Source organism: Terriglobales bacterium, assembly GCA_035567895.1.
Lineage (GTDB): Bacteria > Acidobacteriota > Terriglobia > Terriglobales > Acidobacteriaceae > Gp1-AA112.
Map to the genome: position 1 here is coordinate 1 of DATMPC010000110.1, position 57,671 is coordinate 57,671.

Here is a 57,671-nt window from a genome sequence, read left to right on the forward strand (position 1 = left end):
TGTGGGTTTATGAACGCCATGGCCGCTGCTACCTATCTTGCTGCGAAGGGAGTTCCTTTCCGCACGGCCCACGAGTGTATCGGTAAGGCCGTAAGTGCTTGCCTCGATCGAGGCTGCGAACTGGCTGATTTAAGTTTGGAGGATTTGAAGCAGTTCAGTCCGGCGTTTGATCGCGACTTTTATTCCGCGATCACGCTGGATGCTGTTCTTGGTTGTCACGATGTTCCAGGCGGTACCGCTCCCGCACAGGTGCGAGCGGCTCTTGAAAATCTCGAACAGCGCGTACGCGCGCTACAGGAGGCACTCCATGCTCACGCGTAGAGCGATCCTGCCGGATGTTGAGCGGATCCACAAACTGATCGGTGAATACTCGCCCGACGGCACGCTGCTGCCGCGGACACTCGCAGAATTGTCAGAGAACGTCCGCGACTTCATCGTCGTCGAAGACGAAGGCGAGATCATAGCCTGCGGCGCGCTGCACTTCTACGGACGGCACTTGACCGAGATCCGCTCCATCGCCGTCTACCCGAAGCACAAGGGCAAAGGGGCTGGCCGCTTCCTGATCGATGCGCTGCTCGAAGAAGCCGCGCACCACGAGATCACGTGTGTCTGCCTGTTTACGCGGATTCCGGACTTCTTCGCAAAGTTCGGATTTGAATTCGCCAGTCGCGAGGTACTGCCGGACAAGATCTACAAAGACTGTCTGAAGTGCCCCCGGCTTCACGCTTGCGACGAGGTCGCGATGTATCGTGGTTCGCTGCCCAAGGTTACGCCGGTGAAGCTGGAGGACATCCAGGTTCCCTTGTCAGCGTTGCGGGCTTAGACAGTACCGAAAAAAGGTCTTACTGAGCGCGGCAGGAGCGTGTGCTAGCATCTGCTCTATGAAGTACGGTGTCGTTTTCGAACAGGATGAAGATGGCATGTTCGTTGCCACTTGCCCGGCTTTGCCCGGCTGCATCTCACAAGGTCGCACCAGAGGAGAGGCGCAAGCCAATATCCGCGAAGCGATCTCAGCCTATCTGAAGAGCCTGCGCAAACATGGGGAACCAGTTCCACCCGGCATAGAAGAAGAGGTAGTGGAGATTGCTGGGATGAAGCTGTAGGTAGTCTCCGGTGCCGATGCGGTCAAGGCTCTTCGAAAAATAGGCTACGAACTGGACGAACAGCAAGGTAGTCACATCGTTGTTCGTCATCGCCAGCCGCCACACAGAAGGCTGTCTATCCCGAATCACTCGCCAAAGGTACTCTGCGGGCCCTCATTCGGCAGGCGGGACTAACAGTCGAAGAATTCCGCGACCTGCTTTAGGGGATTCTTACTTTTGCGCCTTCTGCGACTTCGCTCCACTTAGCTTGGCTTTCAGGGCTTCACGCTTCTCGCGCATCTTCACCACTTTCTTGTGCCTGCGATTGTCGCGTGACTTATCACCATTGACTAAAGACATTGGGCTCCTTATATCTATCGTGCATTATCTCAGTGTCCAATTGTATCGCCTGTTGCTTGCATTCTTCCGGCCGAGGGCGGCCGGAACGACGTTGTCCTTCATCGCTCCACAGCGTAGGTGTAATCCTCGCGCTCGTGCGCAAATGATTGCGCGACTTTCAGAAATGCCTTCGCGGCGTGCGAGAGCTTCGATCGCTTGCGATAGACGATGCGCAATTTGCGTTCGAATTGCAGTTCGGGCACCGATACGCTTACCAGCTTAGGTCCAAGTTCTTCCTGGACCGAAATGCGCGGTAATAGAGCGACGCCATTCCCCATAGCAACGAACTTTTTGATCGATTCAATCGTCGGCAACTCGACGTTCATGTTGAGTGGAGTTTTGGACCTGCGAAAAGCATCGATGACCTTGAGGCGATAAGGCGATTGCACATTGTGCGCGATGAAAACTTCGGCGCCGAGTTGCTGAATCTTCACATGCGATTGCCCGCTAAGCGGATGCTTGCGGTGAACGACGAACGTGAGCTTGTCGCTATAGACGCAGATTGATTGCAACTCCGGTGAATTTGGACGAAAGGAAATCACGCCAAGTTCCGCATTGTGATTGAGCAGATCGTCTGGGATTCGGCTGGCCAGCGAGCGCAAAACCGTGATCTTGATCGTCGGATAGAGCCTGCGAAATTCATCAAGGACCGGCAATAAATAGAGACAGGTGAACTCGTTGGCGGCTATGCTCAGCTTCCCACGATAGAGTTGGCGCAGCTCCGTGAGGGCTCCCTGGGCCTCGGTGCGCAGGTTCACCATTTTTTGCGCGTATTCGTAGACTACTTGGCCCGCATCGGTCAGCGTGCCGTCGCGTGAAGCACGATCCAGGAGCGGCTCACCCAGCTCTTCCTCCAGCTTACGTATCGTCTGGCTGATGGCGGGCTGGCTGCGATGCAGCTTCTGCGCGGCGCGCGAGAAGCTCCCTTCCTGCACAACGGCCATGAAAGTCTGAAGCTGAAAGAGGTCCATTCCGGTAATCAAGCCTGCTTATACGGCTATAAGCAAAAGCCCATACTAACACGATGGATTATGATTCCATAACAATTATAAGCTTGGATTATAGGCATTCCGGCCTTGAGAATGGCTGTTGGCCACTTAGCTCATTGAGGAGAGCCATGGAACGAATCACGATCTTCGACACAACCTTACGCGATGGCGAGCAGTCTCCGGGTTGCAGCATGAACATTCACGAGAAGCTGCGGATGGCGCAGACTCTCGACGCTCTCGGAGTCGACGTGATTGAGGCCGGCTTTCCCATCGCCTCGCAGGGAGATTTCGCGGCGGTAGAGCAGATCGCCCGTGAAATCCGGAGGCCAACTGTTGCGGCGTTAGCTCGCTGCAAGCGGGAAGATGTGGAAAGTGCATGGGCGGCGGTCCGCGATGCCGAGCGTCCACGCATCCACACGTTCCTCGCGACCTCCGATATTCACCTGGAGTTCAAACTGAAGATCACTCGCGCGGAGGCGCTTCAGCAAACGCAAGAAGTGGTGTCGCTGGCGAAGTCGCGCTGCGACGACATAGAGTTTTCCCCCGAAGATGCCACGCGCTCAGACTTCGATTTCCTTTGCGAAGTGCTCGAAACCGCGATCGAATCGGGCGCGACAACGCTAAATATCCCCGACACCGTCGGCTATACACTTCCAGCCGAGTACGGCGCCCTGATCGCCAACCTCTGCAAAAAAGTCAGCAATGTCGATAAAGCCGTCGTCTCCGTGCATTGCCATGACGATCTTGGCCTCGCAGTGGCCAACACTCTGGCAGGCATCGAAGCCGGAGCACGGCAGGTGGAGTGCACGATCAACGGCATCGGCGAGCGGGCGGGGAATGCGCCTCTCGAAGAAATTGTCATGGCGATGCGCGTTCGCGCCGATCGCATGCAGTATCAAACCGGCATTGAGAGCAAGTTGCTCTATGCCGCCAGCCAGCAGTTAGCCGGAATGATCAGCTTCGGGCCGCAGCCGAACAAACCTGTCGTTGGAGCGAATGCCTTCGCGCACGCCGCAGGCATCCATCAGCACGGCATGCTGTCGAATCCTCTCTGCTACGAGATTATGACGCCGGAATCGGTCGGCGCTCCGGGAACGAAACTCGTTTTGGGAAAGCACTCCGGACGTCACGCACTGCAGGCCCGATATGGCGAACTCGGATATCGGCTTAGCCCTGCCGAGGTGAAAGAAATTTATGCGCGGTTCATCGAACTGGCCGACCGCAAAAAGAACATCTACGACCAGGATCTGCTGTCACTGTTGCCGATCGAGCGGCGTTCGGCTCGCGCGAGCGCACCCGTGACAAATGTTGGCGCACCTAGTGTGAGTTAGTGATTCGAGGCGAGAGATGAGGCTTAAGGTTGCGGTTCTGCCCGGCGATGGCATCGGGCCAGAGGTGATGAAGGTAGCCACGAAGGTTATCCGCACACTGGCAGACATCAGCGGATTCGAGTTCCAGTCTCAAGAGTACCCGATTGGCGGTGCAGCGCTGGATGCGACCGGTTTCCCGCTTCCCAAAACGACTCTCGACGCCTGCCTCGACAGCGACGCCGTTCTGCTCGGCGCAGTAGGCTCGGCAAAATTCGATTCCCTCCCCCAGAACCGCCGTCCCGAAGCTGGATTGCTGCAGCTCCGCATCGCCCTTGGTGGATTCGCGAACCTGCGACCCGCGATGGCATACAGCTCTTTGACTGAGTGTTCTCCGTTGCGCGCGGCGATCGTTGCCGGAGCCGACATTCTGTTCGTCCGCGAGCTACTTGGTGGACTTTACTTTGGCGAACCTCGGGGCTTCGATGCTGCCACACACTCAGCTTTCAACACCATGCGCTATAGCGAGTCCGAGATCGAACGGGTCGCGCGTGTGGCTTTCGAGCAGGCTCGACAGCGCAAATCGAAGGTCACATCGGTCGATAAGGCCAACGTGCTCGAGACCTCTCAGCTCTGGCGCAGCGTGGTCAAACGCGTTGCGCAATCCTACCCAGATGTCGCGCTCGACCATTTCTACGTCGATGCTTTCGCGATGCACCTCGTAACGACACCGCAGCGCTTCGATGTTGTCCTAACGGAGAATCTGTTTGGCGACATTCTGTCTGACGAGGCCGCTGCGATCACCGGCTCCCTGGGCATGCTGCCGTCAGCCAGTATAGGCGGTGCGGTCAATCTCTATGAACCAGTACACGGATCGGCGCCGGATATTGCTGGTCGCAACCTTGCAAACCCGCTCGGCGCGATCGCGTCGGCGGCGATGATGCTGCGCTACACGGCAGCCTTGCATCGCGAAGCCGACGAGATGGAAACTGCGATTCGCTCCGTGCTAGCGCAGGGGTATCGCACGGCAGACATTCATCGTTCGCCCAGCGAACAGCAGGTTTCGACCACCGAGATGGGGAGCCTTGTCGAAGAAGCGCTCACTGGAGCGGTGATCCGCAGGCAGGCCTATCACGCGGTATAAGCAAGACAAGTGGAGACGCAGCATGCTGCGTATCCAACAGGCAGACTGATACAAGATGTTGGCCAAGACACTCTTCGAAAAACTTTGGGAGCAGCACATCGTCCATCAGGATCCGGATGGTCGCGCGCTGCTCTATATTGATCTTCATCTCGTGCACGAGGTGACGTCACCGCAGGCGTTCGAAGGACTTCGTCTAAACGGTCTCCGTGTGCGCCGGCCCCAGTTAACCATCGCGACAGTTGACCACAACGTTCCCACCACTCCGAATCGGCACATCATTTCCGATCCGATCGCGGCGCAGCAAATTGAGACCCTGCGCCGAAACTGCCGTGACTTCGGCGTGCAGTTGTTCGATATCGGTTCATCAGAGCAAGGCATCGTGCACGTGATTGGTCCGGAGCTTGGACTCACGCAGCCGGGCAAAACGATCGTCTGCGGGGACAGCCACACCAGCACTCACGGAGCTTTCGGCGCTCTCGCATTCGGAATCGGGACCTCTGAAGTTGAACACGTTCTCGCTTCTCAATGCCTGTGGCAAAAGAAGCCTAAGACGATGCAGATCGTCGTCGACGGTGAGCTGCCGCTGGGTTCGACTGCGAAAGACATTGCATTAGGAATTATTGGCCGCATTGGCTCCGACGGAGCTACGGGACACGTAATCGAATATCGTGGAGCAGCGATTCGCGCTCTCACCATGGAAGGTCGGATGACGCTCTGTAACATGAGCATTGAAGCTGGAGCGCGCGCAGGAATGATCGCGCCCGACGAAACCACCTTCCGGTATGTTCGTGCACGCCGTTTTGCCCCGCCCAGCTTCGAGAAAGCGCTCGCGCACTGGCAAACGCTTCAATCGGATGAGGGGGCGCGGTTTGATGCAACGGTCAGAGTCGACGCTGCCGCTCTCGAGCCTTACGTTACATGGGGCACCAATCCGGGAATGGTAGCTCCCATCACGGGACGAGTTCCCGATCCGAACTCAGCGGCATCCGAGACGGAACGCGCTGCAACAGCACGAGCCTTGGAGTACATGAACCTGAAGCCTGGCACAGCGATGGAAGACATCGCCATAGACCGCGTCTTTATCGGCTCGTGCACGAATGCCCGCATCGAGGATCTGCGTGCTACGGCGGAACTGGTCCGCGGATATCACGTGCATCCGCGAGTACAGGCGATGGTGGTGCCGGGATCGCAGCAGGTGAAGCGCGCTGCGGAGTCCGAAGGACTCGATCGTGTCTTCCGCGCCGCAGGATTCGACTGGCGCGAATCCGGGTGCTCGATGTGCCTTGGGATGAATCCCGACATACTCCAGCCAGGAGAGCGTTGCGCCTCGACCTCAAACCGCAACTTTGAAGGTCGCCAGGGCCGCGGTGGACGCACTCACCTGGTAAGCCCGCCGATGGCGGCAGCAGCAGCCATTACCGGGCACTTCACCGACGTCCGCAAATGGCGGTACAAAGAGGCACAATCTGCATGAGGCCTTTTCGCGAACACACCGGCATCGTGGCGCCGCTGGATCGCAGCAGCGTCGACACGGATCAGATCATCCCCAAGCAGTTCCTCAAGCGCATTGAGCGCACAGGATACGGAGATTTCCTCTTCTACGACTGGCGCTACACAGGCGATGGCAAGCCGCGAGCCGATTTCGTATTGAATCATCCTCAGTTCGCTGGAGCTTCAATCCTGATCGCGGGAAAGAATTTCGGATGTGGTTCCTCACGCGAACATGCGGCGTGGGCTCTATCGAATTACGGTTTTCGCGTGATTATCGCGCCCAGTTTCGCCGACATTTTCACTACCAACGCCGGCAACAATGGATTGCTGTTGGTAACACTCCCCGAGCAACAAATCTCTACGTTGCTCAATCGCGCACAGCAGGCTCCTGGCTACGAAGTGCATGTCTCGCTAGTGGAGGAGACAGTTCGCGACGACCAAGGCTTCGGAGCAGGCTTCGAGATTGACGACTTCCGTCGCACCTGCCTGCTCGAAGGGCTTGATGAAATCGGACTCACGCTGAAGCATGAGTCCGAGATCGCTGCCTACGAAGTGAAACTCGCCGCCCGCGGATGGTAGACGCGACTATTTACCCAGCGTTTCTAGCCGCCAGGCACAGACCTATCTAACTACTGCACCGTGAGGGTCCCAGAACCCGTTACTCCATTTGCGGTCGCCGTAATTGTCGTCGTTCCGCTCGCAGCATTGAGAACTATGCCAGTGTTAGCGTTTATCGGAATATTTGCGTTTGAAGAGGTCCAAGTAGCGTTTACAGTCTGCCCGGAGCTGTCTTTCGCTTGAAATGTCAGAGTAGACCCAGAGGACGCAATAAAGGTAGTGCCAGAACTCGACGTGCATCCAGCAAGGCAAGAGATCGTAAGACCGCCGCCGCCTCCCGTGGTTACAGTAAGAGTGGTGCTGCCGCTTTGCCCACTCTGGCTGGCCGTAATGGTGGTAGTTCCAGTTTGAAGCGCTGTGGCAAGGCCGGCGCTGTTGATGGACGCAACACTCGATGAAGAGGAACTCCAGGTCACCGAAGAAGAGACATCCTTGCTAGTGCCATCGCCGAAACTGCCTATCGCAGTGAACTGCTGGGTCTTAGTCAATTGTAAGGAAGCATTTGAGGGCGTGACCGATATGGCGACCAACGAATTGGCGTCTGGAAAGAACTTTCCGCAGCTCACAGTAAATGCTATTGCGCTAAGCAATGACACCAGTGTCCAGCGATATGAATTCACTGATGCAAACCTGGAATGCCTAATGCTTGACAGACACTTCAACATGCGATGTACGGCCTCCTGAGCAGATGAACGAAGCTTCGGGCACTAGATGCGCGAAAAGTTATGGAGCTTCGCCCATCGGACCCTAACCAACCGACGCGCGCAACTCCGACACGCTCTCGGCAACCTCCAGGGCTTCAGCAAGATCGGCAATTAAGTCTTCAGCATCCTCGATTCCAACAGATAGGCGAATCAAGTCCTGCGGCAATTGCCGTTCGGCTGCAACCTGGGCAGGCACGCTCGCGTGTGACATCCGTCCCGGCAGACTAACAGATGATTGTAGTCCTCCGAAGCTCACCGTAATGGGGAACAGCTTGAGAGATTCCACGATTTGGCGAGAAAGGTTGAGAGAGCCGGTTTCGAAGCTTACTACTGCCCCATTTCCTCGTGCCTGACTCGCGTGAATAGCGAAATTTTCTTTGTCCAGCAACGAGGGGTAATATGTGCGCTTCACCGCGGGATGGTTCGAGAGAAAACTTGCGACTTGTTCCGCGTTGTCCTGTTGACGATCGACGCGGAGCCCCAGCGTTTTGATCCCTCGCAAGAGTAGATACGAGTCGAAGGGACCTAGTACCGCTCCTTCCCCGTTTTGGATTAGATAAAACTCTTCTGCTAGCTGCGCATCTCGCACGACCACCGCTCCCGCGACGACATCGCTGTGTCCGCACAGGAATTTTGTCGCGGAATGGATGACGACGTCCGCCCCAAGAGTAAGCGGGTTCTGCAGATAGGGAGAAAGCATCGTGTTGTCAACACATAGGAGGGCATCTCTGTCGTGAGCGAGTTCCGCCAAAGCGGCAATGTCTACAACTTTCAACAGGGGATTGGTGGGTGTTTCGATGTGGACGAGCCGCGTGCGATCGCTGAATGCGCGCGCGAAATCTTCGACGGCTGATCCGTGAACATAGCGCACATAGACTTCCGATCGCTTCAGAATCTTGGAGAAGAGGCGACACGTCCCACCATAGACATCGTCGATAACCAGGATCTCATCGCCCGGCTTGAGTAGCCGCGTCACCGCCGTAAGAGCCGCCAGTCCACTCGCAAACGCAAACGCTCGCGTTCCGTGTTCCAGCTCTGCAAGCTGCTGTTCGAGAACAGTCCGCGTCGGGTTGCCGCTGCGAGAATAGTCGTAAGCGCTGAAATCGAGCGCTCCTTCCTGCTCGAAAGTCGCGGTCTGGTAAATAGGGGTCGAAACCGCCCGATGCGGATCACCCGGACAACCGTTCGATTGGACAAGTTTCGTATTGATCTTCATGACGCTACGCTCGCTATGTACGCGGTGCTGCTACAAGCCTCTGCCTTGCTCAGTGCGTGCTCAAGATCGGCAATGATGTCAGCGGGATCTTCGAGTCCCACGGAAAGCCGAATCAGTCCATCGGGAATGCCTAGGGCTTCGCGAGTCGCAGGCGGAATATCCGCATGTGTCATGCTGGCCGGATGCGTGATCAATGTCTCGGCTGCGCCAAGGTTCTCCGCAAGCGCGCAAAGCTTGACTGACTTCATTAGCTCCAGCGCCGCAGGAGTTCCACCAGTCACTTCAAAAGACAGCATTCCACCGTGTGCCCCATGCTGACGGCAGGCCAAGTCGTATTGCGGGAATGAAGCCAGTCCCGGATAGAAGACTCTGGTGACGCTGGGATGATTTTCCAGCCATGTTGCGACGGCCAGTGCATTTTCGGAATGACGCTCAAGACGCATTATGAGCGTCTTGAGTCCACGTAACGTCAGCCAGGACTCCAACGGAGACTGAATGCAACCGATCGTCTTCCGCACGAGTCGAAAGCGCTCGAGCAGCGCCTCGTCTTTCGTTGCGAGCGATCCACCCACAGTGGCGTTGTGGCCTTCGATGTACTTGGTAGTCGACAGCACGCTGATGTCAGCGCCAAGTTCAAAGACTGGCTGAAGCGCTGCGGTGAGAAATGTGTTGTCCACGGCAAGCAGTACGCCGGCCTGGCGCGCCGCGCGGGAAATCGCGGCAATGTCCGTGAGTTTCAGGGTGGGATTAGCAGGGGTTTCAATAAAGATCAGCTTGGTTCGAGGCTCAATCGCAGCTTCAACGGCTGCAATGTCCGAAGTATCGACAAAGCTCGCGCGTACGCCCACGCCCTCGAGCACTTGACGAAACAGGCGGACTGTTCCGCCGTAGACAACATCAGAGATGATGGCGTGGTCGCCCTGTTTCAGGATCGACAGAAAAAGGGTGGTGATCGCAGCCATCCCCGTGGAAAAGCACAATGTGGGCGCGCCTTCGAGGGATCCCAGAACATCCTCGAGCGCAGAAACCGTGGGGTTTGCCGCCCGTGAATAGGTAAAGCCTTTGTGAACACCGACGGCCTCCTGCACATAGGTTGTCGTTTGATAAATGGGGGTAAGAATCGCGCCTGTGGCTGAATCGGGCAAAAGATTGCCGTGGATGGTGCGAGTACAAATGCCGCGCGTATCTGAAGACATGAAATCCTCCCGCGTGAACTGGATTTTTTAGGCTGAAAATACGAAGACCGCCGGGAACCCCAGGCGGCCGCTCACGATCAGGAAGATTTGCTACTCGACTCTCAAGCTCCCGATGTGGACAGTACACCGCCCGGGGTGCACATGGCCATATACATTCGGGTCCGATTGAGAGGAGTCATTGGGTCAATCCGGTTCTTGCACCGGATTCAGTGATTCTACACATCGGCCCGAGTCTGTCAACCGCGACATTCTTCTTGTCCGTCCAGCATTGCCAGAATAGGATTTAGCGGCTGTTGAGCTTTCCATGAAACTCAACCCACCTCTCCTCAAAAGCACCATCGTCGCAGCGTTGGGCGGCCTGCTGTTCGGGTTCGACACCGCCGTGATCTCCGGCACGACGCGTGGGCTTACCGATCAATATCATCTCTCACCCAAGTCTTTGGGAATAACTGTTGCAAGCGCTTTGGTGGGCACTCTGATCGGCGCGGCACTCGCGGCGAGTCCTGGCGATCGGTATGGGCGCCGCGACAGTTTACGCGTGATGGCCGTTCTTTATTTTGTTTCAGCGCTCGGCTGTGCCTTTGCCTGGAATTGGCCGGCGTTGGTGTTCTTCCGATTCATCGGGGGATTGGGGATTGGCGGATCGTCGGTGCTCGGGCCCATGTACATCGCCGAGATATCACCGGCGGCATGGCGCGGACGCCTAGTCGGATTCTTTCAATTCAACGTCGTCTTCGGAATTCTGCTGGCTTATCTCTCAAACTATCTCCTGAGCCTGGCTGGCTTCGGCGCTTCGGAATGGCGTTCGGAATTGGGAGTAGCGGCAATCCCAGCGTTCTTGTTTTTCCTGATGCTCTTCGGCATTCCGCGGAGTCCGCGCTGGCTCGCGGAAGTTGGCAGAATCGATGAGGCACGCGCCGTCCTGCGACGAATCGGCGAAGAGAACTACGAGCAGCGGTTGCGCGAGATTGTAGACTCGATCACTCAAGCGAAAGCCCTGGGCAAGGAGGCTCTCTTTCAGAAACGCTATGCCCTGCCAGTCTTTCTGGCGATTTCGATCGGCTCGTTCAATCAACTCTCAGGAATTAACGCCATCCTCTATTACCTGAACGACATCTTCGCGCGCGCTGGGTTCGGCAAAGTATCAGGCAACCTACAAGCAGTGGCCATTGGAGGAACGAACCTCATCTTCACGATGCTGGCAATGTCTGTGATCGACAGGATCGGGCGCAAGACTCTGCTGCTGATCGGCTCGGTGGGAACCATGCTTTGTCTCGCGGGCGTCTCCGTAGTCTTCGCCACCCATCGTAACGAAGAGTTGCTGGTATGGCTGCTCATCGGTTACATCGCCTTCTTCGCCGTCTCACAGGGCGCGGTGATTTGGGTATACATCAGCGAAGTCTTTCCAAATGTCGTCCGGGCCAAGGGACAGAGTCTCGGCAGCTTCACTCACTGGGCGATGAATGCCCTGATCTCTGGCGTGTTCCCGCTGCTGGCGGCACGTTCCGGCGCTTATCCTTTTATGTTTTTTTCCTTAATGATGATCGTGCAATTCTTCGTCGTGCTCTTTATCTACCCTGAGACCAAAGGGATCACGCTGGAGGATATGCAGAAGCGCCTTGAAGGATCAAAGTTCGCAGCGCATTCGTAAAAATCTCCGCCAAGTACTAGGTTCTTCGCCTGATTGGAAGGCGCTCGCAGATTGCTATCCTCGAAGGATGATTGCCGATTTCGCCAATCTGGTACTCGGGCTGCTCGTGGCTCTCTTTCATCGCCCCATCGCCAATTTCATTCTGGATCGCGAGCAGGCGCTGGACAGTTTTTTCCGGCGTCACGGCGTGCACTTCCCGGAACCTCCCAGCCAGGCGACTGCCCACAACATCTACTTCTGTCTGGGTCTATTCATCTCGCTTTTTTCTATCGCCCACATCTGGCTCAGCCTGTAATTAGCTCAATCTATTCCGATTGACTATTTCTTGCGGGCACTGCAGGTCTGCGACAGCACATCTACCTTGAACACAAGAAACGCTCGAGCAGAATGAGGCTTCTCGGAGGTACTCGAATCGGGGTGGTTTGTGGCAGATGCTGCTCCACTACTTGCGGATTGGGTGTCTACGAATGCACCGGTCACCTTAATCTGCCGGCCGACACGCGAGGACAGGTCCTCCGAGCTGTAGAGTTTCACTTTGGCATTGCGTTGCGTCTGAAGAATGTATGTACCACTCTCGTCCTTTGCCAGGCACCCCTTCATCGAGCGTTCGCCTCCCGGCGCTACCCCGCGATGCGATCGGGATGACGGGGACGAAGTAGTTGGTCCTGGCGGCAAAGCTTGGCCTAGACCGGCAACAGTCCAGAACGAAAACAACAATATGACCGCCGTACTCACCTGCGATTTCTCCGAAAGAAATGATGGGCTTCTTCAGTATCTAGAGCCATCTTGAATGCACGTTCAACATATTGGACGAATCATTTCCTGTCCAATCCACAAATGAAAAAAGCCCCGTCTCGGGACAAGGCTTTGCTTACCGCCAATTGGTTGTTGCTAATCGCTGCTTTTCACTGCAATTCTGAATCGCACTGCAAGGCAATTGCGCGACCGGCCTCCCGCATGGCTCTGCGCAATTCCGCTCTATGGGCTTTCAATTCAGCTGATGCCAACTTCAAAGAACCTGAGATATTCCGATTGATGTTGCCGCGATTATCGATCAGCTCTCGGTGAAGTTGTTCCATCGCCTTTCGCAGAGCCCGATTGATCTCGGTGCCATCGATTACAACGCCGCTCCCCACGAGTTCCCCATCGTCGACAAGTGGCTCGATGCTTTGCAAGAAGGGCTCAACACTGTCGACACCTTCGGTTGCCGCTGCGATCGCCAATTCTGTCTCGGGGAAACCCTCCTCGATCAGCGCCGAACTGTCTGAGCCTTTGCGCACTGGCACCGACATAGAGAGAGTCTGTTCCTTCTTGTCGCGAACGATCACTACCGATACTTTTCCGTTCTTGCCGTTGCGCAGCGCCTCACGCCAGTCAGAATTGTCGGAGATCTTCTGATCTCCAACTTTGATAACGACATCGCCGGCGCGAAGGCCTGCGGTTTCAGCGACACTTCCTTTTTGCACGGAGCGAACCAGCATGCCCTCGCCATTTTTCACGCCAAAGTAGTCGCCCAGTTGTGGCGTCAGACTCTCCAGGGTTACGCCAGAAGTGGAGCGGACGCGGGTGATGCTCTGTTCGGCCCACGCTCGCGGGAAATCGGGCATAGGAGGCATCGGCGGAGTGGGCGGCATGACGAAAGCGAAGTCTTGAGGTTCGCGAGGCCAAACGGACGATTCCAGCTTTTTGCGGTCAGCTAATTGGGCTTTGATGGTTTGAGGTTGACCGTTTCGCACGATGTCCAGAGCCACAGTGCGCCCGGGCGGCGTTTCACGCATCAGGCGCTTGAACTGCTCCTGGCTCTCCACAGGCGTGCCGTTGAATCCCACGATGACGTCGTGCTCCTTAAGGCCGGCTTTGCCTGCGGGAGCGTCTTGATCGACTTGAACGACTTCCACTCCGCGATCATCCTTGAGCTTGAGTGCCTGGACGCGCTCGGCGCTGACATCGGCAACACCCACACCGAGGTAGGAGCGGCCGGCGGGACCTTCAAATTCGACCGCGACAGGCGGCGATACGTGACGAATTGTCGTAGTCGCCTTCTGCGCAATCAGCGGTAGCGCAACCATCGCCAAAAACACAATTGCAATTGGATAAATACGTTTCATCGAAGTTCCCCTGGCAGTTCTGCCCACTATTTCTTTAGCGCGATGAGTTGAATTTTTCCCGTAGAGGTATGCAGCTTTAGCAGCGGACCGCCTCCATTCAGATTGCCTTCTGCGGACACCTCGCGTGGACCGTAATCGCCCTCGGAGGAAATCCGGAGTCCTGGTAGTTCGCTGTGGATGGCATCTCTGCTGGTAGCGGCGTCGATGATGGCGTGCACGCTGACTTTCAAGTCAGACGGAAGATACACAATGATGTCACCAACGCCAGTCTCGAGTGTGGAGTCGCTGAACTTGCCATTCATCGTCATGAACTCAGCGGTGATTCCACCGGCGCCCGTCTCCGCGCGGACACTGCTGCCTATGTGGATGCAATGGATGCTGCCGCTCCCCGTCTGCGCCTTGATTGCACCGTTGCCGCCGCCCGTGAGGCGAATGCTGCCGCCGCCGGTTTCTACGTCCATGGTTCCCGCTACGTTCCCGACGTCGATATTGCCGCCGCCCGTGGACCCGCGCAGATCACCACCAACGCTACGTACTGAGATGTTGCCACCACCGGTCTCGACGATTGCGTCGCGCTTCGCATTCTCCAGATAGACATTCCCACCGCCAGTCGAGGTTTTGAGTTGTCCCCCCACTGAAGTGATACTTACCTGGCCGCCCCCCGTGCGAATTCCTAAATCGGCATTAACGCTGCCGACATGGATCGCACCACCGCCAGTGCTGGTGGTTACACTTCCGTTGATGTCGTCGAGATTTACGGTGCCACCGCCGGATTCGGCATCTACCCGACCGTCCAGGTGGGAAAACTGCAGGCTGCCGCCATCGGTCTTGGCCTTGATCAACTCGACCGATCGCGGAGCATTGATATTGAACTCAACCATGCCGCGTCGCCAGTTTCCTGGGCCTTCGCCGCCAAAATACGCGGCCTCACCCTGGCGATTGGCGATCACGCGCAGGTTCTCAAAATTACGGCGGGCGCTCTCTTCCGAATAGCCAGTAAGGCGCTTGCGAATCGTATAAGTAATGTTTGATTGCTGTGAACCGGTAACGATCACATTGCCGATGTTGATGTGAACTTTGATATAGCGTGCAGCCGGCATTGTCCCAGTAATCTCCTCCACCCAGGAGTTGCCGTCACGGTAGACCTTCGATGCGCCGTCCGTCTGGGCTACGCCAAGCGCGGCGAGCGCCAGCATCAGAATCGGAAGCGCGAATTTATTGCGAATCCCCAAATCGTTATTCCTCTATTTTTCTATGCGCGTTGTCCAGAGCTATTACACGTACTACTACACAGCATGAAAAGACGTCCGCCGCGGCGGAATGCCTCTACTGCCTACTCGAAATCCGGGAGGTTTGAAAGCATACGCTTTGATTCTTCCTGGATGTACTTGTCTTTGTCGCCATGCGCCAGCGCGGCAAATGCCTGGCGGACGCTGCTGTCGTTCTTCACCGATTCCAGCAACAAGATCGCTTGCGTCCGCACGCCGGGATTCGGATCCTGCAGCAACGCCGCCACTACTGCATCACGCACTTTCTGATCGTCTTTTACGTAGGAGCGCAGCCCATCGAGTGCCTTCAATCGGACTCCGGGGTTGCGATCATAGTGCAAAGCAAACATCAAAGCTTCGCGTACACGACTGTCATCAGGGCTCTTAGCCAACAAATCCACCGAGTCTAAGCGAAGGCCTTGGTTGACGTTGTTGCGCGCGGCGAAAAGAAGAAGCTGTTGGATTTTTGGATCGTTGATTGATCCTTGCGCCTGATCGGGAAGGACTTTGTCGTATTGAATCTTTACTTGATCGCTGCCGGGGTCTTGGGTGATGCCACGAATGCTTGCGATGGTAGAAGCAGATTCAACCGGGGGCTGACCGACATCAGCAATCAGAGGCTGGTGCGGTGGCGTCCTGACCTGCCACGTAGTTAACACGCCGACGGCAAATCCAACCATCAGCAGGGCGGCCGTAAGCGCCGGGGCGAACTTCATCGACTGCAACCAGCCGGCGAAATCGAAAGTGAAGCGATGCCACCCGCGATGCGGTTGCTCGGACTCCAGCGACTCAGACAGTCGCATTCGCGAACTGGCCAGCAAGTTCGGCGAAGGATCAGGCACTGGACTCGCCGACATTGCCAGGCGGAAGCCGCGCATGGCTTCGAGTTCGGACTGGCAGGTTCCACAGCGCTCCACATGCCGTTCGAGCTCGTAACGCTCGTCGTCCTTCAATTCGTCGTAGACATACAGGGCAGCGTTCGCCCGCGTCCATTCACAGTTCATAATTGCCACACTTTCTAAAACCGGCTGTCGGCACTCAGCTTTCGGCCTAACAACCTGAACATCTCTTCGAACTCGCCAGAGCTTTTCCGCAGTTCGAAGTTCTTACATCAAAACCTTCATCGCATCGGCGCCAGCGTGCCTCGCAGCTTTTGCGTGGCACGGAACAGCGTGTTCTTGGCTGTCTCTTCCGTTGTGTTCAGCATCTCGCCGATCGTTCTCAGCTTCAGTCCCTGGTAATGCTTCAGCTCAAACACCATGCGCTCACGCGGCGTGAGTTGCTGTAAGGCTTTGCCAATCTTGCCGCCTAGTTCGCGGCGCATCAGGTCGCGTTCGGGATTCGCTCCTGCGCGATCGTCGGCCACCTGGTCCAACACACTGTGCTCTTCCCCGCTGGCATCAACCATCACTGGCGAGTCTTCGCGCCGCGTCTTTTTCTTACGCAGGTGATCGAGACACAGATTGGTCACGATCCGGTACATCCAGGTATAAAAAGAGCACTCGAAGCGGAAATTGCCGAGATGACGGTAGGCCTTGAGAAACGCTTCCTGGTAAATGTCCTGCGCCTCAGCCTCAGAGCCAGTCAGATGCATAGCCAGCCGCAAAACTGCCTGGTCGTACTGACGCACGAGCTCCTCGAACGCAGTGCGGGAGCCGCGCTGCGCTTCCCGAATCAGGTCGGCGTCGTTGATGCGGTTGAGGGTGTGGCTCACCATGGGACCGCTCGCCGAGGGCGAGACAGAGCTGTCCTCTCTAGCCTTCACTCCCCGCGCCTGACCTGCGGTCGCCATGCGTGTATCACAGCCGAGGGCGATTTGGCCACCCGCCACTGCGGCTAGACTTGGCATTTCTTCTCCTGATTTATCGGCCTGCGCGATTGGGCTAAATCCCGTGCTTGCATTCCGATAGACGGGCGAGAGAAGGAAAGGTAAGCCGCGATTATACGGCCAATCAAGCTGGACGAGGCACCTTAAGGCCTGTTTTTTCAACCTCTTGGGAGTGTGCCCAAAATGTGGGACAGCCGCCATCGGCGGTCTCAGCGGAAGAATCCACTAGCCAAAGCAAAGAACAGTGAAAATAACAGGGAATTTTTCGAATTCGACCCCGAAATCGTCGAATTCTGCCCAAAATCTGCGAATTCCCTTTCGGGAACAGGGAATAACAGCGAATTATCAGCGAACTTCTGAAACTAGCTCGCAGCTTTTGCTTCTACATTCTCGGCCACGGCGTTCCCAATCACTTGTGCCGCAAAGCGCTCCATCTCCTCCAACTGCGGACTGAATTGGAGCAGCAACAGATCGACTCCTGCATCTTCGAATTCGGCGACGCGTTCGCGCACTTGCTCGGGTGTGCCGACAAGTCCAGAACGGAGTCCACGATTGGAGACGGAGTAATCCTCTAGCGACACGCGTTGTTCGAGCTGCGTATTAGCCAGCCACTGCTGATAGTTGCCATATCCTGCCGCGCTCTGCTTTACGTCGGTAATGCGCGCAAGTTCGCGCTGCGCTTCAGCTTCGCTGTCGCGAACGATCGCATATCCGGCTACACCGTACTTCATTGGACCGAGTCCGAATTTCTCTCGGCGCGCGGCGAGATCGTTGACTTTCTCGCGAATTCGCTGCGGCGGATCGCCGTGCATTACGTAGGCATCGCACTTCGAAGCAATCAAGTTTTTGGCTGCCTCTGATTCGCCGCCCGCATAGATCATCGGGCGCGGTTTGGCTACCGGCTTCGGTTGCACGACGGTGTCGGCGACTGAATAATATTTTCCATTATAGGAAAAGTGATCCTGCTTCCAGGCAGTGTCAACGATATCGAGCCATTCCGAGGTGCGCGCGTAACGGTCGTCGTGCTGCTCGAAGTGAACGCCGAACTTGCGCGCTTCTTCCGCCCACCAGGACGAGACCACGTTCAGCGAAACACGGCCGTTGCTGATGTGGTCGATGTTCGCCGCCTGCTTCGCGAGAAGCGCAGGCAAATGAAACGTTGGGCGAACCGCAATCATCAGCTCCAGTTCGTGCGTGACTGCGGCGAGTGCCGCCGCCGTGGACCAGGCGTCGAGCGCCGGGGCGTCCACTCCTTTGATATCGTTGAGGTTGAGCTCCGCGATCAGTGTGAGTCCGTAGCCGATCTGCTCACTGCGCCGCGCTAGCTTACTGACATACTCCCACGTAGGCTGCATGCCCTCGTCTTCCACATTGCGCAGCCATCCGCCGAAAACAGGAAGCCAATATCCGTATCGCATTTACGCTACCGCCTCCTTCTTTGCGGATTTCTGCGCTTCAGCTTCGAGATAATCGACGAGTTTCACAAAGGGATCGAAGCCGATCACTCGCGGTCCATCCGAGACGAAGTTCGACAGCGCGTTAATGTCGTAGTAGTAGAGCTGGCCATCGCGATCGTCGGTGACATACTCTATGCCGCCAACGTCGACGCCTGCAGTCTGCATAATGCACTCGACATCTTGAATCACCTGCGCTGGTGGCGTGTAGCCTTCGACGCGCAGTCCCGCTTTGGGAGCCTCAACTGCGCAGGTCGCGAGGTTCAGTTCTACTCCAGTTGTGGTTTTGCAAATATCGGCAGGGCAGAGATCGAAGGTCTCACCGGTGATGTACACGTTGATGCCGTATAGATATTTGCCACCTACCACTTCCACACGCGTGATGTGCCCGCCTCGCGCCGGAATAAACTCCTGCACGAGCGCTGCGTTATCGAGCCCCAGCGAAAACTGCCCATTTCGGGAAGCCTGCTCGAGTGCCTCCAGAGTGTCGAAGCGCACGATCCCCTTGCCGCTGCCGCCAACATTCGGCTTGACGATCACAGGAAAGCGAAAGCCCTCAGCGGATGCGGGTGCCTCCGCGGGATGATTGATCACTCGTGCGCGCGGATACGGCAATCCAAGCGAATGCAAAAGCGATAGCTGGGAGGCTTTGGAAATCTCGTTGCGAAAGCCGCGGGCACCGTTGATCACTCGTGTGCCGAGGCGCTCGAGGTGCTCGAGATAACTGACCGTGTAGTAAATTCCGTGCCCATGACCACGCGTATAAGCCGATGGACTCATGCGGTTGAAGACCAGCGAGTATTTCCGGTTCCCATTCGGCTCAATATCGAAATGGTGTTGTGTGGCATCCACACGCTCGTAAGGAGTTCCTCGCCGGTCCAGTTCGGCGAATAACCGGTCAAACCAGTGGGGATGTTCGTGGTAAATCGCAATCGGCTGTTTCAGCGTGGCCATAACATTCTTAAGACTAAATGTTCGAGTGTGCTCTTGGAGCCGTAGATTCTACAGCTTGCCATTCATCCGGGACGAAAACGAACATCTTTTCCAGTTCCGCTACCCCGAATATTCCACGGCGTCACCCCGAAATTTCCACGGGGTAACCCCGACTTTTCCACGGCGCTACCCCGAAATTTCCTCAGGGTTACCCCCGTTCACCGACGAATGCGCGGCTCTCTGCCGCAAAGACCCGACTCTGACTTGTGTTCCGTATTCACCTTTTATTCGCCACACACTGCTAAAATGCTACGCCAGAATGGCGGATTGTCAAGGAAGCATTGACGCAATCAATGCCTCGCTAATCTCCAGTCGGAATAATTCCGGCGTTCTCGAACATCAGGATGACTGTACGTTGCGGCGCCCTTGTCCGATGGACGACGCCTTTCGGCACAACGAACCCCTGCCGCGGAGTAAGTTCGACGACTCGATCCTCAAGATCGATGAGCAGCTTGCCCTCGACGACATAGAAGAATTCGTCGTCGCTGTCATGCTTGTGCCAGTGATACTCGCCTTCAATGACTCCGACTCGCACAACAGAGCCGTTCACCTGGCAAAGCGTCTGGTTGTACCACTTGTGCGGAGCCGCATCGGAAAGCGCCTTTTCGTCGATTAGTTCCAGCGGCTTATAAAGAACGTTGAGTCGAGTATCGTAGGGAAACTGTGTTTGAGCAGCCATGCTTCTCAATCTCCTTTCTGTCAAATCCGTCTAGAAATCGCCCACTTGATCTGCCGAATGGCTTGTTCATCGCGCTTATAAAAAATCCATTTCTTAATTCGTTTGCTCTTGAGAAATCCGGCTTGAGACAGGATCTTCAGATGCTCAGTCACGGCCGGCTGGCTTACGCGCAACTTGCGGGCGATCAGCAGACCACAGACGCCATCCGTCACAAGATCTCCGTCCACTTGCGGGGGAAAGTGGTTTCCAGGCTGCTTCAGCCATTCCAGAATCTGCACCCTGCGATCATTGCTCAGTGCCTGCATTGCTCGCGAAAGTGTCATTTAGACGATTAACCAAGTGGCTAATTGATGATGCGCGTTCGCGACGCTGCGTGCAAGAGAGCTGGAAGAAATGACAGGGATTGGACGGTCCAGAATTCCTGGACCTGGCGAGCATCGCCCCCGGTTTGGGGATTGGGGAGCAACAACTCGGTTTTTTGGAACCAGGGGAAGACCTCTTTCTCAGAAACTGCGTTTTGCCCGATATGATCCCTGTAAACGCATGGATCTAAAGGGTCAACTTTCGCAACTTTCTAGTATTTGCGTGGTCTGAATAGAATAGAGGTGAGGTGATCCTTATGAAGCGCATCATTCTAGTGATGGTTGTGCTCGCGACGCTGGTAACTGCCGGCGTGGCGCAGTTAGCTGTCCTGGATGCGGCGATGGTTGCGGATAAGAATCAGGATCAGGGACGCAACGTAACCGGGCAGGTAACTACCAAGAGTGAGACCCCGCTCCCGGATGCTGTCGTGTATCTGAAGAACACGAAAACGCTGACGATTAAGAGCTTCATCACCGAAAAGGATGGAGGCTTTCGCTTCCACGGCCTTTCACCCAACATAGACTACGAGATCTACGCCGACTACCAAGGCCAGAAGAGCCCAACAAAGACGATCAGCTCGTTCGACAACCGCAATAACATCACTCTCAACATCCGCATCGACGCAAAGTAGCTATCCATCTAGGTATATGCAATAGAGCGCCGGGCGTCTTCGCCCGGCGCTCCGCATTTTTAAGTACACGCGCAACTCCGGAATTGGAATCCCGGTATTCGGCAGGCAAGGGTGCCCGGCGCGAGGCCTGGTTTGACATCTTTCCGCAGTCTTTAGATTCGAAACGTTTCTAGCGCTCCTGTTTCTTGTCCGCGGTTCCCATTTCGTTTTCTTTTTCGCTTTGACGGGATGAAACCAGCCGCTTCTCTGGTTTACAGAGATGAAACAAACACTACACGCGCTCGGTTTCGTCCTGGGATTAGCGGCAATGAATCGCTTCCGGGCGGGGTGGTCCGTTTGTTCACGACTCCAAGATTGGTGAGGTCTTAATGGCTGCTTCAACTGCAACTGCGTATGTTCTTCCCGGAAACCCTGTACAGGAAACTCGGGAATACCCCAAGAAAATTGTCATCCGTTCTCAGAATCGAATCTTCCTTCAAACGGTAAGCGAGATCGAGCATCTGACTGCCGCTGCAAATTACGTACAGATCCACGCCGCTGGGCAGATGTTTCGCATTCGGTCAACGATCAATGGCATCGAGCAGCGCCTGGATCCGAGGAAATTTGGCCGGGTCCATCGCTGTACGATCGTGAACTTCGACTGCGTGAAGGAGTTCCGTCCACTGCAGCGCGGCGATTACCTACTCATCCTGAATGACGGTACTCAACTTAAGATGAGCCGTCGCCATCGGGATCAACTCGAGAAGCTCACTTGTGCCTCGGCTGGCCATCTGGTGAAATACGGGAGTGCCAGCGACGAAAATACAGGACTTGCTCCGACAAATTCCGTCGGTGGACGAGGTCCTGCGCTCGTCTAGCCTGACGGCGACATTGCAGTGCGAGGGCCGGGCCGCCACCATCGACGCGGTCCGGACAGTTCTCGAGCGCTTGCGTCATGAGATCAGCGCTGCAATGATGGACGACTCCGGAACACAACTCGCAATAGAAGGAATTCCGGCAGCCGTTGAACGCGAGTTACGGCAGTCGCTGGATCACTCCCTGCAGAAGGTCATCAACGCTACCGGGGTGATCCTCCATACAAACCTCGGGCGGGCGCCTCTTTCTGGGACGGCAGTCGAACATCTCTCGGAGATCGCGGCTGGCTATTCCAATCTGGAATTTGACCTAAGTACTGGTGAGCGTGGCCGACGCGACGAGCATGTGCAGCGCCTATTCGACCGCCTGTTTGCGGAACACCGTTATCCGGAGTCGCAGGCGGATGATGGGACGCCTGCAGCAATCGTCGTCAACAACTGCGCTGCCGCGGTGCTGCTGGCGCTCAACACGCTGGCCGAAGGCGGTGAGGTGATTGTCTCTCGCGGCGAGCTGGTCGAGATCGGCGGCTCGTTTCGTGTGCCTGACGTGATGGCGAAGTCGGGCGCTCGGCTTCGCGAAGTCGGAACTACGAACCGCACGCGCCTCTCAGACTACGAGAAGGTGATTACCGAAAACACGCGACTGCTGCTTCGCGTGCATCGCTCCAACTTCGCGATGATCGGGTTCACCGAACAGCCTGCGTCGCAGGAACTCGTAGTACTCGGCCGTAGCCGTGGCATCCCGGTAATGGAAGACCTCGGCAATGGTCTTCTCATAAACCTCGCGAGCGCGGGAATTCAAGGCGAATATGGACTGCACGAAAGCCTTGGCGCAGGCGTCGATGTTGTTTGCGTCAGCGGAGACAAACTTCTCGGAGGCCCGCAGGCCGGAGTAATCGCCGGACGCAAGGAACTGATCAAGCGTATTCGCGCGAATCCGTTGTTCCGTGCGTTGCGCGTGGACAAACTCACCTATGCCGCTCTCGAGGCAACACTGCTGGCCTATGTAAAACAGGATTATTCGGCGATTCCAGCCTTGCGCATGATCTACACGACAGCCGCGGAGATTCGCAGCCGCGCTGAGTCTTTTCTCTCTCGCATTCGATCGATGCGCGGAGCGCGCGCTGAGATCATTGAAGGCGCTTCCATCATTGGAGGAGGGACCGCTCCGACCACCACTCTTCCGACCTTCCTGGTTGCTATCACTTCTGACCGGCACAGCCCGGAGGAGTTGCTACGACGTCTGCGTTCGCAAGCGCCTCCCGTGATCGCGAGAATCGACGATGATCGCCTTGTACTCGACCTGCGAACCGTCTTTGTCGAGGATGAGGAAAGTTTAGTGACCGCGTTTGCAGCGACACTTGACACGTCACAACCATCCTCGGCTGTGTAGCGCCTGTGGCTACAATCCACACCATCGGGCACTCGACGCGAGAATTGAGCGAACTGATCCAGGCGCTTCAGGCACACGAAATAAAAACCCTGGCTGACATCCGTTCCTTTCCCAAGTCGCGGCGGCTACCGCACTTCAATCGTGAGAATCTCGAACAAGAGTTGCCGAGGCAGGCGATCAACTATGTCTGGCTGCGAGAGCTCGGCGGCCGCCGCAAACGCCTGCTCGAAGACTCTCCCAACGTCGCTCTGCGCAACGAGTCATTTCGCAATTACGCTGATTACATGCTCACTCCGGAATTCGCCGCGGGCATTGATACGCTGCTGCAGATCTCCCAAAAAGGGGCTGCTGCAATCATGTGCGCCGAACGAGTTTACTTCCACTGTCACCGGATGCTGGTCTCGGATTATTTGACCGCACATGGGCACGAGGTATTGCACATCGATGATGACAAGCCGGCACGACCACACAAACTGATGGCCGAAGCGCGCATGGTCAACGGACGGCTCCTGTACATTGGAGATCGGCTCTTCGCATGATTATCGGCACGGGAGTGGACATCTGTGAAGTGGGGCGCATAGCTGAGTCGATCTCGCGCTTTGGCGACCGTTTCCTGGAGCGCGTCTTTACCGACGCGGAGATTCGCTATTGCAAGGCGAAGCGGAATTCAGTCGAACGGTTTGCCGCCCGCTTCGCAGCAAAAGAAGCGGCCATGAAGGCGTTAGGGACTGGAGCTTCTCGCGGAGTTACGTGGACCAGCATCGAAGTGACGCACGCTCCCGGCGGACGACCGATTCTGCGTCTAGCAGGGAGAACATCTGAGATTGCCGAGAGACTCGGAGTGAGGCGTATCTCGCTTTCCCTAACTCATACGGAAAGCACAGCGATGGCAGTTGTGATTTTCGAGGATGGGAATTAGACGCTAGCTCGGGACTAAGTTCTACTCTTGTAGCACAGCCGCCCTCTGTGGTTCGGCCAACTCAATACAATCGAAAACTTGGGACACCAATGTGTCCTTCTGCGATGTGCTCCATCTAGAAAACAGGTCACAAACAAGTTCGTGGTCAACACTGAATTAAGACCGCAGTGAATTAAGACCGCTTCGATCTCAAGCGTTATAGATTCTCTTGGCTTGGGCAGGAGCCACAGCCGAGGGCAGCTGTGCCACAAGATCAGCTCTTGCGCCGCTCCGACACCGTCTTGGCCGCTGATGCACGCGAGGATTTGCGGCGCTCCTTGCCGGTTCCGTCCATCGCGAAGTCCATGCTGCCAACGACGTGCAAGCGCAAGAAATTCGTCGATCCACTTGACGTACGAGTGCCCGCAACGATCCCAAGGACGTCGCCGTTATGCACTACGCCCCGTTGCCATAGCAAGCGCTCGGCTCCGCGAACCATGTCATCGGTGACCGGAGTGTGCTCGCAAATCATGGGAGTCACGCCCCACAGCAGATTGACTCGATTACAAACCGCCGGCACATAGGAGAAGGCGTAGATATCGGTCTTGGGTCGATACTTCGAGATAAGCCGCGCCGTCGTTCCCGTTTCGGTATAAACCGAGATCGCGCGCATATCGAGTTCCTGAGCGGCGTGGGCCACAGACTCGCAGATGGTTTCCGAGATCGACAGCTTACCGTTGCTGCGGCGGCGATGTGCAGGCTCGGCGGCCATCTGACACTCGGTTTCGCTGATGATCTTGGCCATCATGCGAACCGCCTCGCGCGGATACTTTCCGCTCGCGGTCTCCGCCGACAGCATCACTGCGTCGCTGCCGTCGAAGATGGCATTGGCTACGTCGCTGGCTTCGGCGCGCGTAGGACGGGGATTCTCGATCATCGACTCCAGCATCTGCGTCGCGGTAATCACAGGTTTGCGCCACGCGGCCGCACGCCGGATCACGTGTTTTTGGATGATAGGAACTTTCTCTGGCGGCATTTCCACGCCGAGATCGCCGCGGGCCACCATCACGCTGTCGGAGATTTCGAGTATTTCCTCGAGATGCTCGATCGCTTGCGGCTTTTCCAACTTGGCGACCACCCACACATCGCCGCCGAACTCCTTAATCTTTTCGCGGACAGCCTGCACATCGGCCGCGGTACGAATGAAAGACACCGCAACGATATCCACACCGTGAGCGAGCCCGAACTCGAGGTCCTTTTCGTCCTTCTCGGTGAGTGAAGGGACACTGACGATGGTCCCGGGAAGGTTGATGCCTTTGTGCTCTCCCAAAATGCCGCCGTTGACGACCTCACACTCCACGTCATCGCCCTGGATCGAACGCACCCGCAGTTCGATGAGGCCGTCCGAAAGAAGAATGCGGGCGCCTGGCACTACCTCACGTGCCAACGTCTTGAAGGTAGTGGAAATTACAGAATTCGTGCCGGCTACATCCTTCGGCGTGATCGTTACTCGCGAACCCGCCTTGAGCGCGACCGGAGTGCGGTACTTGAGCCTGCCTGTACGAATCTTAGGACCTTGAAGGTCCTGGAGAATGCAGATCGGTCTGTTCTCCGAAGCGGCGACTTCACGGATAGTAGCGATCAGCCTGGCCTTTTCCTCGTGCGTGCCATGGGAGAAATTCAGACGGGCAACGTCCATACCGCTGTGAATTAGATCGCGAACCACGGCGGCAGAACTGCTCGCCGGACCAAGCGTACAAACGATCTTGGCCTTGCGTCGTATCTGGGGGAGTTCCGAAACCACTGCAGATGCAGTCATGCTTGTTGAATTCTTTCTATGCTAAATCATTTTGCAACCTTGAGCGCTAAGCAGTTCGTTGCAAGACTGTGACTAAATCGTTTCAACTGCACGGAAGACGAGGCGAACACGAAGGTTAAACAAGAGTTCAGAGAGCGTCGGACACACTGCCACGCCGTAGTTCACTTCGGCCTCCGCTCCGTGACCTTAGCTTTCCGCCTTCGCGACCTTAGTGTTCGCCTCTTCGTTGTTACTGGTTCGTTTCGCACCAGGAAAAATGAGCGCGTTGAATTCCGCTCCGATGAGCACCACGATGGAGACAATGTAGAGCCAAACGAGAAGGGCGATGACTGCCGCAAGTGATCCATAAATCACGGCATAGTTGGCATAATTCGTGACATACCAGCCGAAGCAGATCGTAGCGGCAAACCACATGGCAGTCGCCAATACGGCGCCCGGCAGAACTCGCCTCCAGGATTGTGTTCGTGGGATCGCCAAATGATAGATGACGGCAATGACTGCAATGCTGGTGAGCGCTCCGATCGACCAGCGTCCCCACACCCAAAGGAGCAGAACAGCTCCCCGGAGTTCATAAATCGTGTGAGCTTCAAGCCAATTCTGTAATTGATTCCCGAAGCCAACGAGTACCGTGGCGAATCCCAGGGGCACCATCGATAATGGAACCAGGAGCAATGCCATCGCTCGCTCCTTCCAAAAGCTCCAGGGGTTTACCTCAATCCCATAGGCGCGTCGGAAAGCGGACATCCAGGAGACGAATACGCCGCTGGCAGCAGTAAGCATCACCAACGACGCCGAAATGATCACCCGAACCGGCCGGATGTTGCTGCTGTTGAAGTAAGCCAGAGCGAGAGCGGTTGTCCCAGCCGGCAAGACCCTTCCTAAAGCGTAGGAGATCTCTCGAGTAAGCCTGCTCGTCTGATTTGAGGCGGCCAGAATGGAAGCAAGAACCAGGAAGCCTGGAAAGACCGTCAGGATGGAAGAGTACGCGGCGGCTTTTGCAGTGGCGAAGGCGTCATGCTGAAATGCCCTCCACACCGCCCGCCGGAAGTGGCTTACCAGATGGAGCATTGTTCAAGAGGGTATACGAACGGGTGAAGTCATCGCATATGAACGGACCTCTGACCTGAAACTCAAGAGAATCAGAATGAGTTCGTGCCTCATTTTTTACAATGTTTTTACACCTTATATTCGCTCTTTATTCGCTATGCGTGTTACACTCTTCGGCACTATGAAAGTGAACGAACTGTTGTTGCCGCATTACGATCAGGAAGTCCAGAACACCCGGCGGATCCTCGAGGTCGTTCCAGTCGACAAATTTGCCTGGAAGCCGCATGAGAAGTCGATGACCTTGGGACGCCTTGCCTCTCACGTCGCGGAGCTTCCGAATTTTCTCGCCACGATCATTCAGACTGAGGAGGTGGAGCTGACGACCTCGGATATGAAGCCCTTCTCGCCAGCCACGCGAGCGGAAATGCTGGCTGGCTTTGAGAAGCGCGCTGCCGAGGCTCGCCAGGCAATCGCAAATTCATCCGATGAGCACTTGGCGAAGCCGTGGAGGTTAACCTTCAAGGGTCAGGAGGTCTTCGGGGGAGTTCGCAATGTGCTGTTGCAGACCACGATCTGCCATCAGGTGCACCACCGTGCGCAGCTTACCGTGTACCTGCGTCAGAACAATGTGATTTTTCCCGGGGTCTATGGACCGTCGGCGGACGAAATGGCTGCTTTCAAGTAACTAATCGTTCATCATTGGTTGCCACTCGTCCCAGACAATGAACGAGGTGCAGGGACCGAAAACTCTTTGATCCTGTTGACTTTGCGGGCTCTCATGAATCTTTTGAGACAGCCCGTGCGTAACAAAACTGAACGAGAAACGTCTAAGAAACGTACCTAGGAAAGAGGAGCTGAACGTGCTTAAGGAAGCGACCAAGCTGAATTTGACGATCCAAGTCCTGGGTGATGTGGCAGTCTTGCGCTGCAGTGGACGCATCACCGCGGAAGACACCGAAAACCTACGAAACGCGGTTTTGACTCCCTCGGACATTCACACCGTGGTGCTCGATCTGGCAGAAGTGAGCACTGTGGATGCTGCCGGATTGGGAATTCTGGCGTCTCTACGCCTTTGGGCCACAGAGACGGGCACACAGTTGAAGTTGATGAACCTGGCTCCGCTTGTGGAAGAAGTGCTTGAAATCACGAACCTGAAAGAACAGTTTGAGATTTGCTCACTCTCCGAGATGCTTGACCTGCTGTGTCGTGCCATTCACCAACCGCGAATGGCACCACCAGCCAGGCGGTCCGAGTCTAACCTCTCTGCGCGAGTGTGCTGCGCGTAATGTAGTTTTCCCGCGATTGTCATCCTGAGGTCCGATCTTGGCCGAAGGATCTCCCGGAATGTTTCAGACACAATTGCCGCTTCACGGCTCTTTCGCGAGAGTCTGGGCCAAAGAGCTCAGATGAGACATTTTCCGTTCGACACATCGCGGGAGGTCCTTCGGCCAACATCGGACCTCAGGATGGCAGTTCCTTAAACAATGACCTTCCGATCCCTCACCGCGTCGAACTGACCGCGATTCCCGACTGCTCCGGAATGGGAAGTTCCAGCAAACGGGCTGCATTTTCGAAGCAAATATTCCGGATCATGGTTCCCACAAGCTCGTCATCGTCGGGCAACTCTCCGGCTTCGACCTCGTTGCCGATCAGGTTGCAGAGCACGCGGCGGAAGTATTCGTGACGCGGATGCGACATGAATGAACGCGAGTCGGTCACCATACCAATGAAACGCGAGAGCAATCCGCAATTGGAGAGAGCATTCATCTGCCACTCCATGCCTTCCTTCTGATCGAGGAACCACCAGCCGCTGCCAAATTGTACTTTTCCCGGAATGGAACCATCCTGAAAACTTCCGGCGACCGTGGCAAAAACGTAATTGTCCGTGGGATTAACGTTGTAGACGACAATCTTCGGCAGTCGATTGTCGTGATCGAGCCGATCAAGGTAGCGGGCAAGAGCATCTGCCTGGGGCCAATCACCGATCGCATCGAAGCCGGTATCGCGCCCAAGCGTCTTCAATGCTCGCGTATTGGCATTTCGGTAAGCTCCAAGGTGCAGTTGCTTGGTCCACCCCTTCTCCGCATCAAGATGGCCAAACAGCAGCATGAGGAAGCTCGCGAACTTCATAACTTCGCCAGGCTCTGGCTTCTGACCGCTCCGGACCTTATCGAAAGTTGCTGACGCTTCTGCCTCCGTGCATGGATCTACATAGCATTGCTGCAGTCCGTGGTCTGACAGGCGACACCCGTGATCATGAAAGTCCTGGTGGCGTTTCCGCAGTGCGTCTAGAAAATCGTTAAAGCGCGCGATGTTCGTGTTCGCGGCAGCTCCGAGCTGATCGGTCCAATCGTTGAAGCTCGAGGGATTCTCGATGTGCAGCGCGCGGTCCGGACGGAACGTGGGAAATACTGCGGTAGCGATCCCCGCATTCTTGATGCGCTCGTGATGCTTGAGGGAGTGAACGGGATCGTCCGTAGTGCAGACGGCAATGACGCGAAACTTTTCCAGGATTCCTTGCACACTCAGATCGTCCTGGGCGAGTAGTTCGTTCGCGCGATTCCAAATCTCTTCCGCGCTGTTCTCGTCAAGCAGCTTGTCGATTCCGAAGTACCGTTTTAGTTCCAGGTGGGTCCAGTGATACAGCGGATTGCGCAGCGTGTCCGGAACCGTTCGTGCCCATGCCAGGAACTTCTCGTACGGCTTCGCGTTCCCAGTGCAATAGCGTTCGGGGACACCATTGGCGCGCATCGCCCGCCACTTGTAGTGATCGCCTTCGAGCCATATTTCGGTGAGATCGCGGAAGCGATGATTGTCGGCGATCTCCTTCGCCGACAGATGGCAGTGGTAATCGAGAATTGGCTGATCGGCTGCGTATTCGCGATATAGGTGACGAGCGGCTTTCGTTCTTAGAAGAAAATTCTCCGTAATAAATCCCATAATCTTGACCCCTTACAGAACCTCCGGCCTGCTGAATGCAAAGCTCGAATATCAGCTTACAACTTCTTGTTATCGACCTTGTCTATGTGCGTATCGGGCACAGTACTACTTTGACCCACTTTGAAATCCTCGACGGCTTTCAGGGAAAAGGTGGGCACATTGGGAACCCTTGGAGTTTTGATGCGAAAGAAATCGGCTCCGCGCACGTCCTCGAGCACGAACGCCGGACGAGCATCTTCGTGCTGCGCGAGAATCTTCACATCGTTCATCTCGATTCCTTTTACGTGGCGAATGTAAAAGCCATGTGAAGGCATATCGCCGAACCTTCTGGGCTCCGGATATCGTTCCCGCTCCTCCTCCGGCGGTTGAAACGCCGCCTGCGCCGCAGTACCGCCGCCCCGGTGCTCAATAAGGATATTGCTCAGCTTCACATCCTCAATGGGATGTCCCACGAGCCCGGTGAAGAGTGAAGAAATGTTAGAGGCAGCGTTGGAGCACACGATATTGGTGATGATAACGCGCCGCAACGCTCCAACTGGAACGCCCTCAGGACCGCGCATGCGATCGCCGAGACGAATGAAGATGGGTCCATCCACGATGTCGCACATGCTGATATTGGTAACGGTCACATCCTCGAGAAGAGCACCATCGACAGCCTCCAAAGCTAGGCCCCTGCAGCCATCGAACACGCAGTTTGAGACAGTGATGCGTTTGAAACCGCCATTCGATTCCGTGCCGAACTTGATGCGGCCATTTCGGGGAATGTTCGCGTCGGGTGGAAACGGTTTGCACGTACCATCCAGCAGAGTTCCCTCTTCGAAACTTCCGGTAAGCAGGCAGTCGCTAATGGTGACCATCTCAGTCGCCCGCGCGTAGCCAAGCCCAAAAGAGCTCTTGAGACAGATGCCGTCATCCCAAGGCGAGTTCACGCTGCAGTTGATCACCCGGACATTGCGACAGCAATCGATGTCGATTCCATCGCGGTTGGTGTCGATCATCAGATTGTCGATGGTGAAGTTGTCAACGCCAGTGGCAAGAATCCCAAAGTGACCGCCGTGAAGAATAGAGAAATCCAGAAGAATAACGTTATGACAATTCTTTAACGAAATCGCCTTGTTTCCCACTCCGGGATCTTCCGCCCGCGGTCCTTGACGCGTGCCACGGCTGAGTCCTTTGCCCCAGATCAGGCCTGGACCGATGATGGAGAAATCGTGAATGTCCTCTCCCCAAATGAGACTGTTGCGCCAGTGACTGTGGCCGTAGTCCTGGTAGTGATCCCACTGGTTCGGCTCGGCGGCATCGTATTGGCCGCCAGGTCCGCTCTCCGCGGCGAGGATCGTAGTTCCTTGATCAAGATAAAGGGCAACTTTGCTCTTGAGACGAATGGTGTAGGAAAGATAAGTGCCGGAAGGAAAATGTAGAGTTCCTCCTCCGGCCGAGGCTACAGCTTCAATAGCCTTATTAATTGCTGGGGTATCTACAGTAGTGCCATCGCCCTTGGCGCCGAAGGCACGAACGTCAAAGACGATTTGAGCGCCCGGCGCACCGGGAGCCGGAGATGTTCTAGGGGGCTCCTGCGCTGACAATCTTGTGGCTGCCCCGGCCGCTGCGCCAGCAATGCCGGCAGCCGTAAGATGCAGAAATTTCCTGCGCGTACTCTCCTGGTTTGAACTCAACGGTTCTCCTGTGAAGATTGGGGTTCGGTTCTACGCCACTGTCCACGTTATACAACTCGTCCCAACATCTAAAAACACACGTGCGAGATCTGGTAGGACTGCGGCCAGATTTCGCACGCGGTTTTCAGGAAATTTCAGATCAGAAATTCAACTTCAGTCCAAGCTGTCCAATACGGGGATCCGTCGCTGAACGCAGAGCGCCAAAATTTCCGGCAGAGTTCAGTTTCAGGAAGTTGCCCGTACCTGAGACAGCGTTCTCATCGAAGTTCACGCGGTTAAACACGTTGAAGAACTCGGCGCGGAACTGCATGCCAATGCGCTCCGTAAATTTGAAATTCTTTCCGAGTCCCATATCCCAATCGTAGTAGCCAGGGTAGCGCAGGCTTCCCTTGCCGACATTGCCGAAAGTACCAGCCGGATTGGTCACGAACGCGGCAGGGCTAAGCCAGTCGCGGCAGGCCGTGGTACCCGTAGCTGGACACGCTCCAGCACCATACGCATTGCCTACAAGATTCGGCCGATCTTGACCGAGTCCAGCTCTGGAGCCACCGCTGTTGCTGTTTGCGCCGGAAAGCAAGGTGAGAGGTCGTCCGGTCTGTGCTGAAACTAACCCGCTGAACTGCCATCCACCCAGCGTGTTGCGAACGAAGCCGTTTGCTCCGCTCAACCCCGGCAGCTCCCACACGAAAGACGACACGAAACGATGCTGATGATCAAACTCCGACGGCCCTCGATCAAAAGCATGTCGCAAAGGATCGTCCCACGGTCGTGCCGAATAGTTAGCGTCGAAGCCGTAGAGACCTTGCGCTGGCGGCAGATCGTCAATGCTCTTCGACCAGGTATAGCTTCCTGTGATCGTAAGGCTCTTCGCACGACGTTCCGCAGTCAACTGGAGCGAGTTGTAGCTTGAATTCACATCGTAAGGAACTAGTTGAAGGTCGCCAAACGAGACGTCAGCCGCAGGCTTCACAAGGTTCAACCTTCGAATCGCACCCGAGCAGGTGACAGTAGCGGACGGAACGCATGGGTCCTGGTTGATGGTTTCACCTAAATGGGACGTGTGCGAACCTACATATCCAGCACGCACCAGAAAGCTCGCGGGCAACTGCCGCTCAAGTACGAAATTCCAGTTATAAATGGTTGGTACTTGCCACTTATTGTTCGGATCCCAACCCAAATAAAGATCGCTCTGCCGGAAAAGAGCATTCTTTGGAGGCGGAAAGGTAGCTGGGAAAGGATAATTAGCCGTTTGACTCGTGCATTTCTGGGCTGTCTGGGTCGCAGCTTGAGTGCAGAGTGGATCGGTGAACGTACCGGGACTCGCCCCCACCGCGCCGGTTTGTAGAAAGAGCTGTGGACTGAACGGCGTCGAATCCACGAATCGATTATTGTTCATGCCGCTTATTCGAGTGTCGTAGAAGATTCCAGTACCGCCGCGCAAGCTTGTTTTGCTGTCGCCGAAAACGTCCCAAGCGAAGCCAAGCCGTGGAGCGAAGTTGTTCATGCTGTCGCGAAGCCCATTGTCTGGGAACCCAGCGTCACCAGGAAAGAAGAGACCAGCCGGCGCGTTGGGAAATACCGTCGAATGTACTCCGGCGATTAGGTCTGGTAGCCTGAATTGTGTCCAGCGATTCTTGAGCTCGCGCTGCGCCCGCCCTGGCTCCCATCGCAATCCAAGATTCACCGTCAACCTGCGGTTTACTTTGAAGTTGTCCTGAATGTAAAGACCAGCAAACGTGTTGCGATTATTCTTGAATTCTCCTGCGCCCTGACGGAACGCCGGGTTGCCGCTATAGTCGGTCAACTTTCCCGCCATCAAATTGGCAAACCCGTCGAAGCTGAATTCAGCCGGCTGGAAGAACTTGTTATCCAGATCGACGCGGCTGCGCTCGAGTGTTCCGCCGTAGTGCAGCTCATGCTTGGAAATCACCCAGCTTACGTCATCGCTCCAGGTGAAGTTGTTGCGCACAAAAGAAGCGGGAGGATTATCTCCGAAGCTAAATCCACCGTTGACCCTGATCTGCTGAATTGCCTTCACCGGCTCGTAGGGCAAGGCTACTCCCAAATCGGCAACGCTGATCGCGTTGGCGGCTGGGCCACGGCTCGCCTTCTCGCGGGAATAGCTAAAGCGCGCATCATTCAGCAGGTGTGGATTAAAGACGTGACTCTCGTGTAACAAAATATTTTGTGAGGTTATCGTCGAGCCGTCGGTGTATGTCAAAAAGTTGGCAGGGTCAAACACCGCCAGCTTGCTGAACCGATCGTACGCATAACGTACCGAGAATCGATCTTTTTCGGTTAGCACATGATCCACTTTGCCCAACAGATCATGAAAATCCTGGTGGTCGGGCTTCGCGAAACTCAACTTCCCGTTGACATCACCCAGCGGAATGCCCTTCAAAAGGTTTATTACTGCCGGATCCGTAGCCGTTGCCCGTTGCGCAACAGTAGGAACCGTGGTCTGGGTTACACCGCCAAGGTTGCGCAGGCGTGTGCCTTGGTAAGAACTGAAGAAGAACGTCTTGTCCTTGATGATGGGACCGCCGATCGTACCGCCGAACTGGTTCCGTTTAAGCTGATCGCGGCCCATGTCCTTCGTCGGCGAACCGTTAGGCAGCGTCAGAGGCGCAGCCCAGTTTCTGGCGTTGAACACTGCGTTGCGCACAAATTCGAATGCTGTGCCATGCAGCGCGTTAGTTCCTGATTTGGTAATCACGTTCACGACTGCGCCCGCATTTTGCCCGTATTCCGCACTGTAGTTACTGGTCTGGATGCTGAATTCCTGAAGCGCGTCAGGATTCGGAAAAGGCTGGTTGACGTTGGTGTACTCGTCTACGTAATTGCCGCCATCGAGTTGATAACTGATCTGGTTTTGCCGCGCACCATTCACATTAAGAGTGACCGCTCCGGGGAAAGTTTTAGTCGTGCCCTGGTCAGCCCCACCACTGGGACCCTGAACCGAGCCCGCGGTCGTGAGAGTGAGTGTGGCGGCGTTGCGGCCATTCAACGGTAGTTCGGTAATCCGCGTTTGCTCGACGACATTCTTCAGTGTTGAGGTGCTGGTGTCGACTTGCACGCTCGAGCCGGTCACTTCGACGACTTCCGTGGGCGTACCCAACTGGAGATGTCCGTTGACCGTCAGCGATTGATCTGCGAGTAGCGTTACTTGCTGCTTTTCCGTGCGGAAGCCGGGGGATTCGATTGTGACCGTGTATCGCGAGGGTTTCAACGCCGTGATGACGTAATACCCCTGGCTGTCCGCAGTGGTTGTGCGCACGAGACCAGTTCCTGTCTCAATTGCAGTGACTTTTGCTCCCGCGAGGAGGGCGCCTGATGGATCAGAGACAGTGCCGACAATGTCTCCTAGCCCCTGGGCAAGTGAAACTGCACTGAACGACAGGAGGAAGAACAGGAGCAACCACGCTTGTTTCTTCATAACCGCACACTCTCCTGACCGCGGCAGCCAGTCCGCCATCTCCACCTGCTGGCCGCTCGTGTCATCTTTAAGTTGTTTTAAACTCTGAAATCCGTCCCCGCTCTGCCCGCCATCCCCGCCAAGACACTTCTCCGCACGAATTCTGTCGCGGCGACAGAGCTGTAGGTGCGCGCATGATGTGAGGGGTTCTAAGACACTGTCAAGCGCAAAGTAATAAAATGTTTACTTAAGAAAAACTTAATAAATGCCATTGCCTCGGCGAATACGGATAAGAAGGACTAGCCCTTTTAAGGATTGAAATTACTGCAGCGATCTGCGGATAAAATCCGCGATCGTGAGCGTCAGGGCGCGAGGGTACGCGGCGTTTACCATCGCCAAAGCCTGGTTTCGCACCAGCTTGTGTCCGGCGATCCGCATCGTGTGGAAGAAGCGTGATTGTCCCTTCAATGAAAAGGCAGGCAGAATCGAGTACCCAAAGCCAGACTCGACGAGCCTTTTGATGGCTTCAGTATCGGCCGCCTCCATGACGACGTTGGGCTCAATGCCCACATGCGCGAAGAACGCGTCGATGATGGTGCGCATATTGCTCTGCTTCGGATACAGCAGCCAGGAAACGCGCGCTAAATCCGAGACGCGAATTGAGCCGATTTGCCCGCCGCGCACTTTGGTCTGAGAAGGCCTCACCACGAGCAAGTCTTCGTCAAATAAGGGAATTGTGGTGATGCTTGGCTCCGAAACGGGAAGTGAGATCAGTCCCAAATCGAAACGACGATCGAGCAGGCCGGCGACGATCTCCTCGGTATTAGCAACCGTCACATGGAGTTCCGTCTGTGGATACTCCTTGCGCAGCATGCGCAACGGACGACCCAGCCGATAGACGAGCGTGGTAACACCTGTGGCAAAGTGGAAGGGGCGAGTGTCCTCCTGCGCCGTACCATGGAAGTCGGACTCGATGCGACGCATCTGGTCGATCACCGTGCGCGCGTGCTCTGCCAGGCGATACGCCATCGACGTTGGCGCGAGCTTGCGCCCCGAACGCACGAACAATTCTGTCTGCAGATGTTCCGCCAACCCTTGCAGTTGCAGGCTTACGGCAGCTGGAGAGAGATGCACTCGCTCAGCTCCCCGGGTAACGCTCCCGGTATCGAGAACCGAAAGAAACACTTCGAGCTGGTGAACGTCCATGGACGAAGCCGGTCTACTGCTGAATTGATAGCGCCGATACTTTAGTTCAGCTAAAGATTCTTTTCAAGAATACCCGTTTGACATCCGGGCCGCTCCATCCCAATATCTATCCCACGCACGCAGGTTAGCTGCTGGTCCGGGACCTGGACATAGACCGGACTCAGCAGCTTTTTTCTTGCCGTTTTAGGGAATGCAAGGGGTAGTACAATTCGCGGCCAATGAAGACGCCGAAGCTGAATCATGATTTCGCCTCCCGATCACGCCGCGAGTTCCTGCGCGACCTGGCTTGGGCCACCGCTGCCCTAGCCACAACCGGACTTCACGGACAGACCAAAGCTCCCGACCGCAAACTCGGTATCGCGCTGCTTGGGTTGGGACGATACTCCTCGGGTCAACTTGGTCCTGCGCTGCACGAAACGAAGCATTGCTATCTGGCCGGTGTCGTTACCGGGCATCCCGAAAAGGGAGAGAAATGGGCAACCGACTATGGTCTGAACAAGAAGAATATCTACAACTACGAGAACTTCGACCGCATCGCTGACAATCCAGACATTGACATCGTTTACGTTGTCACTCCTCCCGCCCTGCACCCAGAGTTCACGATTCGCGCAGCCAAGGCGGGGAAACACGTGATCTCAGAGAAGCCCATGGCAACTTCAGTAGCGGACTGCGATCGCATGATCGACGCCTGTAAGAAAGCGAAGGTGAAGCTTGCCATCGGATATCGCCTGCACTACGACCTCTATCACCGCGAGCTGATGCGCCTCGCCCGCGAACAGGACTTCGGTCCCTTCATGAGGATGACCGGAGACCGCGGCTTCGTCTTCGGCGAGCGCGCCTGGCGGATCGACAAGAAGCTAGCCGGTGGCGGCCCCATGATGGACCTCGGCATCTACATCGTGCACGGCACTTGCATGGCCGCTAACGGAGCAGTTCCGATCGCGGTCACCGCACATGAGAATCCCAAAACGAAACCGGAACTCTTTAACGAAGTAGAAGAGACCCTGCACTGGACCATGCAGTGGGCGAACGGAGCGAAGTGCGACGCCGTGACCAGCTTCAACCACAGCTCCGACACGTTTCGCGCTGAAGGCTCAAAAGGCTGGATTGACTTCAAGCAGCACGCCTTCACCTATCGCGGCATAGTTTGCGAGACCAGCCGCGGTCCACTCACGTACCCGGCAATCAATCAGCAGGCAGCCCACATGGACGACTTCGCCGACTGTGTCCGCAGCGGTCGGGACACTCCTGTTCCTGGCGAACTCGGCCGACGCGACATGCAAATCATCACTGCCGTCTACGAGGCCGCACGCACGGGCAAGCGCGTGCAAGTCAAGACGTAGCAGAACCCAGGCGGTAGCCGAACTGTACAGTTGATGTAGCTTATTGCTTAGTTCCTCGCTACCGAGTTTCATTGAATGCCAGCAACCGCGCACCCAATCCTAAGGACATTTCTGTGGCTGCTTCCGACGGCGCTCGAAATCGGCATCGTTCTGCTAATGCTCTATCGCGGACTCTTGAAGGAGCTCCCCATCTTTTTTGCTTACGTCACCGCCGAGATTGGACGCACTGCCTTCCTGTTCGCGGAGCGCAAGAACGCCTGGATCTATTTCTTCGGTTATTGGATTACGGAGTTCATCGCGTGCCTGCTGGCTCTCTGCGTCTTCAAGGAGTTGTTCGACCATGCGTTCAGCCGGCACCTAGGTCTCCGCAAGCTGGGAGCCGTCCTGTTTAAAGGATCTCTGCTTGTTCTGATTGTGAGCGCCCTTCTGTGGGCCTGGGTTTCTCCGGCAACCGACAGTTACAGGGTCATTGCATCGATCATTCTGGTAAAGCGAACTGTGACCTTCGTCCAGGCTGGCCTGCTCGGATTGCTGTTCGTCTTCGCCTTTGGACTCGGCCTTCCCTGGAATCGCTATGTAATGGGAGTAGCGCTTGGATTTGGATTGTATGGAGCAATGGAAATGGCAGCAGTCATGGCAAGGAACGCCTATGGCCACGCCGCCGACACCGCCTTTAGTTGGATCATGCTGAGCGTCGGTAATTGCTGCATCCTGGTATGGGCATTGTACTTTCTATTTCCTGCGCCGGTCCGCGCCAACAATCCTGAGGGAGCAATTCCAAACAATGGAATGCTAAAAGAATGGAACGATGCTCTTATGGCCCTGCTCAGGCCCGGGCGGTTCTGAGCTACATTGACTGACCCATCCCGAAAGTAACCCAAGTCACCGCGATACGCGAAACCGGCGGTGCAACAACTTCGTAGCTTTCTCAGGGTTGATCTCTGGCAGATTGATCCGGGAGGGGTGGTTCATGAAGTCCAGGCTTCTAATGGCGATGCTTGCAACGGCAGGTCTATTTGTCATTTGCGTGGCATCCGCGCAGGAGCATCAGCATCCATCATCCGACGCTGTGCACGATGCTCACTCCATGGCGGGAATGGAGATGCCAAACAATTCTTCTTCCGATGCTCGAGCTGAGGAAGAGATGAATGCGGCCACTCACTCGATGAGTTCGCACCACATGGAGATGGGCCCGCACATGAAGATGACGGAGCCGCGGAAAGCGCAGCCCGGCGATGAGGAGCGCGCAAGGCGCGTGGTGGAGCAAGCCCGCGAGGTGATGAGCAAGTATCAGAACTACCACGCCGCTCTGAACGATGGCTTCAAGATCTTTCTGCCCAATGTGCCCCAGCATCAGTACCACTTCACAAACTACTGGTATGGATTCGAGGCTCGCCGGCGCTTCAATCCCGAGCATCCGACCTCGCTGCTGTATGACAAGACGCCCGATGGATATAAGCTCGCCGGCGTGATGTACACGGCTTCGCAAAAGGCCGATGAAGAGGAGCTGAATGATCGTATTCCGCTCAGTGTCGCGCAATGGCACGAGCACGTGAACTTCTGCTTTCCTCCGAAAGGACACGAGTCCGAAGCCTGGCAGAAGAATCCCAAGTTTGGAATGGCGGGTTCAATTTCCACGCGTGAGGCTTGCGATGCTGCAGGAGGCAGGTTTGTGCCGCTGCTCTTCGGGTGGATGGTGCATGTGTATCCCAACGACAAGGACGTCTGGGCGATGGGACCGGGAATGCATCAGCATTGATCCCTCAGGATTAGATTGAAGACTAACCCCGCCTGTTACGGCAGGCGGTTCTGTTGCGGGGACGTTGATCTCACCAAGGAGTAATCATCCTTGTCATTGACGGCCGTACTCGCTCCGCGCACACTCAGGGCGTGACGATCCTGCTTGTCTGTGCGAACGAAGAACGCCTGGCTCGGCTGAAAGATGCAATCCATTCGGCTGGATTCCGGCTGATTTCGGCGCGGGCACTCGACGAGGCCTGGGCTAAGAGCGATTTCTTCGACTTCGGCGCCGTCGTCATCGACCACGAGTTGCAGAATGACATTGCGGCTCCCGCATTTCGCCAACGATTCATGACTGTGAGCGTGGAGGAAAGCGCAGCTCCGGAAACTGTGGCCATGCAGCTGACGAACTTGTTCCATCGCGCGTCGGAGTTGGTCCAGTAGGAGAGCTACTAGCTGCCATGCGCCAGCCATTCCCTACTGCGGAGTACGCTCGCTGGAGGGCGGCACGATTCCTTTCGTCCGCATGTAGACCACCAGGTTGCCGTAGTGCTCCAGGTTATGGGAGGCGTTGAACCATAGCACGCCGAGTTTGTTGCGCTCCCCGCCAAAGGCCTTCACCGTCTCATTGGCGCCGGCGTCGGTGAGCGCAGTGTAGGCACGATTGCAGTATGCGAAGGCATCGTGCACTGCCGACGTTAGTTCCGTTTTCGTAGTCTTGGTCTTCTCGATTTCCGGCGACGGGTTTTTCTCTCCCAGAGCGATGGAACAGAAGAGGTAGTCCGCATCCGCGATGTGGCCAAGGATCTGCGCGAAAGATCGCACAGCGGGATCCGGTTTGAACCCGTACTCTTCCTCCGGCATCTTCTCGGCGGCGCGCTCGATCCAGGCGGTGACCTGTTTCTGGACCATCTTGGGATAGCCACTGGCCGATTTCAAATCCGGAGTTTGCGCCAGCGCGGCGCAGGTTAGCATCAGCAGACTGCCAAGCAGTTTCATGCCCCAAAGCTAGCACAGCACTGTTTCGGAGGTCATCGACTCTTCGCCACGGCATCCGGTCCGGAAACAGGATCGCTAATTGCTGATTTCCAAATTCGCTGTTAATACGCTGATCAGGCACTGAACAGTGAATTAACAGCGAAAATATCAGCGAATTTTTCAGTGAAAATTAATTTCTGCATAAGACCCGCATAAACACTGGGGGTACCGGAGAGGGGCAGTGAATTAACAGGGAAATCGCAGCGAATTCCCGGACTCGTGAAGCATAGGACCGTCATCGTTCTGCACCTCCCTTTCTTGTAAGCGGAGCAAAGCTGCGAAGCTCCGGACGACGAAGCTGCGCAGCGCTTGTCGATCTCCTCTTCCTTGGTACCCCGCCTCGCTGGACGGAGTCAAGGTTCTTACCGTCGCTCGCTGTGGAAATTAAGTTCAGGGCATGGGGGCAGGTCGTTGCTTTGCCGTTGTCGTTTGGTTTAGCCAGTCGCTAATCCGCTGATCGCCAACCGCTTCCTTTTTGAGGCCGGGTGCCCCGCCTGTGATGTTATCCCCTTAATGAACCTACCAGGTGGGTGCCCTACCGTCCGCGCTTTGTTCTATAATGGGACAACTTGTACCACCCGCCGCCACGCGTTCGGGGAATGGGATCGCCGTCTCGCAGCCGGATTACGCCGTGCTCTCGCAGACCCAACCATCTGTTGCGTACAGTGATCTTGCTTGCCCACGTCATTCACGAGAACATGAATCATCATCGCTTAAGAAAGGACCCGGAAATGAGTCACCGGATTCGAGCAACTGCCATCACTCTCCAGACGCGGACTATGCGCCGTGCTGGCCCAAAGCCTCCCAGATGGCCCAGCTATCGCGGAAACTCTGAATTCGTCGGTACCAGTCCAAGTGGGCAAGTCACAGTTTATGTCGATCCTAGTTTGGGACAAGCAGCAGCTCTCAATGCAAAGGACCTGGTCCAGGATGCTGATCGAGTGGTCAAAGCAAACGACGATATGTTTGGAACCAAGGGCGGAGCTGTAAGTGTGATCATCTTCGCGCTCGATGGCCGCACCGATGGAACCGGCGGTGCGGATCATATGGGCTGCGATTACACCACGGGAAATGCCATCGAAGTCTGTGCATCATTTGGCCGTTCTGATCGCGTTTCTGCCCTGTTTGAAGCTGAACTGAGCGAATGTTCCATGGGCGGAAACCTTTGCGGGGTAAGCACCGGGGAAGCTCTCTCCCGGTGGTGCGCAGCCGTAATCGGCAAGAACGCCCTTGCTGATTTCACGACTGCTCCACAATGGGCACAGGACGGAATGCCCGATTTCGTGAACCAGACCGATCCCACTGACCAGAATCCCGACAGTACTGGATGTGGAATGGCTTTCATATCGTGGCTCCTCGCCAAAGGCTACGATCTCAGTAAGGTTGCTCAAACCATGGTCTCGCTTGGAGATTCCGGAACGCTCGCGCAGCTCTACGCCAAAATGACATCTGATTCCGCTGCAAAGGCGTGGCCCGCATTCCAGAGCGACATTCAATCGCTACCCAACGGAGTCACGAGCGATGATCCATTCGGCGAAGCAAACACTTGACCTGACCTTCTCGCTACCCACCCTCTCGCAAACACCGCGCGAGAACGGGGCACCGCATACCGGGAGGCGCGTAGCTAAACCCGAAATGGGAAAGGGCGGGCCGCCCAGCCTCAAGCCGTGCCCCGATACGAATCCGAGCTACTGTGAACTAGAACGCGCAAGCAGCCCTTCTCGCGGTGAGTCTCGGGCCGTAACCGAAATAGGAATCCTGATATTAATGAGTGGGACCACGCTCCCTGCTAACAGATAGCACATCCCGATAAACACGAACGCGGCTATCATGCTTCCTGTGTGATCGTTGAGGTAACCCACCGCATACGGGCCGACGAGCCCTCCAAGCTGCCCCACTGAATTGATCAGACCGAAGCTCGCTGCCGCCGCCGTCTCGCTCAGGATCAAAGTGGGCATGGACCAAAAGGTCGGGTAGCACGAATACAGGAATCCGCCGCCCAGAATGAACAGCACCATGGCCATCGGGAAATTGTGGCCAGTAGCAGGCAACAACAAATAAGCGGCGCTGGCACACGCCAGCGGGATGGCGGTGTGCCAGCGGCGTTCGCCCGTCCTGTCTGTATGCCAGCCGTTCAGTAGCATTCCGCCGATAGCAGCGAGTCCCGGAAGAGCGACCAACAACGCTACCGTCGAATTCGGCAGGCTGGACAGACGTTTGATGAAAGTCGGGAGCCAAAATATGCTGCCTTGAGCGCCTGAGAGCGTGAGGAACCATAGAAGAATCAGTAGCATTACCCGGCGGTCGCGAAAGGCCTGCGAGATGGTGTAGTTGTGGATCCGTTTCTTTGCTCTGGTCTCCGCTTCCAACTCGCCGACGATCCACGTGCGCTCGTCTTCGGAAAGCCAGCGGGCTTGCTGCGGCTGGTCCGTGAGATAGAAGAGAGCCATAATTCCCAAAACGATTGGAGGAATGCCCTCCATGATGAACAGCCAGCGCCACCCGGCAAACCCGAGCCAATGGATGCCGAGAAGCCAACCGGCCAGAAGCGAACCGACCACGGACGCCGTCGGCACCCCGGTATAGAAGGAAGCCACGGCTTTGGCTCGATCCGAAATCCGGAACCAGTGTGTCAGGTAGACGATGACGCCAGGGAAAAAGCTGGCTTCAGCCACGCCCACAAGGAAGCGAGCCGCATAGAACTGCCGTGCGGTATGAACGAAGCCCGTGAGAATGGTGACCAGTCCCCACGTGACCATAATTCGCGCCAACCACTTTCGCGCACTCCAACGCTCGACGATGATTGCTCCCGGAATCTCAAAGAGGACATACCCAACAAAGAAAATTCCCACGCCCAAACCGTAGACGCGGTCGCTGAACCCTAGATCTGCGCTCATTCGCAGGTTGGCGAAAGACACATTGACTCGGTCAACAAAGCAAGCCAGGTACATCAGGAAGAGGAACGGAAGCAGCCGGAGCGCGATTCGCCGTCTGGCCCGCTGGCCCACATCGCTTGTTTCAGCTCTCACAAACATTCCATTTCGACGAAAAGGCATCTGCGGGCGGGGAGCCCCAGGGCCCTCATTCTTGAAGGTGAGGATTCTAGCTCGGTTTCTCCGAAACGTAGATGTAGCGGGAGAGCCGGCCTTCTCTGGCAATGCGAGCAGCCACTTCAAAGAACTGCTGCTCTCCCTCGTACGTCTGGTCGCCCTCGATCTCGCGCAAGACAGCGCTCCTCGAGGCGCGAGCTGCGCCCCGCCGCTCAGCCATTTCAGCCATATTCGCAGTTAAGTTCTCACACACCACCAGCCGCAAACCACACTCCGCGATAATGCGTTTGTCATAATCAGCCGGAACGAACAGGAAGAAACCTATGGAACCGCGTACCGCGATTTCTGCATTCGTCAGCGGTCCGGTCACGGTAATGGGATCGGTGAACAGCAAGCGTCCGCCTGGCTTGAGCAGTCGGGCCCACTCGGAAATTACACCGAGCCGATTTGGGAGATGATTGATCGAGTCAATGCACGTAATTGCATCGAAGCGGGCGTCGGGAAAAGGCAACGGCCCGGCCGCATCCGCAACCCGAAACTCGGCGAGACCCGTTAAGTCCCTCTGCGCTGCAAACGACCTTGCCGTCGAAACCGCCTGCTCATGAGCGTCAATTCCCACGATGGAACAGCCGGTCTTTGCCGCGATTCGCAGCGCCGGGGCCCCGGACCCACAAGCTACATCGAGCAGACTCTTACCCGGAGAAAGGTTAAGCGAACCCAGAAACCGGTCCTGCTCGTCTGACGTGAGCCAACTATTCTGCCCAATATCCTCGCCAAAGGCTTCGCGACGGATCTCCGCGTACAGCTCCGATTGAAAGTTTCCGTAGTTGGCGTCGTAGTGACCGACGGAACGGCGCTCCTCGGATTTAACTCCTTTGCCCATCCCAACCTCGCCCCGGGCGGCTTGGCCGGGACTTCCCTCCAAAGTTGAAGACGTGGAGCATTGTACGCGCTGGGCTCTTAGAACTACGCGAGAGATCCTCGCCAGCGAAGGATGGCGCACCCACCTCTCAGAAGTTCCACGCAAGAAGTAAAGACAAAAAGGGTGGCGCACCCGGCGCCAAACTGTAGATTGATTGTGGCCGTGCAAGAGTTACGTTAGGTCGATCATTGGCAAGGGCGCACCCTTCAAAAACCGAAGGGTGCGGCGCCCGGCAGAAACCCGAAATGGGAAGGGCTGGGCCACCCGCCGCTCGTCTCGAATCATTTGCCCCGGAACGTCCCATCAGATCCACCGCCGCACCCGCGCCTTGTAGGCGCGGTAGGCATCTCCGAACTTGCGCTCCAGATAGCGCTCCTCCCGCGCCACCACGCCGACATTGATCACCCAGATGAGCGGCACGACGAGCCCGATGGCCCACAGGCTTCCCGCCGCGACGCCTAAGCCCAGGTAGACCAGGGTCGTTCCCAGATAGAGCGGGTTCCGCGTCCGCCGATAGATGCCGTCGACGACCAGCGCCGTCGTCGGCAGGGTGGGCGGAATGTTGGTGCCGGCGGCCACAAAGCGCCGCATGCCCATGGCGATCATGACAAAGCCGCCCGCCGCGAGCGCGGCTCCGGCCAGATAGCTGGGAAAAGCATGCGCGGCCAGGGGCGGGAGCGGAACGACCGCCTCGAGTACCGCTGCCGCCGCCAGGAAGCCGAGAAAGATCAAAGGCGGCAGCGCGATGACGCCGGCCACGTCGGGCGTGCCCGATCCGCCCCCCGGTCGCGGCGCCGCTGGGCCACCACCCGCCACCGTCCGCATGGCAAGGCGTATGCCGAAGAGGATTGCCAGGACGGCGGTTCCGCCTGCCAGGATGAGGACTGTTTCGGAAATGGTCATGGCAGAACCTTTCGCATAATTTTAGTTTAGGGCCTGTCTTCAGTTGAGCAGGATGATAGCGGAAGCGAGGCTGAACTCCGGGCTGGGTAGCCCGCCCTTTGTTTTCCTTTTGCGTCGAACTGCTATGGACTGGGTGGTGCACCCATTGTCCGGAAATCTGATGCGACAACCGAAACGGGAAAAGGATGGGCCACCCAGCCAAACACTTGACCTGACCTTCTCGCTACCCCGCCCTCTCGCAAGCACCGCGCGAGAACGGGGCACCGCATACCGTGGAGGCGCGTAGCTAAACCCGAAATGGGAAAGGGCGGGCCACCCAGCCACCCAGTTTTTCGGTACGTCAGCGAAAACAAGATGAAAGGCGGGGCACCCGGCAAGGGTCGGCCACCCGTCCCTTGCCAGACGGAAAAGCATCGTGTCTGTCATCATGTTTCTGGAGGAACGATTAAAACCGCCGCGAAACCTCGCTCTCTATGTTCTTGCTTGGATCACTCTCGCTCGCCGCCGCGGATCAGCGGAGCGCTCCTTTACCGTCGCCGTTGACAATTGAAGCCGCAGTCAACTTCGCTGTGGCTCACTATCCACAGATTCGCGCGTCGCTTGAGCGTGGTTTCAGGTGACCGGAAAGCATAGAAGGAATCCACAGCGAAAATCGAATTCCTTGCCAAAGCATAACGGCTGCTGTGCATCAATAGACGTGAACCTAACCTGAAACACATCAGTTTGTACCGTCTGGCATTCTTCCTTTCGTTGGGATAAATAAGACTGGCTCAGTAGCAGCGGTGCTGTTACACATATATCATTCTATGGAATGGTAGTAGCGACCAAGGGAGCCAGCCGAACCGAAGAGCAGCCCGGCAACATCGATGTGCCTTGGCTATTACTCGTCTTCAGTCTTCCTGCGAAGCAGGCCAGCCGTCGCGTCGAGGTATGGAGAAAGCTGAAACTGTACGGCGCCTTGTCTCTTCCCAGCTCTGGATACCTCTTGCCGAATACGGCGGCAAATCATGAGCGTTTTGAATGGCTAGCTGCCGCAATTCGAAAATACAACGGCCAGGCATCAGTCGTGACGGTAAACGCGATCGACGATCAACCACCAACGCAGTTACGGCAGAAGTTTACAGAAGCCAGATCGCAGGACTACGACGAGCTACTAAAAGAACTTCGGAGGAAAACGGCTAAGCGCGGCCCGGGAGACTTAGCGCGACTGCGGAGGCGATTCCAGCAGATTGTCGCCATTGACTTCTTCAACAGCCCGCTTCGTAGCAGGGTTGAGAGTGTGCTGAATAGCGCAGACGGGCTTTCGCAGGGGTCTTCGATGCCTCGCGCCAAGGCGCGAAAGGAATATCTCAACCGAACTTGGATCACCCGGCACCGCCCTGGCATCGACCGGGTATCGTCCGCATGGCTAATACGCAAATTCATCGATGCCCATCCACGATTTGCATTCGGTGATGACGCAGCCGAAGTCCCCGACGCTGTGCCGTTCGATATGTTTCAGGCAGGTGGCTTCGGCCATCGCGGCGACGATTGCACTTTCGAGACGCTGCGCAAAGAGTTCGCAATTCGTGATCCGAAGGTAGCCGTGATAGCACAGATCATTCATGACGCCGATTTGGACGACGAGAAATACGGACGCTCAGAGGGTATTGGGCTGGATCGAGTGCTGATCGGGTGGGCACACGAAGGCACAGCCGATGAAGAACTGCTGCGCCGCGGAATGGAAATGATCGAGGGCCTGTATCAGGCGATCAAGCAGTAATAAAGGTCGATTCTCTGAGTGTGTCGTTTCGGGAGGAACGATTGAAGTCGCTACGAAATCTCGCTCTAGTATTCGTGCTGGGATCACTGTCGCTGGCGGCTGCGGATCAGCAGAGCGCTCCGCCGCCATCGCCGCTAACACTTGAGGACGCGGTGCACTATGCAGCAGTTCATTTCCCCGAAGCGCGAGCGGCTCTCGCTAAAGTGGTTGGCGCGCGGGCAGCGGTGGGCTTGGCCCGAACTGCGTATCTTCCTCGCACCGATCTGCTTTGGCAGACGAATCGTGCCACTTACAACAACATCGCGGGGCTGCTCCTGCCGCAGTCAGTGATTCCTCCCCTTTCTGGTCCCGTCCTGACGAATACCAGCAACACGACAGCGTGGGGCAGTGCTGGTGGCGCTCTTTTTTCCTGGCAACCGTTCGATTTCGGATTGCGCTCTGCCAACGTGGACGTAGCACGAGCAGCGGAGGGGGGCGCTAACTTCCAGTTGCAGCTCACGAAGCTCGACGTGGCGGCGGCCGCGGCCGATGCCTTTCTTGCAACGGTTGTAGCGCAGCAGGCGCGTCGCGCGGCGGAAGCGGATGTGAATCGGCGCGAGTCGTTTGGCAAAGTCGTGCACGTGCTGGTTGGTAACCAGCTTCGCGCCGGAGTAGAAGCCTCGCGCGCCGACGCCGAACTCGCCGCGGCTCGCACGCAGTTACTTCGCGCACAAGGAGCCGAAGAAAACAGTCGCATCGCCCTGGCTCAAGCTTTGGGAATTGCCGGCCAATCGGTTCAGGTCGATCCGGGTCCGCTTGCGATAGCATTGCCCCCTGTTCCGAACACCACGCAGAGCAGAGAGGTCCTGACCAACCACCCGTTAGCGGAACTTGCGATGAGCGCGGTGGATCAATTTCGGGCGCGAGAACACGCTCTCCAGCGTTCCTACTTCCCGAGTTTTTATCTTCAGTCCGCAGTGGCTGGACGAGGCAGCGGGGTACGGCCCGACGGCACGATTGTCGGAGGCTCCAATGGACTTGTGCCGGATCGCGCCAATTTTGCCATAGGACTTACGGCAAGTTTTCCCGTATTCGACTTCTTCTCTCTTCGGTCTCGAAAGCAAATCGAAGAGGCTGACGAACAGAGCGCCAGCGCAGAGTACGACAAGACTATCCAGCAATTAACAGCACAGCTTCAGCGGGCACGAACGGAGCTGACGATCTCAAAGCAAATTGCCGATAACACTGCCGTGGAGCTACAGTCCGCGCAAATGACCGAGACCCAAGCCGAAGCTCGGTATCGTGCCGCTTTGGGCAATGTCGTGGAAGTCGCCGAGGCACAGCGATTGCTGGTGCAAGCCGAGAGCGACGATGCCATCGCAAAGGTCAGTGTCTGGCGCGCTCTATTGGCACAGGCCTTCGCCGAAGGCAATCTTCAACCGTTTATCGATGCCGTTCAGAGCGCCGCGGGAGGGCACCAATAAATGTGGCTTGTCCGCACCGCCCTGCGCCGCCCGATCAGCGTCATCGTGGTAATTGTTGCCGTTGCCCTTTGTTCCGTGTTGGCGCTGATGCGCACGCGCATCGACATCTTTCCCGATCTGAACTTGCCCGTCATCTATGTAGCTCAGCCATACGGCGGCATGAGCCCGCAGCAGATGGAAGGATTTATCTCCTATTACTACGAGTATCACTTCCTGTACATCAACGGCATTGAGAACGTCGAGGCACAATCCATTCAAGGCGTATCGCTGCTTCGCCTCACGTTCCATCCTGGCACAAACATGAGTGAAGCATTGGCGCAGACGATCTCGTACGTAAACCGCGCTCGTGCGTTTATGCCGCCCGGCACGGTTTCTCCTTTTGTGATTCGCTACGACGCGGGCACGCTCCCGGTCGGATACCTAGTCTTCTCGAGCTCCGCACGCACTCTGGGAGAGATTCAGGATTTGGCTCTCAATCGCGTGCGGCCGATTTTCGCAACTTTGCCGGGCGTTTCCTCACCACCGCCATTTGGTGGCAATCAGCGCACGATCGTCATCAGCGTCGATCCGAATAAGCTGCACGCATACGGGCTCTCACCCCAAGACATCGTGCAAGCCGTGTCGTCCGGGAACAGTATTGAACCTTCGGGAAACGCCAATATCGGCAACTATCAGGCGCTGGTGACTACCGATTCGACCGTGCAGCAGATCTCCGACCTCCTCGACATTCCCTTGCACAGTGTCTCCGGGGCGAGCGTTTATCTTCGTGACATCGGCTCGGTTTCAGATTCTTCGGACATCCTCGCCGGCTACGCGCTCTTGAATGACAAGCGCACGGTTTACATACCGGTCACAAAGAGACCGGATGCATCCACTATCACGGTCGTCAACCAGGTTCGCCAGAGCATTCCTCGTTTCCAATCGCTGGTACCGGAAGACATCAAGATCAGCTACGAGTTCGACCAGTCGCAGTATGTACGCGACGCTCTTTCCGCTGTGGTGCGCGAAGGAGGGCTGGGAGCGATTCTCACTGGCCTGACTCTGCTTCTGTTTTTGCGCGATTGGCGCAGTTCACTGATCGTGGTGATCACCATTCCCTTTGCACTGTTGAGTGCCGTGATAGCTCTGTGGGCCGCTGGACAGACTATCAACATCATGACGTTGGGCGGACTTGCATTGGCAGTCGGAGTACTCGTGGATGAGGGAACCGTTCTGCTCGAAAACATTCACGTGCATCTTGCGAACGGCCAGCCGAAGGCGCGCGCAGTACTCGAGGCCAGCCGCGAAGTCGCGATTCCCCGGCTGCTCGCCATGCTTTGCGTGCTTGCGGTTTTTCTTCCTTCGTTCTTTATGGTTGGTCCCGCGCGAGCGCTCTTCGTCCCGCTTTCGCTGGCAGTGGGTTTCTCCATGGCGGCGTCCTACCTGCTTTCGAGTTCTCTGGTGCCGGTGCTGTCGAATTGGGTGATCAAAGCGGAACACGTCGAAAGGCACAAATCCTCAGAGGACAGATTTGGCTTGTTCCGCCGGCGCTTCCTCTCTTTGCTCGATCGTCTCATGGGCCGGCCTGGCTGGTTGCTGACCGCATATGCAGTCGTATCGATGCTCGTTTTGGCGTTGGTAGCTCCCCGCCTCGATCGAGAAATCTTTCCGGCATCAGCGGCAAATCAGTTTCGGCTTCGCTTTGATGCTCCCGATGGAACGCGGGTGCCGATGACGGAGGCGCTGACGCGCCGCGTGCTTGACGAGATCCACCGCCAAGCCGGTGAGGAGAATCTCGACCTCACCCTCAGCTATGTCGGTGTGCAACCGTCGTCTTATCCAATTAATACCGTGTTCTTGTGGACGAGCGGACCACAACAGGCTGTGATCAACGTTTCCTTGAAACCGGACTCCAGCATTTCGGTTCACGATCTTGAAGAGAGGTTACGTCATAGCTTCGCGCAACAGTTTCCCGACTCCCGCTTTTCGTTCGACCCTGGCGACCTCATCAGCCAGACTCTCAACTTCGGCGCTCCATCAGTGGTCGAGGTTGCGACCAGTGGACCTCAATACGCGGACGTTGCTTCCTTTGCAGAGAAGATTCGCGGAGAACTCTCCAAGATTTCTGACCTGCGGGACCTTGAGTACGAGGAGCCACTTCAATATCCCGCAGTGGATGTCCGGGTGAATCGCGTGCTGGCCGGACAATTGGGCGCCTCCGCCGACCAGGTTGGCCAGGCGATAGTAGCTGGAACTGCATCCAGCCGATTCGTCTCTCCGAATTATTGGCGCGATCCTAAATCGGGCATCAGCTACCAGGTGCAGGTACAGGTTCCCCAAGCACGGATGACTTCTCTCGAGGACATCCAGAACATCCCCGTGGCAAGTTCCACCGGCGCGCATCCTTTGGTGCGCGAACTCGCTTCGATTCGACCGGTCCACGTGCCGGGAGAACTTGATCGGCAAAATGGACTGTGGATGATCCGTTTGTCAGCCAACCTCGGCAAGAATGACTTGGGAAGAGCTGGCCGAAGCATTCCACAAGCCATTTCGCGGGCCGGCACGCCACCCCGTGGCGTCGTCGTTCAGGTGCGAGGGCAGCTCGATGCCATGAAGCAAATCTTCGGAAACCTGTTTATTGGCCTCGCGACCGCGATTGTGGTCATTCTGTTGCTGCTGGCGGCGAACTTTGAATCTGTAAGGCTGTCGCTGGTTGTCCTTTCCACCGCGCCTGCTGTCCTTGCGGGCTCCGTCTTGATGCTGTTCATAACCGGAACAAGTCTGAATCTCGAGAGTTTTATGGGAACCATCATGGCGATCGGAGTGGCCGTGGCGAATGCCATCTTGCTGGTCACATTCGCGGAACAAAATCGAAGATCCGGTGCCAACGCGACCGAGGCTTCACGAAACGCAGCCGGCGAGCGATTGCGGCCGGTGTTGATGACAAGTCTGGCGATGATCACGGGAATGATCCCGATGGCATTGGCAATCGGCCGCGGAAGCGCCGAAAGCGCTCCGCTCGGCCGGGCCGTGATCGGTGGATTGTTCGCGGCTACACTGGCCACACTTCTCGTGCTGCCGACGGTGTTCGGGTTGGTGCAACGCAAAACCACGCTCGAAAGTCCCTCGCTCGATCCTGAAGACCCAAACAGCCGATTTGGGACAGCCCCGGAGCTAGCGAGATGAAGGTACGTTTCATTGCATTAGCGGTTATCGTGACCTTGTTCGGCTGCGGCGGAGCTAAGGATCCAAAATCGCCGCAAGCCTCGTCACCGCAAATTGTGAATGTGGTCGCAGTGCAGTCGCAAACACTCGGTACAAAGGTGTCGCTGCCTGCTCAACTTACAGCGTACGAGGTTGTCGATCTCTATCCCAAGGTGACCGGATTCATTGAGCGCATCCCAGTAGATCGAGGCTCACACGTTCGCTCCGGGCAATTGATCGCACTGCTTTCCGCGCCTGAGCTCTTGGCACAGCGCAGTCAGGCTGAAGCCGCAGTGCAGAAAGCCCAGTCCGAGCTGGTCGCGGCAAACGCCAAGCTCGCCTCCGACGAGGCAACCTACTCGCGTTTGAGGGAGGCAGCCAAGACGCCAGGTGTAGTAGCCGGTAACGACTTAGTCGTTGCCGAGCAAACCACGGCTGGCGACAAAGCGCAAGCAGAGGCAGCATCTAACAACGTTCGCGCTGCGCAAGACAGTCTTAAAGCTATCGGCCAACTAGAGTCGTACCTGAAGATCGAAGCTCCATTCGATGGAATTGTGACGCAGCGAAATTTGCATCCAGGAGCCTTGGTCGGTCCCTCCTCCGGATCGGGAAATCAACCAATCGTGCAAGTCGCAAACCTTGGCAGGCTTCGGCTAGTCGTTCCCGTGCCCGAGGCATATGCAGCCGGCGTTCGCAAACAACAGGAAGTGTCGTTCACTGTGTCCGAGTTTCCCGGGCAAACGTTTCATGCTCCCGTCGCGAGAGTCTCAAACGACCTGGACTTGAAGACAAGAACCATGCCCGTCGAACTCGAAGTTCGCAACGCGGATGAACGATTGACGCCAGGCAGCTTTGCGATGGTTCAGTGGCCCGTGCAGCGGTCTTACCCAACTCTGTTTGTTCCGTCCACGGCGGTAGCAACAGATTTGCAGCGAACATTTGTGGTGCGCGTAAGCAACGGAAAGACCGAATGGGTGGACGTTAAAACTGGCGTCACGAGTGGCGATCTTATCGAAGTCTTCGGCGATTTGCATGCTGGGGACCAAATCGTCAGTCGTGGTACTGACGAACTAAAGCCGGGAACGACGGTCCAGGCAAGGCTGCCACACTAATTTTTTCAGAACGAGATCGGGCACTAGCTCTAGTTAAATTAGCGGAGTGTCAGATCGCTGCGCCCCATAAACTCTGGAGGCTTAATGCGAAAACATCGGTCACTTCTCACCGCTTGCATGGTTCTCGGCGGAGCACTTGGAATTGCTGGCCAAACACCCGGACCGACATTGAAGAAAGTGACCGAATTTGGTTTGCCGGGACCGGCAGGCAAGCGATTCGACTATTTGACCATCGACGCGGACGATCATTATCTGATTTCGGCGCACCTCGGAGCGGGGCAGACTTACGTTATCGATCTGCGCACAAACAAAGTTGTTGCAACTGTGACCGACACTCCCGGCGCAGAAGGCGTCGAGTATGTTCCCGAAACGAAAAAGTTCTACACCTCGAACGCCGGCGATAACACTATCGGGGTTGTTGATTTGCGCCAGATGAAGGTCATTAAGAAGCTGCGTACGGAGAGGAAGCCCGATGGCAGTGCTTACGCAGCGCCCTTTCACAAACTCTACGTTTCTGACGAGCGCGGCAAAGCTGAAGCAATTGTGGATGTGACGAAAGATGAAATCGTGAAGACGCTGCATTTCGACAGCGAAACAGGCATGCCCCAGTACGATCCGGTTGCGCGCAAGGTATACGTGAACTTGCAGGATCAGAACATTTTCGCTGTTATCGATCCGGCGACAGATGAGGTAATTGGGCGGTATCCGGTTGGCCGGTGCAAGGGAAACCATGGCATGACGCTAGATCCTGAGCATCACCGCGCGTTTCTATCCTGCGAAGAGAATAATCTGATGACGGTTTTTGATCTCGATAAACATGAACCCATTGCCTTCCTGCCGTTAGCCGATGGGCCGGACGTGATCAAATTCGATCCCGGCCTTGGCCGAGTCTATGCCGCGTGCTATAGCGGAGCCATTTCAGTTTTTCACCAAGACGATCCGAATCATTATCGGAAGATCGAGGATTTCAAGGTGCAACATGCCGTGCACAGCCTGGCGGTAGATCTTGAGACACATCGTGTCTATACGCCAGAACAGGAAGAGGATGGGAAGCCGGTTGCGCGAATGGTCGTGTACGAAGCAGTAAAGTAGTTCAGAATTCCAGGTTGTCTCTTTAAGACGCGGAGAAGAAGCCGAAATGAAGCTGTCCCCTTTTGGTCCTGAAAGTCGTTTTCACCACGGAGACACGGAGTCACGGAGAAAAACCTGAATGAAACCACAAAGGACACGAAGGTTCACAAAGGAATTGCGCATTCAGGTGTTCCCCTCGTGTTCCTTCGTGTCCTTCGTGGTTTCATTTCGGCCGGGTGCCGCACCCTTTGCGGGTTTAAAGGGTGCGTGTGTTCAGGCCGTCCCTTTTTTATCAGTTCCCAATAATCGGCGGCGCGGGAGCGCCTATCACGGTCAAATTGACGGTTGTGGTGTGCGAAGTTGCTCCGCTTACTCCTGTGACCGTTAGAGAGTAATTTCCCAGAGGCGTTAACAGGCCTGTATTGACAGTGAGCGTGCTCGAACCGCTGCCTGACACCGGCTGCGGAGTGAAACTTGCCGCGCTGCCTTGCGGTAATCCGCTCACGTTCATGCTCACCGTTCCGGTGAATCCCGAAATGGGAGTAACTTTCACCGTGTAGGTTGTGCTTCCAGTAGCTACGACCGTCTGCGTCGCGGGGGATGCCGACAGCGAAAAATCTCCGATCGGAGCCGACGGCGATATCTGCACGAAGCTCGCGACCGACGGGACGCCGGCGGAATTCAACAGAAACAGCATGTAGTAGCCGGGAGGAGCGATATTGCCATTGGGCGGCGCGGTGACACTCAACACACCATCGCCCGCTGTGAACGACATGCCGACGACTCTTTGCTCCATGTCGAATGCGTGAGTAACGGCTCCGGGCCGCATCAGCACGGCCGACGTAATGGACGCGGCATCTGGAGTCTGCACCTGAAATGTAGTTCCATATCCGATTGCCCAGGAAGGAACGCTGGTGATTGTGGGACGCGGCGCGAGTGAGCCGTCTGGAGCAAACAGGTAGGCGGGTGAATAAATCTCCATGTGGGTTTCGTAGGTTCCGCGCACTGGGTTCCCACCGGCAACAAAAACTCTGCCGTCGGGCAGCAATATCGCGATGGAATGGTAGAGCCGCGGAAAGACATTCTGACCGGCTGACGAGACGCTTCCTCCATCGGCGTCGAACAGATCGGCGTTCAAGCTCGCGGTGGCTGCGTCCTCATCATTGGTCGAACCGCCGACCGTGAGCACCTTGCCGGTCGGCAGAAGCGTGGCGTTCATCTCGATACGCGGTTGCGACATCGGAGGACCCCACTGCCACGCGGGCGTTGCCGCCGAAAGATCAATGATCTCGGTGGTAGCCGTTGCAGGGTTGCTGCCACCGAAGATCATGACGCGGGGCTGATAGCCGTTTACAGGCGTGAGAGGCAGCAGCACGGAAGAACCGTAAGTGCGTCCTGCGGAATAGTTGGTAGTGGCCACAAAGGACCAATCGTGACTGGTTGAGTCGAACAGCATCGACCCGTTGGTTGGTCCGGAATAGAAGACGTTTCCATTGGGCAGCAAGTGCAGGCGCGGATATAAAGGAGGAGTCCAGCCGGACGGATACTCCTGACTCCAGCCTGATCCAACGGTGTATATCTCCACAGCGGTATTGGTTGGGCCGGATTCGTTGAGACCCGAAAAGGCCATGACCGTACCATTGCCTAACGTCGTGGCGGTCGGGTACCAGCGTCCGTGGGCCATGCTCTCGAGGTCAGTAAATTGTCCTGTGGATGGATCGTAGGCTGCAGTCTTCGCATATCCACGGAATGGGTCGTAGGCCAGATTGCCACCGACAACGAATGGCCGTCCGTCGGACAAGATGACCATGCCGTTGCAAAACATGTCCCACGCCACGGGTTGAGTTGTCACGGTGCCGGTCGCCGGATCCCATATACCTGCTTGATAGTTTGTGTTTGAGGGCAGATTGCCTGAGCCCGAAACAACCAGCACCTTGCCGGTACGAAGGAGTGCGACGTGAACTGGATTGATCGGCATGGTCGAGGGAAGTGTCTGCCATTGTCCAAAGACGTTGGCTTGCGCAAGGGCCGGTTCTCCCGCGAAGAGCAACGAGAGCAGCACAAGCGACACTGCTGCGCAGTTGGTGAAGATACGCTGGACCGAATCGTTGCCCAGCTTCTGCATTGCAAGTGCTCGGATGTAGTTCAGCATCAATTCCCCCAACAAGAAGCGGACATCAGGAGGTCTGCTGACAGGGCCTTAAACGAACGAAGACATGTCGAAGTCCGGAGACCGTTGCCGTGCCCTCAGAGCTGACTGCACACACGAAGAGGGTGCCGAGATCATCCGCTCATGGCCTGGTTTGCACGATAGAGTCCAAGGCCGATTGATGGCAGACCGTCTCTTGGGCAATCCGGTCGGAGAAGAGGTAAGTGACGGAATGCACAGGTTTTCTGGGCAAACGGCGGATTCGAAACAGGAGCTGCAGATTCAGTTTCGGGTGCGTTTTTGGGAAAAAGTGAAAGAAAGGTTTTTCACGTGAAAATATTTTCACCCTGGTCGCAGCCATCGAAGACCCACCCTCAGCCCAGCAACAAACAGCCAGAACCAACCACATGATCCTTCGACAGGCTCAGGATGACAAGAGTTGCTGGGGACCCCGGACTGCCCTCACCCCAGCAACAACAGCGAGTTGCTGGGGACCCCGACTGCGCGTAGTGAAGCGGACGCTCGGAAGAAGAGCAATTTTGCAGTCGCTTTGCGCGTTGCGCTCGGCTCCAGCCCCCAAGTTTGGCGCAGGCTCAGGCAACTACGAAGCTGGACTTAGCGAATGTCGCTACTCTGAGAATGTCATAATCGGCCGGACTTCAATCGAACCGAAGCGCGCCGCCGGGATCTTGGCTGCTACCTTCATGGCCTCGTCGATATGGTTCGCTTCCACGAGGTAAAAGCCCCCGAGCTGCTCCTTGGTTTCGGCGAATGGTCCATCCGTATTCGTAGCCGTGCCATTTCGCACGCGAACCGTCTTTGCCGTGCTCGTCGGCTGCAAAGCATTGCCGCCTTTGATGTTCGTTGCGAGCTCCTTACTCAGCGCCCGATACTCCTGGATCTCAGCCTTCTCGTAGCCCTGGCTGAAGCGTTTTTCGTTTTCATAAATCAGCAGCAGATATTGCACGGACTTCCTTCCTCCTCGTTGGGGTTTCAATAGAAAAGCCCTGTTCCGCGAGATGCTCCAGCGCCAGAGTTCGCGTGGATACTATCTCCCTCCGCGACTTGTTCAGGAGAACTGAGCACTCATGGTCGGAGTAGCCCTCGAGGAGTGACATGACGAACACGAAGCGCTCGAGTGGCTGAAGTTGAATGACGGCTGCAAGAGGGCCATCAACCAAGTTCCAGTCACTTGGTGCGAGAGCTGTCGAGGCCGGTAGATTCGCGCCTCCCGGAGAAAAGACAGCCCGAATCGCGTTCATGATGATCGACCGACGGCTCCACGCGTAGGCCCAATCCCTGAATACCGGATTTCCGTTGATGCAGTCGTCGAGACCGGCAACGAAGCACCGCTCCGCCTGTTCGGAATCTGCCGTCAGAAAAAGCGAAAGCGCGTACAGTCCGCGCATGCCTTCTATAAAGAGCTGGCGAAAGTCGCTCGCGGTCGTGTAGCCGGCCGGGGCTTTGGCCCCCGTTCTATTCCTATCTAAGCTACGCACTTCTCCCACCCATCCCACTTTCAAGCTCCTCTGTCCCTATCCACAGTTCGTCACTGGTAGAACGTTC

The 57,671-nt window shown here is 56.3% G+C and carries 52 protein-coding genes; 25 read left to right on the forward strand and 27 right to left on the reverse strand.

Annotated elements, in window-relative coordinates; all coding sequences use genetic code 11:
* Window positions 1-321, forward strand: a 321-nt coding sequence (locus tag VNX88_23605; protein ID HWY71673.1) for a hypothetical protein, incomplete at its 5' end; no start/stop codon positions are given.
* On the forward strand, window positions 308-823 hold the full coding sequence (locus tag VNX88_23610) for an N-acetyltransferase (GenBank protein ID HWY71674.1): 516 nt from the start codon (window positions 308-310) through the stop codon (window positions 821-823). The genes VNX88_23605 and VNX88_23610, both read left to right, overlap by 14 nt.
* 187 nt (window positions 824-1,010) lie before the next feature.
* Here VNX88_23610 and VNX88_23615 read toward each other — a convergent pair whose 3' ends face one another.
* The 3 genes from VNX88_23615 to VNX88_23625 form a co-directional block, all read right to left on the reverse strand.
* Complete coding sequence (locus VNX88_23615) at window positions 1,011-1,193, reverse strand: hypothetical protein (protein ID HWY71675.1); 183 nt, start codon at window positions 1,191-1,193, stop codon at window positions 1,011-1,013.
* 120 nt (window positions 1,194-1,313) lie between these two features.
* Window positions 1,314-1,442 carry a hypothetical protein gene (locus tag VNX88_23620; GenBank protein HWY71676.1) on the reverse strand — a complete coding sequence of 43 codons (129 nt, stop codon included), beginning with the start codon at window positions 1,440-1,442 and terminating at the stop codon, window positions 1,314-1,316.
* Window positions 1,443-1,540: 98 nt separating this feature from the next.
* Window positions 1,541-2,452, reverse strand: a complete 912-nt coding sequence (locus VNX88_23625; protein HWY71677.1) for a LysR family transcriptional regulator — start codon at window positions 2,450-2,452, stop codon at window positions 1,541-1,543.
* A gap of 146 nt (window positions 2,453-2,598) precedes the next feature.
* Between VNX88_23625 and VNX88_23630 the strand changes: the two genes are divergently transcribed.
* Genes VNX88_23630 through leuD form a run of 4 tightly spaced genes read left to right on the forward strand, consistent with a single transcriptional unit; the run spans window position 2,599 to window position 6,991 of the window.
* On the forward strand, window positions 2,599-3,801 hold the full coding sequence (locus tag VNX88_23630; GenBank protein ID HWY71678.1) for a 2-isopropylmalate synthase: 1,203 nt from the start codon (window positions 2,599-2,601) through the stop codon (window positions 3,799-3,801).
* Window positions 3,802-3,817: 16 nt separating this feature from the next.
* Entirely contained in the window at window positions 3,818-4,921 is a 1,104-nt protein-coding gene (gene leuB / locus VNX88_23635; GenBank protein HWY71679.1) for a 3-isopropylmalate dehydrogenase, read from the forward strand.
* A 55-nt stretch (window positions 4,922-4,976) separates the two neighbouring features.
* On the forward strand, window positions 4,977-6,395 hold the full coding sequence (leuC, locus tag VNX88_23640) for a 3-isopropylmalate dehydratase large subunit (protein HWY71680.1): 1,419 nt from the start codon (window positions 4,977-4,979) through the stop codon (window positions 6,393-6,395).
* A complete protein-coding gene (leuD, locus tag VNX88_23645) occupies window positions 6,392-6,991 on the forward strand; it encodes a 3-isopropylmalate dehydratase small subunit (protein ID HWY71681.1) in 600 nt (199 codons plus the stop codon). Before leuC ends, leuD begins: the two co-directional genes overlap by 4 nt.
* A 50-nt stretch (window positions 6,992-7,041) precedes the next feature.
* Here leuD and VNX88_23650 read toward each other — a convergent pair whose 3' ends face one another.
* The 3 genes from VNX88_23650 to VNX88_23660 form a co-directional block, all read right to left on the reverse strand.
* Window positions 7,042-7,650 (reverse strand): Ig-like domain-containing protein, encoded by a 609-nt coding sequence (locus VNX88_23650; protein HWY71682.1) that lies wholly within the window; start codon window positions 7,648-7,650, stop codon window positions 7,042-7,044.
* Window positions 7,651-7,777: 127 nt separating this feature from the next.
* Entirely contained in the window at window positions 7,778-8,950 is a 1,173-nt protein-coding gene (locus tag VNX88_23655) for a cystathionine beta-lyase (protein HWY71683.1), read from the reverse strand.
* Complete coding sequence (locus VNX88_23660) at window positions 8,947-10,146, reverse strand: PLP-dependent aspartate aminotransferase family protein (GenBank protein ID HWY71684.1); 1,200 nt, start codon at window positions 10,144-10,146, stop codon at window positions 8,947-8,949. The genes VNX88_23655 and VNX88_23660 overlap by 4 nt, the downstream gene beginning before the upstream one ends.
* A 304-nt stretch (window positions 10,147-10,450) precedes the next feature.
* Between VNX88_23660 and VNX88_23665 the strand changes: the two genes are divergently transcribed.
* On the forward strand, window positions 10,451-11,797 hold the full coding sequence (locus tag VNX88_23665; protein HWY71685.1) for a sugar porter family MFS transporter: 1,347 nt from the start codon (window positions 10,451-10,453) through the stop codon (window positions 11,795-11,797).
* A gap of 67 nt (window positions 11,798-11,864) precedes the next feature.
* Window positions 11,865-12,092, forward strand: coding sequence for a hypothetical protein (locus tag VNX88_23670; GenBank protein ID HWY71686.1), 228 nt, complete (start codon window positions 11,865-11,867; stop codon window positions 12,090-12,092).
* A 610-nt stretch (window positions 12,093-12,702) separates the two neighbouring features.
* Here the strand turns inward: VNX88_23670 and VNX88_23675 are convergent.
* The 8 genes from VNX88_23675 to VNX88_23710 all read right to left on the reverse strand — a co-directional run bounded on the left by VNX88_23675 (window position 12,703) and on the right by VNX88_23710 (window position 20,450).
* Window positions 12,703-13,905: a PDZ domain-containing protein gene (locus VNX88_23675; GenBank protein ID HWY71687.1), complete on the reverse strand. Its 1,203-nt coding sequence runs from the start codon at window positions 13,903-13,905 to the stop codon at window positions 12,703-12,705.
* A gap of 26 nt (window positions 13,906-13,931) precedes the next feature.
* Window positions 13,932-15,137, reverse strand: a complete 1,206-nt coding sequence (locus tag VNX88_23680; protein HWY71688.1) for a hypothetical protein — start codon at window positions 15,135-15,137, stop codon at window positions 13,932-13,934.
* Window positions 15,138-15,238: 101 nt separating this feature from the next.
* Complete coding sequence (locus VNX88_23685; GenBank protein HWY71689.1) at window positions 15,239-16,177, reverse strand: HEAT repeat domain-containing protein; 939 nt, start codon at window positions 16,175-16,177, stop codon at window positions 15,239-15,241.
* A gap of 116 nt (window positions 16,178-16,293) precedes the next feature.
* A complete protein-coding gene (locus VNX88_23690) occupies window positions 16,294-17,022 on the reverse strand; it encodes a sigma-70 family RNA polymerase sigma factor (GenBank protein HWY71690.1) in 729 nt (242 codons plus the stop codon).
* Between the two features lie 341 nt (window positions 17,023-17,363).
* The gene (locus tag VNX88_23695; protein ID HWY71691.1) at window positions 17,364-18,419 is read right to left on the reverse strand and encodes an LLM class flavin-dependent oxidoreductase; all 1,056 of its coding nucleotides are present in this window, start codon (window positions 18,417-18,419) and stop codon (window positions 17,364-17,366) included.
* Window positions 18,420-19,409, reverse strand: a complete 990-nt coding sequence (locus VNX88_23700) for a hypothetical protein (protein HWY71692.1) — start codon at window positions 19,407-19,409, stop codon at window positions 18,420-18,422.
* Window positions 19,410-19,749: 340 nt separating this feature from the next.
* Window positions 19,750-20,127, reverse strand: coding sequence for a cupin domain-containing protein (locus VNX88_23705; protein ID HWY71693.1), 378 nt, complete (start codon window positions 20,125-20,127; stop codon window positions 19,750-19,752).
* A gap of 20 nt (window positions 20,128-20,147) precedes the next feature.
* A complete protein-coding gene (locus tag VNX88_23710) occupies window positions 20,148-20,450 on the reverse strand; it encodes an ArsR family transcriptional regulator (GenBank protein ID HWY71694.1) in 303 nt (100 codons plus the stop codon).
* A gap of 296 nt (window positions 20,451-20,746) precedes the next feature.
* Here VNX88_23710 and VNX88_23715 point away from each other — a divergent pair, with 296 nt between their 5' ends.
* The 5 genes from VNX88_23715 (at window position 20,747) to acpS (ending at window position 24,287) form a co-directional block, all read left to right on the forward strand.
* Complete coding sequence (locus VNX88_23715) at window positions 20,747-21,121, forward strand: carboxypeptidase-like regulatory domain-containing protein (GenBank protein ID HWY71695.1); 375 nt, start codon at window positions 20,747-20,749, stop codon at window positions 21,119-21,121.
* A gap of 368 nt (window positions 21,122-21,489) precedes the next feature.
* The gene (locus VNX88_23720) at window positions 21,490-21,978 is read left to right on the forward strand and encodes a LytTR family DNA-binding domain-containing protein (GenBank protein HWY71696.1); all 489 of its coding nucleotides are present in this window, start codon (window positions 21,490-21,492) and stop codon (window positions 21,976-21,978) included.
* The gene (selA, locus tag VNX88_23725) at window positions 21,932-23,368 is read left to right on the forward strand and encodes an L-seryl-tRNA(Sec) selenium transferase (protein HWY71697.1); all 1,437 of its coding nucleotides are present in this window, start codon (window positions 21,932-21,934) and stop codon (window positions 23,366-23,368) included. The genes VNX88_23720 and selA overlap by 47 nt, the downstream gene beginning before the upstream one ends.
* Before the next feature lie 5 nt (window positions 23,369-23,373).
* Entirely contained in the window at window positions 23,374-23,907 is a 534-nt protein-coding gene (locus tag VNX88_23730; protein HWY71698.1) for a DUF488 domain-containing protein, read from the forward strand.
* A complete protein-coding gene (acpS, locus tag VNX88_23735; GenBank protein ID HWY71699.1) occupies window positions 23,904-24,287 on the forward strand; it encodes a holo-ACP synthase in 384 nt (127 codons plus the stop codon). The genes VNX88_23730 and acpS overlap by 4 nt, the downstream gene beginning before the upstream one ends.
* A 253-nt stretch (window positions 24,288-24,540) precedes the next feature.
* Here the strand turns inward: acpS and pyk are convergent, their stop codons facing one another.
* Together pyk and VNX88_23745 are read right to left on the reverse strand one after the other, a co-directional pair.
* Window positions 24,541-26,085 carry a pyruvate kinase gene (pyk, locus tag VNX88_23740; protein HWY71700.1) on the reverse strand — a complete coding sequence of 515 codons (1,545 nt, stop codon included), beginning with the start codon at window positions 26,083-26,085 and terminating at the stop codon, window positions 24,541-24,543.
* Window positions 26,086-26,271: 186 nt separating this feature from the next.
* A complete protein-coding gene (locus tag VNX88_23745) occupies window positions 26,272-27,153 on the reverse strand; it encodes a YihY/virulence factor BrkB family protein (protein ID HWY71701.1) in 882 nt (293 codons plus the stop codon).
* A 76-nt stretch (window positions 27,154-27,229) separates the two neighbouring features.
* Between VNX88_23745 and VNX88_23750 the strand changes: the two genes are divergently transcribed.
* Both VNX88_23750 and VNX88_23755 read left to right on the forward strand, forming a co-directional pair.
* Window positions 27,230-27,817 (forward strand): DinB family protein, encoded by a 588-nt coding sequence (locus VNX88_23750; GenBank protein HWY71702.1) that lies wholly within the window; start codon window positions 27,230-27,232, stop codon window positions 27,815-27,817.
* Window positions 27,818-27,992: 175 nt separating this feature from the next.
* Window positions 27,993-28,418, forward strand: a complete 426-nt coding sequence (locus tag VNX88_23755) for an STAS domain-containing protein (protein ID HWY71703.1) — start codon at window positions 27,993-27,995, stop codon at window positions 28,416-28,418.
* Window positions 28,419-28,632: 214 nt separating this feature from the next.
* Here VNX88_23755 and uxaC read toward each other — a convergent pair whose 3' ends face one another.
* The 4 genes from uxaC to VNX88_23775 all read right to left on the reverse strand — a co-directional run bounded on the left by uxaC (window position 28,633) and on the right by VNX88_23775 (window position 36,369).
* Entirely contained in the window at window positions 28,633-30,072 is a 1,440-nt protein-coding gene (gene uxaC / locus VNX88_23760) for a glucuronate isomerase (protein ID HWY71704.1), read from the reverse strand.
* Window positions 30,073-30,128: 56 nt separating this feature from the next.
* Window positions 30,129-31,748 carry a glycoside hydrolase family 28 protein gene (locus VNX88_23765; GenBank protein HWY71705.1) on the reverse strand — a complete coding sequence of 540 codons (1,620 nt, stop codon included), beginning with the start codon at window positions 31,746-31,748 and terminating at the stop codon, window positions 30,129-30,131.
* 139 nt (window positions 31,749-31,887) lie between these two features.
* Entirely contained in the window at window positions 31,888-35,184 is a 3,297-nt protein-coding gene (locus VNX88_23770) for a carboxypeptidase regulatory-like domain-containing protein (GenBank protein HWY71706.1), read from the reverse strand.
* A 300-nt stretch (window positions 35,185-35,484) separates the two neighbouring features.
* On the reverse strand, window positions 35,485-36,369 hold the full coding sequence (locus VNX88_23775; GenBank protein ID HWY71707.1) for a LysR family transcriptional regulator: 885 nt from the start codon (window positions 36,367-36,369) through the stop codon (window positions 35,485-35,487).
* Between the two features lie 218 nt (window positions 36,370-36,587).
* Here VNX88_23775 and VNX88_23780 point away from each other — a divergent pair, with 218 nt between their 5' ends.
* The 4 genes from VNX88_23780 to VNX88_23795 all read left to right on the forward strand — a co-directional run bounded on the left by VNX88_23780 (window position 36,588) and on the right by VNX88_23795 (window position 39,896).
* On the forward strand, window positions 36,588-37,712 hold the full coding sequence (locus tag VNX88_23780) for a Gfo/Idh/MocA family oxidoreductase (protein HWY71708.1): 1,125 nt from the start codon (window positions 36,588-36,590) through the stop codon (window positions 37,710-37,712).
* A 75-nt stretch (window positions 37,713-37,787) separates the two neighbouring features.
* Window positions 37,788-38,558, forward strand: coding sequence for a hypothetical protein (locus VNX88_23785; protein ID HWY71709.1), 771 nt, complete (start codon window positions 37,788-37,790; stop codon window positions 38,556-38,558).
* A gap of 124 nt (window positions 38,559-38,682) precedes the next feature.
* Entirely contained in the window at window positions 38,683-39,471 is a 789-nt protein-coding gene (locus VNX88_23790; GenBank protein ID HWY71710.1) for a hypothetical protein, read from the forward strand.
* Between the two features lie 131 nt (window positions 39,472-39,602).
* On the forward strand, window positions 39,603-39,896 hold the full coding sequence (locus VNX88_23795) for a hypothetical protein (protein ID HWY71711.1): 294 nt from the start codon (window positions 39,603-39,605) through the stop codon (window positions 39,894-39,896).
* A 33-nt stretch (window positions 39,897-39,929) separates the two neighbouring features.
* Here the strand turns inward: VNX88_23795 and VNX88_23800 are convergent, their stop codons facing one another.
* Window positions 39,930-40,451, reverse strand: coding sequence for a DinB family protein (locus VNX88_23800; protein HWY71712.1), 522 nt, complete (start codon window positions 40,449-40,451; stop codon window positions 39,930-39,932).
* Between the two features lie 770 nt (window positions 40,452-41,221).
* Here VNX88_23800 and VNX88_23805 point away from each other — a divergent pair.
* Complete coding sequence (locus VNX88_23805; GenBank protein ID HWY71713.1) at window positions 41,222-42,040, forward strand: hypothetical protein; 819 nt, start codon at window positions 41,222-41,224, stop codon at window positions 42,038-42,040.
* 138 nt (window positions 42,041-42,178) lie between these two features.
* On the opposite strand, the gene VNX88_23810 is transcribed toward VNX88_23805, so the two are convergent.
* From VNX88_23810 to VNX88_23820, 3 genes are all read right to left on the reverse strand, one after another.
* Window positions 42,179-43,519, reverse strand: a complete 1,341-nt coding sequence (locus VNX88_23810) for an MFS transporter (GenBank protein HWY71714.1) — start codon at window positions 43,517-43,519, stop codon at window positions 42,179-42,181.
* A 73-nt stretch (window positions 43,520-43,592) separates the two neighbouring features.
* On the reverse strand, window positions 43,593-44,423 hold the full coding sequence (locus tag VNX88_23815; protein HWY71715.1) for a class I SAM-dependent methyltransferase: 831 nt from the start codon (window positions 44,421-44,423) through the stop codon (window positions 43,593-43,595).
* 342 nt (window positions 44,424-44,765) lie between these two features.
* Entirely contained in the window at window positions 44,766-45,365 is a 600-nt protein-coding gene (locus VNX88_23820) for an isoprenylcysteine carboxylmethyltransferase family protein (protein ID HWY71716.1), read from the reverse strand.
* A gap of 811 nt (window positions 45,366-46,176) precedes the next feature.
* Here VNX88_23820 and VNX88_23825 point away from each other — a divergent pair.
* From VNX88_23825 to VNX88_23845, 5 genes are all read left to right on the forward strand, one after another.
* On the forward strand, window positions 46,177-47,127 hold the full coding sequence (locus VNX88_23825; GenBank protein ID HWY71717.1) for a chromate resistance protein ChrB domain-containing protein: 951 nt from the start codon (window positions 46,177-46,179) through the stop codon (window positions 47,125-47,127).
* Between the two features lie 41 nt (window positions 47,128-47,168).
* Entirely contained in the window at window positions 47,169-48,590 is a 1,422-nt protein-coding gene (locus tag VNX88_23830) for a TolC family protein (GenBank protein HWY71718.1), read from the forward strand.
* Window positions 48,591-51,755: an efflux RND transporter permease subunit gene (locus tag VNX88_23835; GenBank protein ID HWY71719.1), complete on the forward strand. Its 3,165-nt coding sequence runs from the start codon at window positions 48,591-48,593 to the stop codon at window positions 51,753-51,755. It begins immediately after the preceding gene.
* Window positions 51,752-52,885, forward strand: a complete 1,134-nt coding sequence (locus VNX88_23840) for an efflux RND transporter periplasmic adaptor subunit (GenBank protein HWY71720.1) — start codon at window positions 51,752-51,754, stop codon at window positions 52,883-52,885. The genes VNX88_23835 and VNX88_23840 overlap by 4 nt, the downstream gene beginning before the upstream one ends.
* Window positions 52,886-52,969: 84 nt before the next feature.
* On the forward strand, window positions 52,970-53,977 hold the full coding sequence (locus VNX88_23845; protein HWY71721.1) for a YncE family protein: 1,008 nt from the start codon (window positions 52,970-52,972) through the stop codon (window positions 53,975-53,977).
* Window positions 53,978-54,248: 271 nt separating this feature from the next.
* Here VNX88_23845 and VNX88_23850 read toward each other — a convergent pair whose 3' ends face one another.
* The 3 genes from VNX88_23850 to VNX88_23860 all read right to left on the reverse strand — a co-directional run bounded on the left by VNX88_23850 (window position 54,249) and on the right by VNX88_23860 (window position 57,604).
* Complete coding sequence (locus VNX88_23850) at window positions 54,249-56,108, reverse strand: galactose oxidase-like domain-containing protein (protein HWY71722.1); 1,860 nt, start codon at window positions 56,106-56,108, stop codon at window positions 54,249-54,251.
* A 625-nt stretch (window positions 56,109-56,733) separates the two neighbouring features.
* Window positions 56,734-57,072: a YciI family protein gene (locus VNX88_23855; GenBank protein ID HWY71723.1), complete on the reverse strand. Its 339-nt coding sequence runs from the start codon at window positions 57,070-57,072 to the stop codon at window positions 56,734-56,736.
* Window positions 57,047-57,604 carry a hypothetical protein gene (locus tag VNX88_23860; protein ID HWY71724.1) on the reverse strand — a complete coding sequence of 186 codons (558 nt, stop codon included), beginning with the start codon at window positions 57,602-57,604 and terminating at the stop codon, window positions 57,047-57,049. Before VNX88_23860 ends, VNX88_23855 begins: the two co-directional genes overlap by 26 nt.
* Window positions 57,605-57,671: the final 67 nt, after the last annotated feature.

Coding starts and splice junctions, on each gene's coding strand:
- uxaC (HWY71704.1), bottom strand. CDS start 30,072: ATGGGATTTATTACGGAGAATTTTCTTCTAAGAACGAAAGCCGCTCGT.
- VNX88_23660 (HWY71684.1), bottom strand. CDS start 10,146: ATGTCTTCAGATACGCGCGGCATTTGTACTCGCACCATCCACGGCAAT.
- VNX88_23690 (HWY71690.1), bottom strand. CDS start 17,022: ATGCCAAGTCTAGCCGCAGTGGCGGGTGGCCAAATCGCCCTCGGCTGT.
- leuD (HWY71681.1), top strand. CDS start 6,392: ATGAGGCCTTTTCGCGAACACACCGGCATCGTGGCGCCGCTGGATCGC.
- leuC (HWY71680.1), top strand. CDS start 4,977: ATGTTGGCCAAGACACTCTTCGAAAAACTTTGGGAGCAGCACATCGTC.
- VNX88_23800 (HWY71712.1), bottom strand. CDS start 40,451: ATGAAACTGCTTGGCAGTCTGCTGATGCTAACCTGCGCCGCGCTGGCG.
- VNX88_23770 (HWY71706.1), bottom strand. CDS start 35,184: ATGAAGAAACAAGCGTGGTTGCTCCTGTTCTTCCTCCTGTCGTTCAGT.
- VNX88_23715 (HWY71695.1), top strand. CDS start 20,747: ATGAAGCGCATCATTCTAGTGATGGTTGTGCTCGCGACGCTGGTAACT.
- VNX88_23630 (HWY71678.1), top strand. CDS start 2,599: ATGGAACGAATCACGATCTTCGACACAACCTTACGCGATGGCGAGCAG.
- VNX88_23825 (HWY71717.1), top strand. CDS start 46,177: ATGGTAGTAGCGACCAAGGGAGCCAGCCGAACCGAAGAGCAGCCCGGC.
- VNX88_23685 (HWY71689.1), bottom strand. CDS start 16,177: ATGAACTGTGAATGGACGCGGGCGAACGCTGCCCTGTATGTCTACGAC.
- VNX88_23720 (HWY71696.1), top strand. CDS start 21,490: ATGGCTGCTTCAACTGCAACTGCGTATGTTCTTCCCGGAAACCCTGTA.
- acpS (HWY71699.1), top strand. CDS start 23,904: ATGATTATCGGCACGGGAGTGGACATCTGTGAAGTGGGGCGCATAGCT.
- pyk (HWY71700.1), bottom strand. CDS start 26,085: ATGACTGCATCTGCAGTGGTTTCGGAACTCCCCCAGATACGACGCAAG.
- VNX88_23670 (HWY71686.1), top strand. CDS start 11,865: ATGATTGCCGATTTCGCCAATCTGGTACTCGGGCTGCTCGTGGCTCTC.
- VNX88_23790 (HWY71710.1), top strand. CDS start 38,683: ATGAAGTCCAGGCTTCTAATGGCGATGCTTGCAACGGCAGGTCTATTT.
- VNX88_23610 (HWY71674.1), top strand. CDS start 308: ATGCTCACGCGTAGAGCGATCCTGCCGGATGTTGAGCGGATCCACAAA.
- VNX88_23705 (HWY71693.1), bottom strand. CDS start 20,127: ATGGCTGCTCAAACACAGTTTCCCTACGATACTCGACTCAACGTTCTT.
- VNX88_23845 (HWY71721.1), top strand. CDS start 52,970: ATGCGAAAACATCGGTCACTTCTCACCGCTTGCATGGTTCTCGGCGGA.
- VNX88_23815 (HWY71715.1), bottom strand. CDS start 44,423: ATGGGCAAAGGAGTTAAATCCGAGGAGCGCCGTTCCGTCGGTCACTAC.
- leuB (HWY71679.1), top strand. CDS start 3,818: ATGAGGCTTAAGGTTGCGGTTCTGCCCGGCGATGGCATCGGGCCAGAG.
- VNX88_23820 (HWY71716.1), bottom strand. CDS start 45,365: ATGACCATTTCCGAAACAGTCCTCATCCTGGCAGGCGGAACCGCCGTC.
- VNX88_23700 (HWY71692.1), bottom strand. CDS start 19,409: ATGGCCACGCTGAAACAGCCGATTGCGATTTACCACGAACATCCCCAC.
- VNX88_23780 (HWY71708.1), top strand. CDS start 36,588: ATGAAGACGCCGAAGCTGAATCATGATTTCGCCTCCCGATCACGCCGC.
- VNX88_23620 (HWY71676.1), bottom strand. CDS start 1,442: ATGTCTTTAGTCAATGGTGATAAGTCACGCGACAATCGCAGGCACAAG.
- VNX88_23775 (HWY71707.1), bottom strand. CDS start 36,369: ATGGACGTTCACCAGCTCGAAGTGTTTCTTTCGGTTCTCGATACCGGG.
- VNX88_23665 (HWY71685.1), top strand. CDS start 10,451: ATGAAACTCAACCCACCTCTCCTCAAAAGCACCATCGTCGCAGCGTTG.
- VNX88_23710 (HWY71694.1), bottom strand. CDS start 20,450: ATGACACTTTCGCGAGCAATGCAGGCACTGAGCAATGATCGCAGGGTG.
- VNX88_23805 (HWY71713.1), top strand. CDS start 41,222: ATGAGTCACCGGATTCGAGCAACTGCCATCACTCTCCAGACGCGGACT.
- VNX88_23785 (HWY71709.1), top strand. CDS start 37,788: ATGCCAGCAACCGCGCACCCAATCCTAAGGACATTTCTGTGGCTGCTT.
- VNX88_23625 (HWY71677.1), bottom strand. CDS start 2,452: ATGGACCTCTTTCAGCTTCAGACTTTCATGGCCGTTGTGCAGGAAGGG.
- VNX88_23655 (HWY71683.1), bottom strand. CDS start 8,950: ATGAAGATCAATACGAAACTTGTCCAATCGAACGGTTGTCCGGGTGAT.
- VNX88_23695 (HWY71691.1), bottom strand. CDS start 18,419: ATGCGATACGGATATTGGCTTCCTGTTTTCGGCGGATGGCTGCGCAAT.
- VNX88_23745 (HWY71701.1), bottom strand. CDS start 27,153: ATGCTCCATCTGGTAAGCCACTTCCGGCGGGCGGTGTGGAGGGCATTT.
- VNX88_23615 (HWY71675.1), bottom strand. CDS start 1,193: ATGACGAACAACGATGTGACTACCTTGCTGTTCGTCCAGTTCGTAGCC.
- VNX88_23675 (HWY71687.1), bottom strand. CDS start 13,905: ATGAAACGTATTTATCCAATTGCAATTGTGTTTTTGGCGATGGTTGCG.
- VNX88_23850 (HWY71722.1), bottom strand. CDS start 56,108: ATGCTGAACTACATCCGAGCACTTGCAATGCAGAAGCTGGGCAACGAT.
- VNX88_23840 (HWY71720.1), top strand. CDS start 51,752: ATGAAGGTACGTTTCATTGCATTAGCGGTTATCGTGACCTTGTTCGGC.
- VNX88_23835 (HWY71719.1), top strand. CDS start 48,591: ATGTGGCTTGTCCGCACCGCCCTGCGCCGCCCGATCAGCGTCATCGTG.
- VNX88_23750 (HWY71702.1), top strand. CDS start 27,230: ATGAGTTCGTGCCTCATTTTTTACAATGTTTTTACACCTTATATTCGC.